Consider the following 53,686-nt stretch of genomic DNA (forward strand, 5'->3'; position numbering starts at 1 on the left):
GATGGGCGTCGACCCGCTCGACGCGGCCACGCTCGGGATCGGCGACCTCAGCGAGGACCTCCGCATGCATCCGCCTCTGTGGTTCTACATCCTCAAGGAGGCCGAGACGCTCGCGGACGGCAAGACGCTCGGACCGGTCGGTGGGCGAATCGTCGCCGAGGTCCTCATCGGTCTCCTCAACGAGGACCCGCTGTCGTACCTCAGCGTGGAGCCCAACTGGAGGCCGCAGGCACCGATGGCCCGCGACGACGGCAGCTTCGACCTGCCGCAGCTCCTGCGGTTCGCCAAGGAGGGATGATCACCGTCCGAACCTGCGCGTGACGAACCCGGCGGTGGAGACCAGCGCTCGTACGTCGGCATGGCCGATACCGGGCCGTTAGCGTGGAGCCATGGCAGGGTCGCGACGCGTTCGGGTCGGGATCTCGGGCTGGAGCTACGGATCATGGCGCGGCGACTTCTACCCACGAGGGCTCAGACAGGCCGACGAGCTGGCCTACGTCGCGCAGCGCATGGACACCGCTGAGGTCAACGCGAGCTTCTACCGACTGCAGCGGCCGACGACGTACGCGCGCTGGTACGAGGCGACGCCCAAGGGCTTCCGGTTCGCCGTGAAGGGCAGTCGTCTGCTCACGCACCTCCTCCGGCTGCGCGACGCGGAGCAGCCGCTCGCGACCTTCCTCGCCTCCGGCGTGCTCGCGCTGCGCGAGAAGATCGGGCCGCTCCTGTGGCAGCTCCCGGCCCGCGGCGCCCCCACCCCGGAGTCGCTCGACGCGTTCTGCAGCCTGCTGCCGCGCACGTACGGTCAGGCCGTCACGCTGGCACGCCGGCACGGACCGCAGGTCGGTGGCGATCGTGTCTGGCTGCCGGGCGCCGTCGAGGGAGGGCAGCGCCCGATCCAGCACGCGGTGGAGGTCCGGACCACAGACGGGCTGGACGAGGTCGTCGAGGTGCTCCGGCGCCACCGCGTCGCACTGGTCGTCTCCGACGGGGCAGGCCGGTGGCCGATCATCGAGAGGCCGACGGCCTCGTTCGCCTATGTGCGGCTGCACGGCCACACCGACCTCTACCACGGCGGCTACTCGGTCCAGCGGCTCCGGACCTGGGCCGACCGCATCAGATCCTGGGACCAGCCGACGTGGGTGTACTTCGACAACGATGCGGACGGACGCGCCCCGTACGACGCCGTCGCCCTCGGTCGGATCCTCGGCTGATCGGGACTCGCCACGACGACGTGGCCGCTGCGCTCGCGACCGGCGGGGCGACCACGGCGAGCCTAGAGTTCCAGGATGGACCGTCTCGACATCATCGCCATCGTGCTCGCCGGGGGCAAGGGAAGCCGCCTCGGCGAGCTCACCGACCGACGCGCCAAGCCCGCTCTTCCGGTCGCCGGGACCTACCGGCTCGTCGACATCGTGCTGTCGAACCTCGTGCACAGCGGGATCAGCGACGTGTGGATGATCGAGCAGTACCTGCCGGGCAGCCTCAACGAGCACCTCGCGCACGGCCGCCCGTGGGACCTCGACCGATCCTGGGGAGGGCTCCAGGTGCTGCCGCCCTTCGAGGGGACGGAGGGGAGCGGGTTCGCGCAAGGCAACGCCGACGCCATCGCCCGCCAGGTGGAGGCACTGCGGGACCGCTCGCCCGACGTCGTCCTCGTCCTGAGCGCCGACCACCTCTACACCCTCGACCTGCGCGACGTCCTCGAGACGCACACGAACGCGGACGCCGACCTCACGGTCGTGACCACCACAGGCGTCCCGGACGCTTCACGCCACGGCGTCCTCGAGACCGACGACGACGGCCGTGTGACCGGCTTCGCGTACAAGCCGGACGAGCCGGCCACCGACCTGGTCGCCGCCGAGATCTTCGTCTACCGGACGACGGCGCTCCTCGACACCATCGACGAGCTCCTGAAGAAGCACGACCAGCTCGACGACTACGGCGACCAGCTCGTACCTCACCTGGTGGACCACGCTCGCGTGGTGGAGCACAGGCTGGAGTCCTACTGGCGGGACCTCGGCACGATCAACGGCTACTGGCAGGCGCACATGGACCTGCTGGACCGGACCGGTGTCAGGCTCGACGACCCGCAGTGGCCCATCCGGACCGCAGCACCCGTCCGCCTGCCGGCCTGGCTCGCGCCGTCCGCCGAGGTCCACGAGGCGCTGCTCGCCCCCGGCAGCCGCGTCGCCGGCTCGGTGCGGCACAGCGTCGTCGGACCGGACTGCCAGATCGCCGAGGGCGCCGAGGTCATCGACAGCGTCCTGCTCGAAGGGGTCAGCGTCGGGGCAGGGGTGCGTCTCGTCGGCGTGGTGGCCGACGCCGGCGCGGAGATCACCGGTGGCTCGGCGCGCGGTTCCGACGACGCCGTGACCTTGATCAGCGCCGACGGCAGCGTCTCCGACCGCGAGCCGCGCGAGGGGTGAGGCCGGGGACCTCGATCTCCCACGACGCGGTCAACTAGGCTGGCGGGCGTGAGCACGGTCGTCCACCAGGCAGCAGGCGCGCCCCTCTGGCGCGCGGCGCGCGCCACGGTGGTCGCCGCGACGGCGCTCTGCGTCGCGTTGCTCGGGCACCTGTCCGGCGGGGGTTCTGTCCCGTCCGGCCGGACGGTTGTGGTGACCGTGGCGGTCGCGGCCGCGCTGGCCTACCGCCTCGCCGCGCGCCGGTGGACCGTGCGGACGTTGAGCGGGTTCGTGCTCGCGGTCCAGGCCGGCGTCCACCTCTGGTGCTCGATCGCGGGAGCCCAGGCCGGGCCCGTCGCTCCATCGACGGCATCGCCGGGTGCCGTTCCCGACGCGGCGATGCTCGCCGGCCACCTCGTGGCGACCGTCGCGACCGTCGCCCTGCTCCGCCACGGCGACGCCGCCCTCGTCAGCGTCCTGTCGCTGGTCGTCGCCCGGCCGGTGCGCCGCCTCGCGTACGCCGCAGGTGCGCTGGTCGTCCCGGTTCTCCCGCGTCCGTCGCGTGACGTGCGGTGGGCGACCGACTCGTCGCCGCCGGCCGTCCTTCTGCTCGGCCCGACGGTCAGCCGTCGCGGCCCCCCTGTGCGGGTCTGACCCTCCGTCACGCACCCCCACCAGCAGAAAGCACCAGCATGAAGACGTTCGTCGTGCGATCCGGCGTGCTCGCCGGATCTGCAGCCCTCGCCCTCGCCACCGTCCCGCCGGCCGCCGCCCACGTCGGCGTCGACGCCCCGGACGCGGCGAAGGGTGGATGGTCCACCCTGTCCTTCCGCGTCCCGGCCGAGTCCGACACCGCCAGGACCACCGGTCTCACCGTCACCTTCCCCAAGGGCGTGACGTTCGAGTTCGTCAGCACCCGGACGAAGCCGGGGTGGAAGGTCACCAAGGTCGAGGACCGGTCCGTGACCTGGACCGCCGAGCCCGGCGCCGGTATCGCGCCGGGCGAGTTCGACGTGTTCGACCTGCGGGTCGGACCGCTGCCCACCGACACCGACACTCTCGTGTTCCCCGCCACCCAGACCTACTCCGACGGCTCTTCGGTGGCCTGGGACCAGCCAACCGAGGAGGGAGCCGAGGAGCCCGAGCGCCCCGCGCCGGTGGTCACACTGGCCGACGCCGGGGAGGGCGGCCACGGGTCGCACGGCGCCCAGACCACCGACGACTCCTCGGACGCCGCCGACGACGACTCCGAGGGCGTCGACGGCTGGTTGGTCGGCGGGATCGCGGTCCTGGCCCTCGCGGTCGGCGTGCTGGGCGCCAGCCTTGTCCGCAGGAGGTCACGGTCCTCATGAACCGGGCCGCTCGCAGCGTGCGCGACGCCGCGCTCGTCTGCGTCTCCGTCGTCGGGCTGCTGCTGCTCAGCAGCCCGGCGGCGGTCGGTCACGCCGCCCTGGTGTCCAGCTCGCCCGAGGACGGCTCCACGGTGGCGACGCTGCCCGCCGAGATCGTGCTGACCTTCAACGAGAGGGTCACCACGCCCGCGTTCGTCGTGGTGGAGGCCCCTGACGGCACCGACGTCACGGCCGGCGAGGCACGGACTGACGGGGTGGCGGTGCGCGCCCGGCTCGACGACGCCGAGATCGCGGGGGAGTACCGGGCCTCGTACCGCGTCGTCTCCGCCGACGGCCACCCCATCAGCGGATCGGTGTTCTTCACCGTGACCGAGGGGCGTACCGTCGACAAGACCCGGGCCGACGACCAGGAGGCCCACCAGGAGAGCTTCCTTCACGCGCACCGTGCACACTTTCTGTGGGGTGCCGCCGGAGTGGTCGCCGCGGCAGCGCTCCTCCTGTGGCCGCGGCGGCGAGAGGACAAGGAGTCGTCATGACCGCGCCCGTGCGCTGGACCCTTGCCGGGTTCCTCGTGACGTCCGTGACGCTGTACGTGGCGCTGCAGCTGGGGGGAGCGGCGCCTGAGCCGCCGCCTCCGGGGATCCCCGACCCGGGGCCGTTCACGGGATGGGCGATCCCTGCTGTGAAGGTCGTGTCCGACCTCGCCGGCCTCGTGACCGTCGGCTTCCTGACGACCGCCGCGTTCCTGCTGCCCTCGAGCGCCCGCGAGGTGCAGGGGCTCTCGGCTCGTGCCGTACGCCGGGCGGCTGTCGCTGCCCTCGTCTGGGCCGCCGCCGCTCTCGTCCTCTTCGCGCTGAACGCCGCCGCGACCCTCCTCATCGGCGTCGACGAGCTCTCGTGGAGCGTCCTGACACAGTTCTTCGACGGTTCCTCGCTGGGCTGGGCGCTGGTCGCGCAAGCGGTGATCGCACTGCTGGTGGCCGTCCTCGCCCGCCGCACCTTCAGCGTCAGGGCCACGGCGCTCCTGCTCGGGCTCGCTCTCGGAGGGTTCGTCCCGCAGGCCCTCTCGGGACATGCCGCCGGATCGGGGTCCCACGACCTGGCCGTGGTCAGCATGCTGCTGCACCTCGCCGGCGCCGCGCTCTGGGTCGGCGGCCTCGCCGGGCTGGCGTGGATCGCGCTCCGCGGGAGCCGGCGGCTGCCGGCCGGCGTGTCGCGGTTCTCGACGCTCGCGCTGTGGTGCGTGGTCATCATCGGGATCTCCGGAGTGGTCAACGCGGCGACCCGCCTCCAGGACCTCGGCGACCTCGACTCGCAGTACGCGCTGCTGGTGTGGGCGAAGGTCGCTGCGTTCGTCGTCCTCGCGATGATCGGCCTCCTGCACCGTCGCCGTACGGTCGTCGCGCTCGAGCGCTCCGGCGGTCTCGTCGAGGACGGGCCCGCACAGGGGCGCGCCCGCTACCTGTTCCTCCGCGTCGCCGCGGTCGAGCTCCTCGTGATGGGGATGACGGTCGCGGTCGCAGTCGCCCTGTCCCGTACCCCCACCCCGCGGCCGGCCGACCTCTACCAGTCGCCCGCCGAGGCGATCCTCGGTGGGGCGCTCCCGCCGGCGCCGACGCTGTGGCACCTCGTCTGGGGGTTCACCGCCAACGGCGTCGGGCTCGCCGTCGTCGGGCTCGGGCTCGCCCTGTACGTCGCGGGCCTGCGGGTGATGCGCCGTCGCGGCGACACGTGGCCGCTCGGACGCACGATCGCCTGGATGTCGGGCCTGCTCATGGTCGCCTGGGCGACCTTCGGCGGCCTGGGCGTGTACTCGCACGTCCTGTTCAGCGCCCACATGGTGTCGCACATGGTGCTGAGCATGGTCGCGCCGATCCTGCTCGTCCTCGGTGCGCCGGTGACGCTGGCGCTTCGGACGCTCCCTGGTCCGAGGCAGAAGGGCGACGTGTCCCCGCGCGCGATGCTCGTCTCGTTGCTGCACTCACGCTTCGTCAGCGTCGTGACGTTCCCGCTGTTCGCCGCGGCGATCTTCGTCGGCAGCCTGTACGGGCTCTACTTCACCCCCATCTTCGAGAACGCGATGGAGAGCCACATCGGCCACGGGCTGATGGAGCTGCACTTCCTCGCCGCAGGCGCGCTGTTCTACTACGTGATCATTGGGGTCGACCCGTCTCCGCGGCGGCTCGCCCCCCTCTGGCGGTTCGTGATCCTCCTGGTGACGATCCCGTTCCACGCGTTCTTCTCGATCGCGTTGATGGCGATGACGACGGTCGTCGCGGGCGGCTACTACACCTCGCTCGACCGCCCGTACGCCACCGACCTGCTGGAGGACCAGTATCTCGGCGGCGGGATCGCCTGGGCGATGGGCGAGGTGCCGCTGGTGCTCGTGATGGGCGCCCTGTTCGTCCAGTGGTTCCGGTCGGACGCGCGTGAGGCGGTGCGTCACGATCGCAGTGCGAACCAGAACGACGACGCCGACCTGACGGCGTATAACGCCTATCTCGCGCAGCTCGCCGAGCAGCGCCCGAGGCGCGGCCCGGGGGAGAGGACCGAGGAGACGGCAGGAGCCCGGACCGACCCGAAGGCCGACCGGGCTCCCGACCGCTGAGGCGGCTAACGCCTCAGCACGCTGCGCGTGCGGTCACGGCACGTAGAGCGACGTGGTGTTCGTGCGCGCTGCCTCGAACCGGGCCTGGACGTCCGCCCAGTTGACGACGTTCCACCATGCCTTGACGTAGTCCGCCTTGACGTTCTGGTACTGCAGGTAGAACGCGTGCTCCCACATGTCGAGCATGAGGAGCGGGACCAGTCCGACCGGCAAATTGCCCTGGTGGTCGTACAGCTGGCAGATGATCGGGCGCTGACCCAGCGTCTCCCAGGCCAGGATGGACCAGCCGGAGCCCTGGATACCGAGTGCCGTCGCCTCGAAGTGGGCGCGGAACTTGTCGAACGACCCGAAGAAGCTGTCGATCGCAGCACCCAGCTCGCCATCGGGCTTGTCGCCGCCGTCGGGCGACATGTTGGGCCAGAACACCGAATGGTTCACGTGTCCGGCGAGGTTGAACGCGAGGTTCTTCTCCAGGAGGTTGACAGTCGACAGCCCGTTGGTGTCGCGGGCCTCGGCCATCTGCTCCAGCGCCTGGTTGGCGCCGTTGACGTACGTCTGGTGGTGCTTGTCGTGGTGCAGCTCCATGATCTTGCCGGAGATGTACGGCTCGAGAGCTCCGTAGTCGTACGGCAGATCGGGCAAGGTGTACTCAGCCACGTGTCCTCCATCGATTCTCTTGAGTTGTGCTCACAGTCTCGCAGCCCTCACGGCGGTGCAAGCGCCGGGTTCGTCAGGTGATCCACCGAGCGTGTACGGGCAGCGGTTAGTCTGGGGTCGGCCGTGACTCCCGCGTCAGCGACGCCTCTCGAGTGAAGGAACCCAGTGACCGCCGCCCCGAACGCCTCGAGTGCCGAGCGTGTCCTGACGATCCCCAACGCGCTCAGTGTCGTCCGCCTCCTCGGCGTGCCGGTCTTCTTGTGGCTGGTCCTCGGCCCTGAGGAGGACGTCCTGGCCCTCGTCGTGCTCGTGGTCTCGGGCATCACCGACTACCTCGACGGCTACCTCGCGAGGCGGCTCGGCCAGACCTCCAAGCTCGGCGCGCTGCTCGACCCGATCGCCGACCGGCTCTACATCCTGGCCGTGGTCTTCGGTCTCGCGATGCGCGACATCATCCCGTGGTGGCTGGCCCTCATCCTGCCGCTGCGCGACCTCATGCTGTTCGCGCTCGTGCCGTTCCTGCGGACCCGCGGCTACAGCTCGCTGCCGGTGCACTTCCTCGGCAAGGCCGCGACCGCCGGCCTCCTGTACGCGTTCCCGCTGCTGCTCCTCGGTGACGACACCGGCACGGTCGCCGGCCTGGCCCGCGTCTTCGGCTGGGCGTTCGCGATCTGGGGCGTCGCACTCTACTGCTGGGCCGGTCTGCTCTACGTCTGGCAGGTAAGACGTCTGATGACGACCATGCCGCCGGTGAAGGCCCGCTAGGAGCGCCGTGACGGACCGCAGCACGACGTCGGGGGACGTCACGGGCAACTCCATGACGCTCCTGCAGACCATCACCGACAACCCGCTCGACGACGACTACTACACCCACGCGCCGCACGCTCGCACGTCGCGCGGGCGTCTGGCCGCCATCGCGGTGGTGGCGTTCTTCACCCTGCTCATCACTCTCGCCCTGCTCCAGACCCGAGCGAGCCGCCCGGCCGTCGAGACCGAGCGCGCCGTGCTGACCGGCCAGATCGACCAGCGCAGGACCGAGATCGCCGCCTTGCAGGAGGACGTCGCCGCGCTGAGCGGGTCGGTGGCACGGCTCCGACGTGAGGAGTCGGGGGCCGAGGCGCTGGCGAGGGCTCGCGAGCAGGCCGCCGTCGTCGGCACGGTGGCCGTGACCGGCCCGGCGCTGCGCGTCACCGTCGACGGGGCACCGGACGCCGACGCAGGCAGTGCTGAGCGGGTTCGCGACAAAGACCTCCAGCTCCTGGTCAACGGGCTGTGGCAGGCCGGTGCGGAGGCGATCGCGATCAACGGCAACAGGCTGACCGCGATGTCCCCGATCCGTTCTGCCGGAGAAGGCATCACGGTCAACTACCGCTCGCTCACGAGCCCGTACGTCGTGACCGCGATCGGAAACCCGCGTACGCTTCCCGCCAACTTCGCCGAGACCCCTGCGGCGCAGGCCTGGAGTGGACTGAAGGAGAATTTCGATATGCGGTTCGACGTGAGCGCGCGCACCGAGGCCACCCTCCCCGCGGCGCCCCGTCGCGCCTCGACGATCCGCAACGCAAAGGTGCTGGAGGTGGAGGAGAAGTGATCGCCGTCCTCGGCCTCGTGGTCGGAGCCGCGTTGGGGCTCCTCTTCGAGCCGACCGTGCCCGCCGGCCTCCAGCCGTACCTCCCGATCGCGGTCGTCGCCGCCCTCGACGCGGTGTTCGGTGCGATCCGGGCGTACCTCGACGGACGCTTCGACGACAAGGTCTTCGTGGTCTCGTTCATCTCCAACGTGCTGATCGCGGCGCTCATCGTGTTCGTCGGCGACCAGCTCGGAGTCGGGTCCCAGCTCTCGACGGGCGTCATCGTCGTGCTCGGGATCAGGATCTTCTCCAACGCCGCAGCGATCAGGAGGCACCTCTTCCATGCCTAGGCAGAGTCATGAGTGAGCGCCAGGCACCCGACTCGGCGAAGGCCTGGGCGCGCGTCAGGCACGCCCTCACCGGGCGTCCGACCCGCGGCCAGTGGGTCGTGGCCGCGCTGTTCCTCGTGCTGGGATTCGCTGCGGTCACCCAGGTCCGCTCGGCCAACGACGACGGCTACGCCGGCATGCGCCGCGACGAGCTCGTGAACCTCCTCGAGACCCTCGACAGCACCGAAGACCGGTTGACGCAGCAGCGCGCCGACCTGTCCGCGACGCAACGACGTCTCCAGCAGAGCTCCGAGCGCAACCAGGCCGCGATCGAGGAGACCCGCAAGGCGGCCGACACGCTGGCCATCCTGGCGGGGACGGTACCGACCGTCGGACCAGGCGTCGTGATCACGATCGAGGACCCTGACTCCACGGTCGGGGCGAGCACGCTCCTCAACGCCATCGAGGAGCTTCGCGACGCCGGGGCAGAGTCGATCCAGGTCAACGGCGTGGTCCGGGTCGTCGCCCAGTCCTACGTCACCGACTCGCCCGAGGGCGGGGTCCGCATCGACGGCCGCGAGGTGAAGCGACCCTTCGTGATCGAGGCGATCGGCGACTCCCATACGCTGGACCAGGCCGTGGTGTTCCGAGGCGGGCTCGTCGACCAGGTGGAGGCACTCGGTGGCGACGTCGCCGTCGAGCAGACGAAGTCCCTCGAGATCACCGCACTGGCCGAGGAGCGCGAGGCCGAGTACGCTCGGCCCGCACGTTGACGACGAGGAGTGACCGTGATCCCCGAAGACCTCCAGTACAGCGCCGACCACGAGTGGATCCGGCTCGACGGCGACACCGCGACGATCGGGATCACCGACTACGCGCAGGACCAGCTGGGAGACATCGTCTACCTGCAGCTGCCGGCGGTCGGCGACACGGTCGAGGCGGGCGCGGTGATCGGAGAGCTCGAGTCGACGAAGTCGGTGAGCGACCTCTTTGCGCCGGTCACCGGCGAGATCGTGTCGGTCAACGATACGCTCGAGGCGAGCCCGGAGACGGTCAACGCCGACCCCTACGGCCAGGGCTGGCTGATCACGGTCCGGGTCGCCGATCCGGCGGCGCTCGACGGTCTGATGGACGCCGCCGCGTACGGGGCGGCGACCGAGTCCTGATCGGCCCCGCCGTGGTCCCGTGTGTCGGTTGACCGCCCCACGGCGGGCACGTAGGTTTCATGCAACAGTCGTCAACCTGAAGCACCGGTTGAGAGTAGCGAAGGGGATCCCCGCCAATGTCGCGCACGAACGAGGACGAGCCGAACCAGGACGTCCCCGAGAGCCCGTCTGAGACGACGTCGACCATCTCGTTGCCCCCGACGTCGGACACCGACCTCGGGTCGGGCGGTGGGTTGAGTGCGGACGACGCGGCGGCGCTCGATGCGCTGCCGCCGGGCTCGGCCCTCCTGGTCGTCCAGCGGGGGCCGAGTGCCGGCTCGCGCTTCCTCCTCGACACCGAAGAGGTGTCGGCGGGACGTCACCCCGACAGTGACATCTTCCTCGACGACGTGACCGTGTCGCGGCGTCACGCCGTGTTCCGGCGTACCGAGGAGGGCTTCACCGTGAGCGACGTCGGCAGCCTCAACGGGACCTACGTCAACCGCGACCGGATCGACGACGTCCTGCTCAGCAGCCGCGACGAGGTGCAGATCGGGAAGTTCCGCCTGGTCTACTACCCGAGCGCCGCGGGGAGCACCGCTTCGTGACCCAGGCCGCGCCGAACGCCGCGCGGTTGAGCATCGGGGAGGTGCTCGACGAGCTTCGTACGGACTTTCCGGACATCTCGATCTCCAAGATCCGTTATCTCGAGACCGAGGGCCTGGTGGAGCCGGAGCGGACGCCGTCGGGCTATCGGAAGTTCTCCCGGGCCGACGTCGAGCGCCTGCACCTCGTGCTGCGCGTGCAGCGGGACACGTACTGGCCGCTGAAGGTCATCCGGCAGAAGCTGGACGACCTCGACCGGGGGATCCTCTCTTCCGACGACGAGGGGACCCTTCAGGTGCCACGGGTGATCATGTCCTCGGACGGGCTGCCTGGGCCTGACACGTTCGCGAGCAGCCCGAAGGACATCCGGTTCCGACGCTCCGAGCTGCTGCAGGCGTCCGAGATCGACGAGGATCTGCTGGACGAGGCGGAGCAGTACGGTCTGGTCGCCCCTTCGTCCGGACACTTCACCGAGGCCGACGTCGTGATCGCCAAGACGCTCGGCGAGCTCGCGGCCTTCGGGCTGGAGCCGCGGCACCTGCGCTCGATCCGTACCGCTGCCGACCGCGAGGTGAGCATGCTCGAGCAGATCGTCGAGCCCCTGCGACGGCGGCGCGATCCGGAGTCTGCGGCAAGGGCCGACGAGACCGCGCGCAACATCGCGTCGCTCTCGGTGCTGCTCCACACGATGCTCGTCAAGAACGGACTGCGCCACCGGGGGTAGGCTGAGTCTCGTGCGGGAGCTCGATGTTGTCGGCGTTCGGGTGGAGATGCCCACCAACAATCCTCTGGTGCTGCTCCGTGAGGTCTCGGGGCCGCGCTACCTACCCATCTGGATCGGTGCGGTCGAGGCGACGGCGATCGCCTTCGCCCAGCAGGGTGTGGTGCCGCCCCGGCCGTTGACGCACGACCTCCTCAAGGAGGTCATCGAGGCGCTCGGGGACGAGCTCACCGAGGTGCGCATCACCGAGGTCAAGGACCACGTCTTCTATGCCGTCCTGGTCTTCGCCTCGGGCGCGGAGGTGGAGGCGCGCCCGTCCGACTCCATCGCGCTCGCGCTGCGCACAGGCACGCCGATCTACTGCGACGAGGACGTCTTGACCGAGTCCTCGGTGGGTGTGCCTGACGAGGAGGAGGAAGAGGTCGAGAAGTTCCGAGAGTTCCTCGACGAGATCACGCCCGAGGACTTCGAGCAGGGAGGTTCCTGACCCCAAAAGTCATCCTGGACTCGAGGTTCAGGGTCATCCCGGCGAGTCGCGGCCGATGTCGTTGACCCCCCGGGGGAGCGGCCCTACTTTGAACGGGCAGATGATGGTGCGAGACGGAGGCTCCGGTGAGCGGCAAGCAGAACTCGACGACCCAGCACGACGAGGGTGTCGCCGCGGCGCGTGAGGCGGCCAGCGATCAGGGCCTCCTCTTCGACGACGACGTGGCGAGAGTCCCGGAGGACACGGGCTTCCGTGGGCCGAACGCGTGCAAGGCGGCGGGGATCACCTACCGGCAGCTCGACTACTGGGCGCGCACGCAGCTCGTGGAGCCGTCGATACGGGATGCCAGCGGCTCGGGCACCCAGCGGCTCTACTCGTTCCGCGACGTGCTCCTGCTCAAGATCATCAAGCGCCTCCTGGACGCCGGCATCTCGCTCCAGCAGATCCGCACGGCGATCCAGCACCTCCGTGAGCGCGGCACCGACGACCTGACCAGCGTGACCCTGATGAGCGACGGAGTGTCGGTGTACGAGTGCCGCTCGGCCGACGAGGTCATCGATCTGCTCCAGGGCGGCCAGGGTGTCTTCGGCATCGCGATCGGTGGGGTCTGGCGCGAGATCGAGGGCACGCTCTCCGACCTTCCGAGCGAGCGCATCGTCACCGGGGCCGATCCCGACGACGAGCTGGCTGCGCGCCGCAAGGCGCGTCGCGTCGGCTGACGCACGGCCTCCGCTGTCCGGCCCGGCGGTGCTAGCCTGGCCGGGTACGGCCGAACACGTCACGCGGGAGAGCCCGCGAGCGTCGCGGCGCCGAAGGGGCAATTCCTCCCCGGAACCTCTCAGGCACCAGGACCGCGTGACCCAGGCACTCTGAAGCGTGACGACGCGTGACAGAGGGGGAGGGTTGACCGACCCACCCGAGCCTGCGGGAGATCGCCGATGAGCGACCAGTCCATGTCCCTTTCCGGGCCAGCACGGCCCACGCTGTCCGAGCTGGCCGGCGCAGCACCGTTCGCCACCCGCCACATCGGCCCTGACGCCGCCGAGCAGGCGACGATGCTCGAGGCGCTGGGTTATCGCAGCCTCGACGACCTGATGTCTGCAGCCGTACCCAAGGGGATCCGTCTCGGCGAGACCCTGTCGTTGCTGCCGGCGCTGTCGGAGCCGCAGGTGACCGGCGCGCTTCGCCAGCTCGCCGACCAGAACAACCCCGGTGTCGCGATGATCGGTCTGGGCTACCACCCGACCGTCACACCGGCGGTCATCCGTCGCAACGTGCTCGAGGACCCCCGCTGGTACACGGCGTACACGCCGTACCAGCCCGAGATCTCGCAGGGGCGGCTCGAAGCCCTGATCAACTTCCAGACGATGGTCGCCGACCTCGCCGGGCTCCCGACCGCCAACGCCTCGCTCCTGGACGAGGGCACGGCGGCGGCCGAGGCCATGACGCTGACGCGCCGGGCCGTGCGCGCCAACGCCACCAAGCCGTTCGTGGTCGACACCGGTTGCCTTCCCCAGACGCTCGCCGTCGTCCGTACGCGTGCCGAGGCGATGGGCATCCCGCTCGTCGAGGCCGACCTCTCCGGGGGACTTCCCGACGTCGACCTCTGCGGTGCGCTCGTCGCCTACCCTCGCCACGACGGCGCGATCGTCGATCCCAGCGACGTCATCGCCGCCGTGCACGAGCGTGGCGGTCTCGCGGTCGTCACCGTCGACCCGCTCGCGTCGACGCTCCTCGCCTCGCCCGGGTCGCTCGGCGCCGACGTCGTGGTGGGTTCGAGCCAGCGCTTCGGCGTGCCGATGTTCTACGGAGGCCCTCACGCCGGGTTCATCGCCGTCAAGGACGGGCTCGAGCGCCATCTGCCCGGCCGCCTGGTCGGCGTGTCCGTGGACGCCGAGGGCCGCCCGGCGTACCGGCTCGCGCTGCAGACCCGCGAGCAGCACATCCGCCGCGACCGCGCGACGTCCAACATCTGCACGGCGCAGGTGCTCCTCGCCGTGGTGGCGTCGATGTACGCGGTCTTCCACGGGCCCGAGGGCCTGCGGCAGATCGCCTACCGGGTGCACCGGTCCGCGGCCGTGCTCGCCGAAGGGCTGCGCGCGGGTGACGTCGAGGTCGTGCACGAGACGTTCTTCGACACCGTCCTCACCAGGGTCCCCGGCCGGTCCGACGACGTCGTGAGCGCAGCCCGGGCCCGCGGTATCCACCTACGGCGCGTCGACGCCGACCAGGTGGCGATCTCGACCTCGGAGGTCACGACGCCGTCGCACCTCGAGGCGGTGTGGGAGGCCTTCGGGATCGACGGACTCGACCTGCCCGCGATCGACGCCGCCGCCCGCGACTCCCTGCCGCAGGCACTCGAGCGCGAGGGCGGCTTCCTCGAGCACCCGGTCTTCAACACCCACCACTCCGAGACCGAGATGCTGCGCTACGTGACGCGGCTCGCCGACCGCGACTACGCGCTCGACCGGGGCATGATCCCGCTCGGCTCCTGCACGATGAAGCTCAACGCGACCACCGAGATGGAGCCGGTGAGCTGGCCGGAGTTCGCCGACCTCCACCCGTTCGTTCCCGGCGAGGACGCCCAGGGCACGCTGCGGCTGGTCAAGCAGCTGGAGTCCTGGCTCGCGGAGGTGACGGGCTACGCCGCGGTGTCGGTGCAGCCCAACGCCGGGTCGCAGGGCGAGCTCGCAGGGCTGCTGGCGATCCGCGGCTACCACCGCAGCCGCGGCGACGTGCACCGTGACGTCTGCCTGATCCCATCCTCCGCGCACGGGACCAACGCCGCGTCGGCGGTGATGGCCGGCATGCGCGTCGTCGTGGTCAAGGCTGCCGACGACGGCGAGGTCGACCTCGCCGACCTGCGCGCCAAGTGCACCGAGCACGCCGACGACCTCGCCGCGATCATGGTCACCTATCCGTCGACCCACGGCGTCTACGAGCACGGGATCACCGAGCTGTGCGACGTGGTGCACGGTGCGGGCGGCCAGGTGTACGTCGACGGTGCCAACCTCAACGCGCTCCTCGGGCATGCCAAACCGGGTGAGTTCGGCGGCGACGTCTCCCACCTCAACCTCCACAAGACCTTCTGCATCCCGCACGGCGGAGGCGGACCCGGTGTGGGTCCCGTCGCGGTGGCCGAGCACCTCAAGCCGTTCCTGCCGAGCCACCCGATGGCACCGCTCGCCGAGGACCGCGAGGGGATCGGGGCGATCAGCTCCGCCCCGTACGGCTCGGCCGGGATCCTGCAGATCTCCTGGGCCTACGTCGCCCTCATGGGCGCTCAGGGACTCACCGAGGCCACCTCGGTCGCCGTGCTCAACGCGAACTACGTGGCGCACCGCCTCGGTGAGCACTTCCCCGTGCTGTACGCCGGCGACCACGGGCTGGTCGCGCACGAGTGCATCCTCGACGTCCGCCCGCTGACGAAGGCGAGCGGCGTCAGTGTCGACGACGTGGCGAAGCGGCTGATCGACTACGGATTCCACGCTCCCACCATGAGCTTCCCGGTCGCCGGCACGCTGATGGTCGAGCCGACGGAGTCGGAGTCGCTGGCCGAGATCGACCGGTTCTGCGAGGCGATGATCGCGATCCGAGCCGAGGCCGAGACCGTCGCGCGGGGCGAGGTGGCCTTGGGGGAGAGCGCGCTGCGTCGCGCTCCGCACACGCTCAAGGCGCTGGCAGGTGAGTGGGACCGCCCGTACGACCGTGACCTCGGCGCCTTCCCGACCGGGAGCCACGTCGACAAGTACTGGCCGACGGTCGCCCGGATCGACCAGGCCTACGGCGACCGCAACCTTGCGTGCGCATGCCCGCCTCCGGAAGCATTCGCGGAGTGACCGGACAGACCGACCCCGTCCTCCCTCCGACCGCTCTCCACCTCCACGCCGCCGTGGCGTCGGCACAGGCGACCAGCCGCGCGCCGTCCCTCAGCGCGGCCGTCGTCCGCGACGGGTCGGTCGTGTGGCACGGCGCGCGGGGGACGTCGGTGCGCGCCGGAGAGACCGCGCGACCGGCTCCCGCGACCCAGTACCGCATCGGGTCCCTCACCAAGACGCTCACCGCTGCGCTCGTGATGCAGCTGGCTGACGAAGGCGCGCTCGACCTGGCAGACCCCGTCGCCATGTACGTCCCCGAGGGTCCCTTCGCCGAGGCCACGATCCGTGGCCTGCTCTCGCACGCGGCCGGTCTGCCGGCGGAGCCCGCCGGCCCGTGGTGGGAGCGCAGCCCCGGTGGCTCCTACGAGGCGCTGGTGGGCGCGAACGCCAACGCCTCGCGCGTCCTCGCGCCGGGGGAGCGGTACCACTACTCGAACCTCTCCTACGCGATCCTCGGCCGCGTGGTGGAGGCGCTTCGCGGCGCGCCGTGGGCGGACGTGCTGACCGAGCGCATCCTGGCTCCGCTCGGCATGTCCCGCACGACGTACGCCGCTGCTGCACCGCACGCGGACGGCTACTCGGTCGAGGCCCTCACGGGCATGCTCGTCGCCGAGCCGCTCCAGGACACCGGCGCCATGGCCCCGGCAGGCCAGCTCTGGAGCACACCGGCCGACCTGTGCCGGTGGCTCGGGGAGCTCGCCCGCCCGACACTGCTCAGCGATCACGCGATCACCGCGATGACCACGCCGCAGTCTGCCGACCCGGACGAGAAGGGCGCGGGCGCGTACGGGCTGGGCCTGCGGCTGTCGGTTGCGGGGGAGCGCGTCCTGGTCGGTCACGGCGGATCGATGCCTGGATTCCTCGCCGGTGCGTACGTGGACCGTGACAGCGGCGTCGGCGCCGTCGTGCTGGCGAACACCGCGTACGGACTGGACGTGGGCGAGCTGCCGCGCACGCTGATCGAGACCGTCCTTGCGCACGAGCCGGTCATCGCCCCGGAGTGGACACCGACCCGCGAGCTGCCCGAGGGCGTCCGTGAGCTCCTCGGCACCTGGCACTGGGGTCACCAGCCGTTCACGATGGCCTACGACGGCAACGTCCTCGTGCTGGCCGCCGACGGGGGCAGGGCGTTCACGTTCGCGCCCGACGGAGTCGATCGCTGGATCGGGCTCAGCGGCTACTCGCTGGGGGAGCCCCTCCAGGTCGTGCGACGCGAGGACCGCACGATCAGCCACCTCGACATCGGCACGTTCTGCTACACCCGCGTCCCGTACGACCCGTCGGTCCCGATCCCGGGCGCCTGACGGCAGCCGCCCGGCGTCAGGAGCCGCCGAGGAGGCCCCGCTCGTACGCGGTGGCGACGGCGGCGGCGCGGTCCTTGACGCCGAGCTTCTCGTAGACGTGCCCGAGGTGCGTCTTGACGGTGGCCTCGCTCACGAAGAGCGTCTTCGCGATCTCGCGGTTCGGGCGGCCCTTCGCGACGAGGGCCAGGACCTCCGCCTCGCGCGGACTCAGCTCCTGCGACCGGGAGCGGACGCGTGACACCACGCGGGTCGCCACCGCGGGGGAGAGTACCGACTCACCGCGTGCGGCGGCGCGGATCGCCGCGAAGAGATCGTCGCGGCGGGCGTCCTTGAGGAGATAGCCGGTAGCCCCCGCATCGAGGGCCGCCATGATGTCTCGGTCGGAGTCGTACGTGGTGAGGACGAGGATGCGCCCTGCGAATCCCCGCTGGTGCAGCGCGGAGATCGCGTCCACCCCGCCCCCTCCCGGCATCCGCAGATCCATCAGGACGACGTCGGGCCGGTGCGTCATCGCGAGTCTCACACCTGCCGGTCCGTCGGACGCCTCGCCGACGACCGCGAATTCGCCCGCCCCCTCGAGCATGCCGCGCAGACCGTCGCGGACCACAGGATGGTCGTCGACCAGGACGAGGCGGAGCACGGACTCGATCATGGTGCCTCCGACGGGATGCGGAGCGAGACCGCCGTCCCACCTCCGCGCTCCGACTCGACGACCAGCGCCCCGCCCGCCCGCTCGGCGCGCCGCCGCATGCCGATGATCCCGAACCCTCTGCCGTCACCGCCGACCACCCGGGAGACGTCGAACCCTCGGCCGTCGTCGCGCACGTCGAGGATGGTCTCGTCGTCGGTGTAGGAGAGCGTCACGCCGACCCGCGAGGCTCGCGCGTGCCGTCCGACGTTGGTCAACGACTCCTGGACGACGCGGAGCACGACGGCCTCGGCGGCGGCGTCGACCCGCGTCGGGGTACCCGTCACCACGAGCTCGGTGTCGACCCCGGTCTCCGCCGACCACTCGCCGGTGCGCAGACGGACCGCGTCCACGAGGTCGAGATGGTCGAGCGCGGCAGGGCTGAGGGCCTGGACCGAGCGCCGTGCCTCCTCGAGGGAGGCACGGGCGAGCTCCGCGGCGCGCTTGCGGTGTGCGGCGGCCGCGGCGTCGTCGGGGCTGTCCTCGGCGGCCTGGAGCTGCGTCACGATCCCGGCGAGACCCTGGGCAATGGTGTCGTGGATCTCGGCGGCCAGACGCTCACGCTCCTCATGGATGCCGGCCTCGCGCGCCCTCGCTGTGAGCGACTCCTGCAGGGCGGCGTTCTCGCGCAGCGCCTCCTCGAGCGCGGTGATCGTCGTCGAGCGCTCCTCAGCAAGGTCCGACTCGTTGTGCGAGATCGCCGTGAACAGGAGGACGAGACCGGCGTTGAGCACGAACAGCCCGGCGAACGCGGCCGCCTGGCCCGCGCTCTGGGGCGGGAGACCGCCCGACTGCGCCCCCGCCATCGTGGCCGCGGTGACGAGCAGGACCGCCCACGTGGCGCGCTTGCGAAGGAACACCGAGGCGTCGTAGTAGCCGATCGACGCGTAGATGCTGAAGAACGGGTTCAGCCAGGAGAGCACGAACGCGAGGCCCGTACGGGCCACGACGTACGCCTTTCCGAGCCAGTCGTCGAGCGGCTCCTGCCACCGCCGGGAGACGCACCACCAGTGGGCGAGCCCCGCGACGACGGTGAGCGCGGCCAGGAGCGGGAGCCGGTCCGCCGTCCCGACCGCCTGGGCGAGCGGGACGGCGAGGGCGAGCGACAGGACGAGGAGGGGATACGCCCCGTACCGGAGGAGGACGCTCCACCGGCGCTCGATCCGTGCCGAGAGGTCGTTCATGTGCACTCCGTCGCCCGTCGCATCCGGTTCACTCCCAACGGAAGTATCGCGCAGCCAACGACCCGAGCCCCACCGTCCAGACGAGCAGCACCACGACGTGCAGCAGCTCCGGTGTCCGACCCGCCGCCGCCTCGTCGAGCGCGAGCGCCGCCGCGCCGTTCGGCGTCAACGCGACGATGTCGCCCAGCAGGCCCGGCAGGACGGTGACCGGCAGCCAGACGCCCGAGGTGAACATGGACGGGAAGAACACGACCGTCCCGATCGCCGCGGACGCCTTGGTCGACGGTGCCAGTCCTGAGATGAGCCCACCCGTCGACAGGTTCGCGAGGACCACGAGGACGAAGATCCCCAGGTACGTCAGCGGCGCGCCGGGCAGGGCGACGTCGAAGACGAGACGGCCAACGCCGATCGCCAGCACCGATCCCGCGAGGATGCCGGCACCGTGCAGCACCCACTGGGCCATGAGGATCTGCGTCGGCCTGGCCGGAGTCGTCGCGTACCGTCGCAGCACCTGGTTCTCGCGATACCCCGAGATGATCGTGGGCATGGACATCAGCGACGCCATGATCGCCGACAGCAAGATGGCGATCGGCACGTACAGGTCGATGACGCGGATCCCGCCGAGGCTCTCGTCCGGCTCCCGGAAGGACGGGATCGCACCGAGGATGGACAGGAGGATGGTCGGGAAGAGCACGATCCAGAACATCGCGCCCGGCTCGCGCAGCATGAGCCGGGACTCGGTCCGCAGCATCGCGGTGGTGGGGGAGGTCGTGGCGGTGCTCATCGGACGGTCTCCTTCTCGTCGGCGTCTGTCATGAGGTCGAGGTACGCCTCGTCGAGGGAGGACTCGGTGATCCGCAGGTGCTCGGGCCGGACGCCGGCGTCGCGGAGCCGGTCGAGCACGAGGAGCACCGCGCTGTCGTCGCAGGCGACCTGGACCCGCTCGGCGCGCTCCATCACGTCGGCGACACCGGCGACATCGGTGAGGAGGGCGGGATCGAGGGGAACGGCGGTCCCGAAGGACATCACGAGCGGCGCCGCCGTACGGCTGATCAGCCCGTCGGGGGTGTCGGCGACGAGGATCCGCCCTTGCTGCACGAGCGCGATCCGATCGCACAGGTGCTGCGCCTCCTCCATCAGATGTGTCACGAGGAGGATGGTCGTGCCCTCCTCGCGCACCTCCTCCACCAGCTTCCAGACCTCCCTGCGCGAGGCCGGGTCGAGCCCGGTGCTGAGCTCGTCGAGGAGTGCGACCCGCGGCCGCCCGACGAGAGCGAGCGCGATCGCCAGCCGCTGCTGCTGACCGCCGGACAGCTTGCGCCACGGGTGGTCCATCCGCTCGGTGAGGCCGAGTCGTTCGGCCAGCTCGCCGGGGTCACGGGGGTCGTCGTAGAAGGAGGCGAACAGGTCGAGCGCCTCGCGGACGCGTAGCTTCGGCTGCAGGCCGGCGCTCTGGAGCTGCACCCCGACCGTGCGCTTCAGCGCGTCGCGGTCCTTCTCCGGGTCCAGTCCGAGCACGCGGATCGTGCCCGCGTCGGGCCGGCGGAGCCCGGCGATGCACTCGACCGTCGTGCTCTTGCCCGACCCGTTCGGCCCGAGCACGCCGAAGATCTCCCCCTCGGACACGCTGAGGTCCACGTGGTCGACGGCCACCACCGGGCCGTACGTCTTGCGCAGACCACGAACCTCGATGGCGGGCGCTGATGTCGTCGTCATAGGTCCATCCCACCGTCTGGCGTGACGTCGGCGCATCAGCCGATCGGCTGGACCTCGGTCCGCCGGTCGGTGCCGACGGACGCGAGTTGCCCGCCGGCCCGCGCGGGCTCCCCAGGGTCAGAGGGAGGTGGCGGCGGCGCGCTCCCGTGACCACCAGTCCTGCAGCGCGGCCACGGCCGGCGCGGGCGCCTTCGCCCACGCGAGGTGGTCGATCTCCGTCCCGGCGGGAGCGTCGGCTCGGCGGTAGTCCCACCACGTCACCGACTCCTCCCGTACGGCACGCACGAGCGCTCGGGCGGCGCGGGGGACCGAGAGCTCGTCGCCCTCGACCTGGAGGACGAAGGTCGGCAGATCGAGCGCGTCGTGCGGAAGGGGTCCCTCGGGGTAGGGGAACCGGCGGCGACGCACCAGCCGCGCCCACTCCCGCATCAAAGTCTTGGGCTGCGGGCCCCCGAACCCCCAGGCCGGCCAGTAGCCGTAGGCCGCCGTCACCGACGGTACGGCGGCGGCGAGGCCCCAGAGGCCCCAGCCCCGGCCTCCGTACCGCCGGAAGTAGGGCTCGGAGGCTCCTGCGAGGACGAGTCCGTCGGCATCGCCACCCGACAGCAGGTGTCCGAGCGCCACCTGCCCACCCAGGCTGTGTCCGAGAAGGACGACGGGGATGCCGGGGTGCTGGTCGCGGACGCGGGCGACGTGATCACCGAGTGCCGAGGCGAGGTCGGCGTACCCCCAGTCGTTCTCACGGGACGGTCGTTCGGTGTCACGGTCGACGCCGCGTGCGGCGAGGATGCAGGAACTCCAGCCGATGACCGCGAGCTCGTCGGCGAGCTCGCGGTAGTAGCGGGAGTGCACGCCCATCGCCGCGGCGATGACGACGTGTGGCTTCGTGGGATCGGTGTGCACGAGGAGGGAGTCTAGGCCTGCCCCGGTGTCTCGTCTCCCTGCGCGTAGACGACGACACGTCCGTCACGAGCAAATCCGGCCAACGTCATCCCGGTCTGGTCGCACAACCGTGCTGCGAGCGTGGTCGGGGCGCCGACGCCGACCACCGCCGCCACTCCGGCGACCGCGGCCTTCTGGACGATCTCGAAGCCGATCCGGCCGCTCGTGCACAGCGCCAGACCGTCGGAGGTGCCGTCGAGGAGATTGCCCTCGAGAAGCGTGTGACCGACCGCCTTGTCGACGGCGTTGTGACGGCCGACGTCCTCGCGGACCACCACCACCGTGCCGTCGGGATGGAACAGCCCCGCAGCGTGAGCCCCGCCCGTACGGTCGAAGTGGCGCTGGTGGGTCCGCAGCAGGTCGGGGAGCGCCGCGAGCGCGGTCGGCTCCCACCGGTGCGGTCGGCGGTGGTCAGGCAGACGCGTGACGAGGTCCGCGACCTCGTCGAGCGAGTCGGTGCCGCACACCCCGCACGCCGACGTCGCTCGCAGCGAGCGCTCCTGCCAGGTACGTGCCGGCGCCCCGCTGAGTGCCACCGTCACCACGTTGAACCGCTGCTCCTGGGTGAGGCGGGCATCGGTGCAGTACGCGATGCCGGCGATGTCGTCGCGCCCACGGACGACGCCCTCGGCCAGGACCAGACCCGCGGCGAGCGCGAAGTCGTGGCCCGGGGTCCGCATCGTCACCCCGAGGCGGCGATCGGGGAGACCCGGTGTCGCGACGCGGATCTCGAGCGGCTCCTCGGTGATGAGCCGGTCCTCGCGAGCGCGCGCGGCTCCGTCGACCCATTCGACGACGCGCCGGCGTGCGGTAGGAGCGGTCATGCGCCCCAGCCTATGTCCGTCTGCGTGGGTCCCGGGACTAGCATCGGGGCCATGAGCAACCGTCGTCCGCCCACGCTCGACCCGTACGACCCGCTCGGCATCGACGATCTTCTCCAGCCGGAGGAGATCGCGATCCGCGACACAGTACGCAGCATGCTGGCCAGCGAGGTCGACCCGTACGTCGCCGAGTGGTTCGAGACCGGTGACCTGCCTGCGCGCGACCTGATGCGCGCTTTCGGCAAGGTCGGGCTCCTCGGGATGCACCTTGACGGCTACGGCTGCGCCGGCACGAGTGCGACGGCGTACGGGATCGCCTGCCTCGAGCTGGAGGCCGCCGACTCGGGCATCCGCTCGATGGTCTCGGTCCAGGGGTCGCTCGCGATGTACGCGATCTGGGCGTTCGGCAGCGAGGACCAGAAGCAGACCTGGCTCCCGCGGATGGCTTCGGGTGAGGCTGTCGGCTGCTTCGGGCTCACGGAGCCCGACGCCGGGTCCGACCCTGCGAGCATGCGCACCGTCGCCCGCCAGGACGCCGGCGGCGACTGGATCCTCAACGGCACCAAGATGTGGATCACGAACGGCTCGATCGCCGACGTGGCCGTCGTCTGGGCCCAGACGGAGGAGGCCGGCAGCGGACGCGGCGTGCGCGGGTTCGTCGTCCCGACCGAGACACCCGGCTTCACCGGCACCACGATCAAGCACAAGATGTCGCTGCGGGCGTCGGTCACCGCTGAGCTCGTCCTCGACGACGTCCGGCTCCCCGCCGACGCGGTCCTGCCCGAGGTCACCGGCATGCGCGGCCCGCTGTCGTGCCTGAGCGAAGCCCGGTACGGGATCGTGTGGGGCGCGATGGGCGCGGCGCGCTCGTCGTACGAGGCCGCGCGTTCCTACGCCGGCACGAGGACCCAGTTCGGGGCGCCGATCGCCGGCTTCCAGCTCACGCAGGCCAAGCTCGCCGACATGTCGCTCGAGCTCAACAAGGGCATCCTTCTCGCCCTGCACCTCGGTCGCCGCAAGGACACTGTCGGTCTGCGGCCGGAGCAGGTCAGCTACGGAAAGCTCAATAACGTCCGCGAGGCACTCGAGATCTGCCGCACGTCGCGCACGATCCTGGGCGCCAACGGCATCTCGCTGGAGTACCCGGTCATCCGCCACATGAACAACCTCGAGTCGGTCCTCACCTACGAGGGCACCTCCGAGATGCACACGCTGATCGTCGGTCAGGCTCTCACCGGGCAGGCCGCCTTCCGCCCGTCCCAGAGCTGACCCGCCCGTGGCTCTCTGGTTCGCCTGGTTCGTCGCGCTCGCAGCCGTCGCCGTCGCCGGATACGCAGCGTTCCTCCTTGTCCGCGACCGCCCGGTGGACAACCCGCTCTTCTACGCCGCCGCTGCCCTCGAGGTCCTGGTCGTCGTCCAGACGGTCGCCGGGTGCGTCGCGCTCGCCAACACAGGGCGTGACGTCGAGGGCGTGACGTTCGTCGGATACCTGCTGACGTGTGTCCTCATCCCGCCGGCGGCCGTGATCTGGGGCGTCGCCGAGAAGACCCGCTGGGGCACTGGCGTGGTCGTCGTCGGGATGCTCACGGTCGCCGTCCTCGTCGCTCGTCTCGTCCAGATCTGGAACGGCCATGCCTGAGCACAGCGAGCCTGTCCCGTCTCCCGCCGACGAACCGACGCGCGCGCGTACGGCCTCGGGCTTCGGGCGTGTCCTGGTCGCCGTGTATGCGGTGTTCGCCATCTCGGCGACGGCGCGATCCGGTGTCCAGCTCGCCCTGCAGTTCGACGAGGCGCCGCTGGCCTACCTTCTGTCGGCCTTCGCGGCGGTCGTGTACGTGGTCGCGACGGTTGCTCTCGCCCGCAGCGGTGAGACGTCGACCAAGGTCGCGGCCGTGGCGATCGGTGTCGAGCTGGTCGGCGTGCTCGTCGTCGGCACGCTGACGGTCCTCGACCCGGAGCTGTTCCCGGACGCGACCGTGTGGTCGGAGTTCGGCGCCGGTTACGGCTACGTACCGCTCGTCCTGCCCGTCGTCGGACTCTGGTGGTTGCTCCGTACGCGCTCCCGCAACCGATGAGCACTGCCCGGAGTCTCTGGACCGCCACGTCGGGCGTCATGACCAGGCGGTAGCCTCGTCGCGTGAACGAGCGCACCGTCATCACCTTCGGCACGTTCGACGTGTTCCACGTCGGGCACGTCCGCATCCTCGAGCGAGCCGCCGAGCTCGGCGACCGACTGGTGGTCGGTGTCTCCGCCGATGCGCTCAACGTCCGCAAAAAGGGCCGAGCGCCCGTCTTCTCCCAAGACGAGCGGCTCGAGATCGTCGCTTCGCTGCGTTGCGTCGACGAGGTGTTCGTCGAGGAGAGCCTCGAGCTCAAGGGCGACTACATCCGCCAGTTCGATGCCGACGTCCTTGCGATGGGCGACGACTGGAAGGGCCGCTTCGACGAGTTCGCCAACCTCTGCGAGGTCGTCTACTTCCCGCGCACACCCTCGGTCTCGACCACCGCACTGATCGAGCACATCACCTCGACGCGCTGACTCGACGCGCTGGCGCGCCGCGGGCTCAGGGCTCCTCGGACAGGCCTGCCCGCTGGCGACGCCGCAGCTGGACGACGCGGACAACCACGAAGACGACGACCACGAGCACTGCCGCGACGAGGACGACCTTCGAGTAGGTCCCGACCACGTCGCTGACGGTCTCCCAGCGTGAGCCCAGCCCGTAGCCGAGCATGATGAAGAGCGTGTTCCAGATCGCACTGCCGAGCGCGGTCAGCGTCAGGAAGATCCGCAGCGGCATCCGCTCGAGTCCGGCCGGGATGGAGATGAGGCTGCGGAAGATCGGGATGAAGCGGCCGAAGAAGACGGCCTTCGTTCCGTGCTTGGCGAACCACGCCTCTGTCTTCTCGACGTCGGTGACCTTCACCAGAGGGATGCGGGCCACCACCGCGTACAGCCGGTCACGTCCGAACGCCTGGCCGATCCCGTAGAGCGCGAGCGCGCCCACGATCGAGCCGAGAGTGGTGCAGATCAGGGCGGCGGCGAGGTTCATGTCGCCGACGCTGGCGGTGAATCCCGCGAGCGGCAGGATCACCTCGCTCGGGATCGGCGGGAAGATGTTCTCCAGGGCGACGGCAAGGCCGGCCCCAGGTGCACCCAACCACTCCATCAGGTCGGCTGCGAAGCCCGCGATCCCTCCGATGTCACTCACGCGCCCAGCCTAGCGACGCGTGCCGCGGCCTCTTTCACGCACTCCTCCGTGCGCGCCTCCGCTCCCTCCAACGCCGCGTCTCGGTGTCGACGTCGCGGGTCGGGGTGATCACCGGCGGTCCGCCGCGGAGCTGCCGACGAGCCTCGACGATCCGGCTGTTGAAGGCCTCGACGGCGACGCGCACGGCCTTCTCGGACCCCAACCGGTCCAGGACGACGTCGAGAGCCCTGTCGTCCTTGCGCAGCTGGAGAGCCTCGGGCAGCGCACCCGAGATGTCCTCGCGGTCGATCAGCCGCTTCACCCACCAGTCCGGATCGTGGGTGTCGCCGAGACCGGGGATCGGTTTGCCGTGGAGGGGCAGGTCGTCGAACGCACCGCGTGCCATCGCGGCCCGGATCTGCTGGTCGACGAAGGACGCCTTCTGGACGGCGAACGCCTCCGCGTCATCGTCGCTGTGGGCGTTGCGCCGCCGGGCGCGGTCACGGTCGTTCACGTGATCACCTCCGACTTTCAGGGTAGTCGGCGTCGTGCCCTGGTCGGCGCGATCGCCTGGATCGCGACGTTGCCGGTCAGCATCTCGGTCTGACTCAGGACCGCACGGGCACGTAGGTCAGGACGACGTGCCCGTTGGCGAAGGCCTGCAGACCCGTGCGCTTCAGGGGGACGGGTTTGGCGAGGCCCGCCAGCGCCGGGATCCCTCGACCGAGCGCGACAGGATCGACGATGATCCGGAGCTCGTCGATGACCCCGGTCGGCAGCAGCTCGGCGACGAGGCTGGAGCTGCCGAAGATCGCGATGTCCTTGCCCGGCGCCTCCTTGAGCGCACGCACGTGCTCGGCGACGTCGTCGGCGACGAAGGTCGTCGGCCCCCACGGGTGCTCGGTCATGGTGCGCGAGGCCACGACCTTGGGCAGGTCGTTCATGAATCCGGCCACCACCGGGTCCTGGTCGTACGCCTCGGGCGTGGGCCAGAAGCTCGCCATCATCTCGAAGGTGACGCGTCCCATCAGGATCGCGTCGATGTGCTCGCCCTGGGCGCGTGAGTACTCCTCGAACTCGTCGTCGACGTTGAACCAGTCCGTGCCGCCATCGGCGTCGGCGTGGTATCCGTCGACGGACGTCAGCAGGAACGCGTACAGGTCTCGCATGGAGCCTCCTCGGCATGGTGGTCGGGCAGGGAGGACATGGCGAAGGCGGCAAAGTCATCGGTGCGGGCCCGAGGCTGGCACAGCAGCGAGTTTCGCTCGGTCCGCCAGTGGGTGTGTGGAAGGATCGCCGTGTGACGGAGCTCCGAGACATCTTCACCGGATCCTGGCGCGGAGTCCTGGTGACGCTCAAGCGCGACGGGCGCCCTCAGCTCTCCAACGTCGGCCACGTGTACGACCCGGAGACCGATGCCGTCGTGATCTCGACGAGGGCCGACCGAGCGAAGGTGCGCAACCTGCGACGTGACCCGCGCGCAAGCTACTACGTGACCACCGAAGGGCTGGCCGCGTACGCCGTCGGTGAAGGGCTGGCCGAGGTGGGCCAGGTCGCGGCGGCGCCCGACGACGCGGCGGTCGAGGGTCTCGTCGATCACTACCGCGCCGTACGGGGTGAACATCCGGACTGGGCCGAGTTCCGTGCGGCGATGGTCGCCGAGAGACGGCTGCTCGTGACCGTGCGGTTCTCGCGCGTGTACGGGTGGGCGGGACCCGTCGCCTCTTCACGCACACCGTCTGCCTAGGGCGTGTCTCCTACGGCGGAGACCGCGTGGCTCACCGTCACGGCGTGACTGGGGGGCAGGTGGTCTCGTTCCGCATGGCGTCACGCACGTCGACCTTGGTCTCCTGGACGAGCTCGTCGAGGTCTCCACCAACGAGCTGAGCGACACCGTCATCGCCGATCCGCGATTCTTCAGGTTCGTCGAATGAAACGAAAACCAATCGCCGCTCTGGCCCTACCCGCCAGTGAGTAGTGGGGTCGTCGGGGTCGTCGACGCCGCGCAGCGAAACCGTCGTTGGCCCGTTAGCCGGCTTCAGCCAGGTTTCGACCTCGAGCGAGACATCCACATCACCCGACTCACCCCGAGCGACGACATCAGTGACATGGCCGACGAACACCTGTTCAGAGCACGCGACGTACTCTTCCGGCGACAGCCCGCCCTCCTCGTCTCGAAAAGTCTGCCCGCACCCCGCGGCAGCCCCGCCAATCGCCAAGATGAGGCTGAACAGCAGCCAACGGGCTACTGTTCGCACGACGACTCGACCTCAGCTTGGGAGCCGAGACTTGCCGCTCGCTCGTTGCTCGCACGAGCGAGCTCGTCGACCACCTCTGACACGGGCACCCCAATCAGCGATTCTTCGAAAGTCGGTCGAACATCGGCATCGACGAGGTTGCGCCGGTTGCCGAATTGAATCACCGCCCATTTGACCGGTCAATAACGAGATATGCGTGCTTGAACCTCAGCGCCAGAGCTGGACGACGACGCCGGTAGGGGAGCTGATGTCAGCCGGCCTGGCTGTCCACCTAGGCCTCGATTGGCGCGGCTGATCTGGCGACCTGCTCGACCATCGCGAAGTGGGCTCGGCGGGCTTCCTCGTCGATCGGCTGCTCGTTCTCGGGGCGCAGCCCGGTCCGGCCGTCGACCGCCTCGCGCAAGATGTCGGCATGCCCGGCATGCCGGATGGTCTCGCCAAGGACATGGACCATGATGCCGAACAGGTTCGTGTTCGCAGAAGCCTCCGGCCACCAGGGCACGTGGCCGGGCGTATCGAGGGCAAGCTCGTTGATCGTCGCGTCCGAGTGTTTCCACGCGCGTCGGTAGACCCCGGCGATGTGATCGCGCGTCTCGTTCTCGGCCGCCCAGTGATCGCTGCGGTCGGAGTCCTGCCACCGGCCCAGCGGTTCCGGCGAAGGCCGGTCGAAGATCTCACCGAAATACCTGGCCTCGACCGTGGCGACGTGCTTGACCAGGCCGAGGAGGTTGGTCCCGGTCTCTGTCAAAGGTCGGCGGGCGTCATATTCAGACAAGCCATCGAGTTTCCAGAGCAGCGCGGTGCGGTCCCGCCCCAGCCTCCCGTGCAGGTTCGCCTTGGCGAATTCGTCGATCATGCGGCATGAGACTGCCACGGGTTGCTCGTGTACGCGAGGCCGGCCACACCGGCATCCTCGGGAAGCGCAACTGATGGTTGCGTGATTGCTGTGCACCCGCTAGCGTGTCCTGCAACCAAAGGTTGCAGGAGGATGTCATGGAGTTCGGATCGATCGAACGCGAGATCTACGTCGACGCGCCGCTGGAGACGGTCTTCGAGGTCGTGAGCAGTCCTGAGCACCTGAAGCACTGGTGGCCGGACGAGGCGCAGTACGAGCCGACCCCGGGGTCGGCAGGGGAGATCACCTTCGGCGACCCAGCAGCCGACGGTGTTGTCGTGGCGTTCACCGTCGTCGACGTGCGGCCTCCGCGACAGTTCACGTTCCGTTGGACGCACCCCGCAGGCGCGACGGCGGGGGAGGACAACTCCTTGCTGGTGACCTTCGATCTCACACCGAAGGACGGCGGCACCCTCCTCCGGATGACCGAGACCGGTTTCCGCGAGCGGGGCTGGGAGGCCGCCGTGCTCGAGAACCAGTATCGGGAGCACGTCACCGGCTGGGACTTCTACCTCCCGCGGATCGCGCCGTACGTCGCCAGGCTGACGGCGCGGCGATGAGCGTCGCGGTGGACGACCAGGTCGACGACGACCTCTGGTCCGCGATCGGTGACCCCACCCGGCGGCGGATGCTCGACCTGCTCCTCACGAGCGGCGCTGCGACGGCGACCTCGCTCAGCGAGAGCCTCCCGGTGACGCGGCAGGCCGTCGCCAAGCACCTCGGGGTGCTCGACCGCGTCGGTCTCGTCCGAGGAACCACGGTCGGCCGCGAGCGGCACTTCCGGGTCGACCAGAAGCAGCTCGAGCGGGCAGTGGCACAGCTCAACGCCGTCGGCACCGCCTGGGACGGCCGTCTGCAACGGATCAAGCGGATCGCTGAGGCGATCGAGCGCACGCAACAGCGCTGAGGCGCGAATCAGACCAGCACGAATCGAGAGCAAGGAGAACGACGATGGTGGACATCCTGCACAGGGTCGGCGTCAAGGACGCCAGCCCCGCAGCCGTGTACGACGCGCTGACGACGCCCGAGGGCCTCGCCGGCTGGTGGACCGAAGACACGCGGGGGAGCGCCGACGTCACCGGGGGCGTCGTGGAGTTCCGGTTCCCGCCGATCGGAGGGTTCGACATGGAGGTGCTCGAGGTGGAACCGCCCGAGCGGGTCAAGTGGCGGGTCTCCGACGGTCCCGACGAGTGGATCGGGACGACGGTCACGTGGGACCTCCGCCAGGACGGCGACTACACGATCGTGCTGTTCTCGCACGAGGGGTGGAAGGAGCCCGTCGAGTTCATGCACCACTGCAGCACGAAGTGGGCGTCGTACCTGTTGAGCCTGAAGTCGCTCGTCGAGACAGGGGACGGGGCGCCAGCGCCGGGCGACGTACAGATCAGCGACTGGCACTAAGACGTACGGCATCTGGGGGACTACATTCGTCGGATGGCAGATCAACCCCAGCGGTGGACCGAAGCGACCGTCAACGACGACATGTGGGCGGATCCCCACCGCGATCCGCGCGACATCGACCTGCCCAGCCCGGATGGCGAAGCAGCGACGTTGCAGGGCTCCCTCAACGAGCTACGCATGACCCTGCTGATGAAGTGCGAGGGTCTCGACACCGAACAGCTGGCCCGCCGCTCGGTGCCGCCCTCCACGATGTCGCTGCTCGGACTGCTCCGTCACCTCGTCGAGGTCGAGCGCAGCTGGCGCTCGTGGATCACGCCGGAGCAGCCGGTCGCCACGCTGTACGGCGACGATGATGCGGCGTTCGACGACGCAGTCGCCAGCGCGGAGGTCGTCGAGTCCGCCTACGCCGACCTCGCGCGAGAGCAGGTGGCGACCGACGCGCTCCTCGCGCAGTTCCCCGATCACGGCGCGCGGTTCGTCCCTGACGGAACCACCGTGAGGGGTCTGATGGCCCAGCGGATCGAGGAGTACGCGCGGCACTGTGGCCACGCAGACCTGCTGCGCGAGTGCATCGACGGCCGCGTCGGGCAGTAGTGACCGACGGTCCCTCGCACCGCCTCGCCGGCAACATGGGCACGGTGATGCGCCACGGTGACCGTGTGATGCGCGAGTCGGGCGAGTGGACTCCCGCCGTGCACCGCCTGTTGCGCCAGCTGAACGACGCCGGCATCGGGGGAGTGCCTGCTCCTCTCGGCGTCACCGACGACGGCCGCGAGGTCCTCCGCTTCATCGAGGGGGAGGTGCCTGCCTCTCCGATGCCTGCGTGGGTCTGGGGCGACGCGGCGCTCGAGTCGGCTGCTCAGACGTTACGACGGGTTCACGACGCGACCGTCGGACTGAGCGTCGAGGGACCGTGGCGGTCGCCCACCCGCGAGCCGGCCGACGTGATCTGCCACAACGACTTCGCCCCGTACAACCTGGTCTTCCGTGCCGGCGTGGTCGTCGGCGTCATCGACTGGGACATGGCCTCTCCCGGACCACGTCTCTGGGATCTCGCCTATCTCGCGTACCGCATCCTTCCTCTCACCACCGACGACTGGGGAGACGGCTTCGCTCCTGCGGAACGACGACAGCGCGCGCAGCGGCTGATGTGCGCCTACGGGGACGAGTGGCCTCTGTCCGAGCTCACCCTCATGGTGCGCCGGCGCCTCCTCGCGCTGGCCGCCTTCAGCGATCAAGCGGCACGGCGGCTCGGCAAGCCTGAGCTGAGCGACCACGCCGTGCTTTACCGGCACGACGCGCAGAACCTGCTCGACTGGTGAGGTTGTCCACCTCTACGGTCGCTGGCATGACGCCCGTCGAGAGTGCGGTCATCGTGACCGTTCTCTATCCGTTCGTGCCACCGCGGGACCTCGACGTCGTCCCGCACCTCACCGTGGGGGACTGCGCCGACGAACCGCAGCTGGTCGAGGCGGAGCGCCACATCGTGCCGCGCCTTCCGGTCGAGGCGCCAGTCACCTCGGCATCCCTCTGGTGCGGATCTCCCGTCCCCGGATCGTGGCGCCAGATGGCGGCCTTGCCCCTTGGATGACGGTGGCCGGGGGACTGGTAGACAAGCGGCATGAGGCCCGATGACCTTCCCGCACTGCACCACACCGAGCACGGTCCGGCTGACGGGACACCCGTTCTCGCGATCCACGGCTGGAGGCCCGACCATCGCCTCATGACGGGGTGCTGCGAGCCGGTATTCGCCGCCCGCCCGCGGCCTTACCGACGGCTCTACCCAGACCTTCCTGGGATGGGCCGGTCGTCGGGCGCGGGGGTCGCGAGCTCCGACGACGTTCTGAGCTGCGTCGAGGCGTACGTCGATGAGCAGCTCGGTGACAGCCCGTTCCTCCTGGTGGGGGAGTCGTACGGCGGCTATCTCGCCCGCGCGCTGACGGCGCGTCGAGCGGGACAGGTCCGCGGGCTCGCGCTGATCTGCCCGGTCGGGCGGGCGGTCGAGCAGGCAGATCGCACCGTGCCGCGGCACCAGGTCCTGGTGAAGGAGATCGAGGTGGAGCCCGGCTCCGAGTTCGCCGAGATCGCCGTGGTGCAGACCGCTGACACCTTCGAGCGCACGGAGCGCGAGGTCGTGGTCGGTGTGGAGCTGGCCGACGCGGAGGCGTTGGCAAGGATCCGCCGGCGTTGGGTGCTCAATGACGAGCCCGAGGACGGACCGGCGTACGGGGGACCGACGCTCATCGTCACCGGGCGTCAGGACTCGTCCACGGGGTACGTCGATTCGTGGGCTCTGCTGGACCACTACCCCCGCGCCACCTTCGCGGTGCTGGACACGGCCGGACACAACGCGCAGATCGAGCGACCGGAGCTGTTCGGGAGTCTCATGAACGATTGGCTCGACCGCGTGGACCACGTCGGCGCCTCGTCCAGCGCGTGATCGAGGTGCCGATCACGGCGCCTCGGGCGATGATCGGAGAGCGGATCTCCCGCCCACAGCAAGGGGTATCGACGTGTGCACAGGCATCAGGTTCTCGGACGGCAGCAACAATCTCTATCTCGCACGCAATCTCGACTGGACGAGCGGTTATGGAGAGCGGGTGGTTGTGACGCCCACTGGGTACGCCACCCATTCGCCGTTCGGCGCGGTGCCGAATATCCGGCACGCCGTCATCGGCATGGGGATCGTGGAGGAGGACACCCCGCTCTACTTCGACTGCGGCAACGATGCGGGCCTGGCAGTTGCGGGTCTCAACTTCCCGGGGTATGCGAGCTATGCAGACGAGCCAGCCGACGGCGCGACGAACGTCGCCGCGTTCGAGTTCCCTCTGTGGGTGGCTTCCCAGTTCGCCAGCGTCGACGAGGTCGAGGCCGCACTCGGCGACGTCGTCATCGTCGACAAGCCGATCAACGAGAAGTATCCGAGCTCGATGCTGCACTGGATCATCGGTGACGCCTCGCGCGCCATCGTGGTGGAGAGCACGAGCGACGGCCTGCACGTCTTCGACGACGACGTCGACGTCCTGACGAACCAGCCCGGCTTCGCCTGGCACCACGAGAACCTGCGCAACTACCTCAACGTGTCGCCCGAGTTTCCCAAGGAGATGGCCCTCAGGCGCGCACATCTCGCCCCGTTCGGCTCGGGGTCGCACATGCGCGGGGTCCCCGGTGACTACTACTCGCCGTCCCGGTTCGTGCGCGCGGCCTACGTCAACGCGCACTACCCGGACAAGGGGAGCGAGGAGGAGAACGTCAGCCGCGCGTTCCACACTCTGCAGCAGGTCGCGATGGTCGACGGCTGCGCCGCCATGGACTCGGGCGAGTTCGAGAAGACGATCTACACCGGACTCTTCTCGTCAGCGACGACGACCTACTACTGGAACACGTACGAGGACCCGGCGATCCACAGCGTCGCGATGGCCGACCAGCAGCCCGGGGGAGAGAAGCTCGTCGTCGTCTAGGACGCCGCGGTCGCCGCCTCGCGTCGGTCTCAGGTGCTCCAATCCACCGGCCCATGGGTGCCTATCGGTGGGCCGGGCGAGTCCCATGCAGCCGAGCGCGATCCGGCTCACCTGCAGGCTCGAGGAGCCGAGACGGGTGTAGTCCATCAGCCTTCACACCCCACCTGGGTACGGGGCGGCGGTGCGGGCGGCGCGCAATGCCTGCGCCCACCACGAAAGCTGTTCAAGAAGCGTCTTGGCGAGGACGGCTGCCGCGGCGTCGAGCGGGGCGCCATCCTGCCAGGTGGTGAAGTAGTTGGGGAAGGCAAGTCCGTCGCGGATGGTCACCGCGTGCAGCTCGGTGAGCACGTTCTCCAGGTGAAGCACCGCGTGCCGGCCACCGGCCGCACCGCCGTAGCTGACGAAGGCCACCGGTTTGGCGGTCCACTGGGTGAAGTGCCAGTCGATCAGTGCCTTCAACGACGCCGGGTAGCTGTGGTTGTACTCGGGAGTGACGATGATGAAGGCGTCAGCCTCCGACAGCTTTCTGGTGAGGTCCTTCATGCCTTCTGGACGTGGATAGTCGTCTCCGGCGAACTTGGGTGGAGTGGCGGGCAGCGCCAGTGGAATGTCTACCCCCGCGAGATCGACGAGGTCGACGTCGAAACCGCCATGTGCCTGAGTCTGCTCCGCTACCCACGACGCGACGACCGGCCCGAACCGGCCCTCACGCACGCTGCCGACGATGATCACGAGTCTGCTGTTATCGCTCATACCGTCGACCATGTGACGCTCGCGGCCGAGCAACCAGACCGGGTGCAGGCTGGCCCCCGCAGGGCCACCTTGAACTCCGCCGGCCAGGCGCACCGGACCTTAGGCTGACTGCATGGGCACGCCGCTAGGGGGCTTCATCCGGGCCAAGCGCGACAGCATCCAACCAGAGGCCCTCGGCCTTCCATCACACCAACGACGACGTGCTCCCGGGTTACGACGTTCGGAGTTGGCCTCGCGGGCCGGGGTGAGCGTCGAGTACCTCACCAGAATCGAACAGGGCCGCGACCGCAATCCGTCGCCCTCAGTCGTCAACGCCCTCGCCGACGCGCTCGACCTCGACACCGCCGAACGCACTCATCTGGGCTACCTCGCCAAGATCTCCGGTGAGGCGTGCGCCGGGCACGTCAGGGCGACGCCACCCGAGCGCACCGTCCGGCCAGCCGTGCGCCAGGTACTCAGCCTCCTGGAGCCGGGCGTCGCCTTCGTCACGAACAGGCTCGGTGACGTGCTTGCGCACACCGACAGCTTCGCCACGGTGATGCGCGACACCGGCCTCCTGGACGCCGAGGAACCGAACCTCACCAGGTATGTCTTCACCCATCCTCACGCCCGAACCACCTTCGTCGACTGGGACCAGATCGCCGACGAACAGGTCTTCAACTTGTGGCTCGGGCCCTCGAACGACGCGTTCGAATGGTTCACGGCAGACTTCGCTTCCATCGCCGGAGCCGAGTTCACGCGGCGACTGCACCGCCACATTCCTCCTGCCCAAGTCCCGCTGAGGATGACTCACCCCCGCGGGCACCAACTGCGATGGGACCGGGAGCTCCTTGAGCTTCCTGCCTCGGACGCCCAGCAACTGATCCTTCTCCTGCCCGCTGACGACGCGACCGCGACGGTGCTCAACCACCTGCGCGAGCACTCAGACCGAACCGCCCTCCGCGCGCTCTGACATCGGCATCTCCCGTACTTGGGAGGCTCGTCGTCGTCTGATGCGGCGGACGCCGCCTCACGTCGGTTCCAGCCTTGGGCCTCGCGTGGGAGACGTTCCGGATGGGGTGCTCCATTCCACCATTTTCAGAAGCCGGTTGGCCGCGCGGGCGTCGACACCCGCCGCCCCTCTCAACTGGCACAGTGGCGTGACATGACCTCCGAAACGCGGATCCCTGAGCAGCGGCCGGACCACTATGACGCCTTCGCTGCCGCGTACGCGAGGGCGAACGAGAACGGTCTGTTCAACAGGTGGTACGCGCGACCCGGGGTGCTGGAGCTGCTCGGGAACGTTGCCGGGCGTCGGATCCTGGACGCTGGCTGTGGATCCGGGCCGCTCCTCGGCGATCTGAGGGAGCGGGGCGCGAGTGTGGCCGGATTCGACGCGAGCCCCGCGATGATCCAGCTAGCCCGGGAGCGGCTCGGAGGCGAAGCCGACTTGCAGTTGGCCGATCTGACACAGCCGCTTCCGTACGACGATGCGGCGTTCGATGACGTGCTGGCCGTCCTCGTGCTGCACTACCTCGAGGACTGGTCGCGGCCGCTGGTGGAGTTGCGCCGGGTGCTGAAGCCCGGTGGCCGGCTGATCGTGGTGGTCAATCACCCGGCCATCCCGCCGGTGATGTACCCCGAGGTGAATTACTTCGAGACTGTGCCAAACGAGGAGGCGTACGACTTCGACGGTGTCACCGCGACACTGACGATCTGGTACCGCTCCTTGAGCGCAATGTCGGAGTCGTTCACCGCGGCGGGGTTTCGCATCTCGGCGATCAGCGAGCCGCCGGTGTCGCCCGATACGCCACCGGAGCTGCTTCCGACGAGCGAGCCCGACCCCAGCCGCTTCATCGGGTTCATCTTCTTCGGCTTGGAGGCCGTCTCCTAGGTTCGTCGGGAAGTTTTCGCAAACGGTTGCGTCGACGTTTTCGCAGGTCAGACGGCCAGGTGGGAGGAGGTGAGGATAGGGGAGCGGGCTGCGAAAACCATTGGTGCCCGGCTTGCCCCGCTGATGGACTGACGTCCCGGCGTGAGTCTGCCGCGTGACGGAGGTTGTGGGTTGTGACGGATTATGACGTGCTTGCCGAGGTGTACGAATGGCTCATCTCGGATGCGAAGTTGCCTCCCGCCGAGTTCGCTGCGTCATTCGATGACGTCCTCAGTCTCCTGCCGTCGAACGCTCACGTCCTCGACTGTTCGTGCGGAACCGGACAGTTGGCGGTTGGCCTCGCCGGTCGTGGCATGCAGGTTGTCGCAACTGACGCCAGCGAAGCGATGGTTCGTCGGACTGCAGAGTTGTCTGAGGAGTTCGGGGCATCCGTACGGGCCATGCGGGCGACCTGGGAAGAGTTGCCCGACCATTTTGAGGACGGCACGTTCGACATGGTGTTCTGCGTTGGCAACGCGCTGCATCATGCCGCGGGAGCGCCAGGCAGGGTTGCTGCTCTGGAGTCGATGTCACGGCTTCTGCGCCCTGGCGGGCGCCTGGTGCTCACCTCCCGCGCTTGGGAGCTCGTGAGGTCCATGGGTTCCCGGCTGGACATCAGTGACCGACTCGTCCGCCGGAACGGTCGCGATGCCGTCGTGGTCTACCGCTGGGAGATTGCGCCGCATTGGGAGGAGGAGCACCACATCGAGATTGCGATCGCGCAGTTTGATGCGACCGGGCGGGTTCTTGTCCGCTCGGAACTGCTGTCCTGCTGGCCCTACCGGTACGAGGAACTGGAACTCGAACTGCACCGGGTCGGACTCCGGACGGACGTGAGCACCTTCGAACGTGAGGCCGACAACTACATGGTGGTCGCGAGCAAGATATAGAGACCCCTCATGCAGTACGCAGGGCGGTACTGGAAACCCTGCGTATCAAGTCTGTGCGAATTCGAAGCGCACCTGGACATGCACGGGGCCTCGTTCCCTCCGGTTCAGGGTGCATGCCGAAGCGATACGGTCGCTCAGGTGAGAGTTTCGATCCGGAACGCAACGCGTGTGGATGTGCCGTCTGTGATGACTCTCTGGGAGGAGGCCGCGGAGAACGATGCACGTCCGGCTGATTCCGCGCGTTCCGTCGAGACGCTTCTGGCGCGTGACTCGCAGGCGTTGTTCATCGCGGAGATGGATGGTCGCATCGTCGGGAGCGTCATCGCTGGTTGGGACGGCTGGCGTGCTCATCTCTACCGACTCGCGGTTCACCCTGACGCACGTCGGCGAGGTGTCGGTGGGCAGCTGCTAGTAGCTGCTACCGAACGGCTGACCGACCTGGGCGCCACCCGCCTGGACGCGATGGTGTTGGAAAGCAATGACCTTGGTCAGTCGATATGGCGCTCCGAAGGATTTGCCTCCCAGAAGGAGTGGCGACGCTGGGTCCGGCCGATTCAGGCTGACTCGAGTGTTCGGGACCTCACACCTCAACCGTGAAGCCAAGATCGTGATCGCATGCTGCCTGCCCGTCCCAAGCCCAGTTCTCGATCGGTGACTCTCGCAGCAGAATGCTGACGTTGTGCGGCGGTACACCGAGCGCGCCGAGCCGGTGGGTTACCTCCCGATAGAGGGCACGCTTAGCGTCCAATGAGCGCCCAGAGAAGCAATCGATCGTGACTCGCGTGTAGCTATCGGCCACCCCGGGCTCGGTGCCGTGAACCATCTGATGTGGTCGGTAGGTGAGCACCCGAACGTTCCGGTCCTCGACAGGGATCTTGAATGCAACCACGAGGGCGTCATGCACTGCGTCCATCAACGCCACCTCCTGAGCATCCGTGTACTCACGTCTGACTTCGATCAACGAGCTCGGCATGCGTTCGATCCAAGCACAGTGGAAGTCGTAGGGATCCCGGCGCTGGCAGTGGAGCGGTTGGCTGGCGGGTCGCAGATTGACATAATGTCGCTTATCGGCGCACTGTCGGGAGTGCGTGGTTAGGCGCGAGAGCGGCGTTCGCTACATCGTAGGGTTGCCCGCATGCTCACCATCGTCCCGTACGCGGAGGCGCACCGCGAGGCGCTTCTCGACCTGGCTATCCGGGCTTGGGAGCCTGTCTTTCCGCTGATGCAGTCGGCCGTCTCTCCGTTCGTCTACGACGCGTTCTATCCGGACGGCTGGCGCGCCCGCCAGTACGCAGACCTCGAGGAAGTGCTGGCCCACGAGTCGGAGAGCGTCGACGTCGCGCTCGACGGATCCGATCCAGTCGGGTGGGTCTGCACGAAGATGCACCCCGAGGACAGCATGAGTGAGCTTTACGTCATCGCCGTCGATCCATCTCGTCAGCGTGAAGGCATCGCGCGGGCGCTCATGGATCGGTCGTTTGAGCGGGGACGCGAGGCGGGGATGCTGATGGTGATGGTGGAGACCGGCGATGATCCCGGCCACGCCCCTGCACGGGCCGCCTACGAGACTGCGGGTTTCGAGCGCTGGCCGGTAGCCCGGTACTTCAAAGACCTGTCGAGCTGACCGTCTAAGCGGTGACGATCAGGTCGACGACCTCGCCTGGACTGCCGTCGGTCAGGAGTGAGACGACGACGCCGGCAACATCCGCCGGCGGGATGAGCGGTCCGACGTCATGCTGCTGCTCGGGCGACAGCGCAGCCCACTCACGGTGAGCGCGCTCGAGGCCGATCCACCCCGGGACGACCGCCATGACGCGCACGTCGGTGCGCGCGGAGAGGCTGGTGGTGAATCGTCGGATGCCGGCCTTCGCCGCGGCGTACTCAGGTGACCCGTAGGCGTCGTCACCGATCCCTCCGCTGGAGCCGATCGTGACCACCGCGCCACCGCCCGTCGTGAGCCTGGGCCACAACCGTTGCGTGAGCAGCATGGGGGCGAGGAGGTTCAGGGTGATCGCCGACAGCCACGCGTCCGGGTCCGCGTCGGGATACTGATCGCCCGGAAGCCAGCCGCCCGCGTTGTTCACCAGCCCGCCCAGGTCTGATCGCCCGGTCAGCTCGTCAGCCGCCGCGTGGATGCCGTCCAGCGTGGACAGGTCGGCCACGACCGCCGACACCGTCGCTCGACTCCCCTGCCCGCCGAGCTCATCGACCGCAGCATCCAGGCCGTCGGAGTCCCGATCGAGAAGGATGACCGGACGGCCCCGGGTGAGCAGCTCGACCGCGATGTGCCGGCCCAAGCCCGACGCGGCACCGGTGACCGCGACAGCACGTCCGTCCATGTCGATGATCCTGCCTGCTACTACTGACATCCAGCGCCTAGGCTGCCGTGCGTGGAGACACGCTATCGGGTGCGCCCAGCAGTGAGCGACGACGATCTCTCGAGCGTGCTCGGAGTCCTCGCAGAGAACGAGGCACTGGCTCCGGTGCCGGCGCCTCCATCCGCGGCGCCCGAGGCATCACCTCGCCAGAGCACGACGTGGGCCCGCATTCAGCGCACGTCGGACGTGACGGTCTACCTCGCGGAGTGCCACAGTGGCGCCGTCGGAACCGCGTGCCTGTCTCTGCTGCCCAACCTCACCTATGACTGCCGGCCCACCGCCTTCATCGAGGCGGTGGTCGTGACATACGCGCACAGGCGTCGAGGAGTGGCGAGTCTCCTTCTGCAGACCCTGTTGCGAGACGCTGGAGCCGCCGGGGCCTACAAGGTGCAGCTGCTCACCCACAAACGGCATGCCTCCGACGGCGCCCACGACCTGTATCGCAGTCTTGGCTTCCAGGCCGAGGCCGAGGGCTTCCGGTTGTATCTCGAGTGACGGCCAGTCGGCCTCAGACAGGGGGAACTGAGTCGAACACCGACCAGCAGATCTGATTGCGGAGCCGCTGATCATCAAGGACGAGGTCACGGATCGCCTCCGGAAGCTGTTCGCGCTGCCACCGGCACTCCATCCGTCCGGCGTCCTGGGCAGCGGCGGGCGCGGCAGCGCGCGCCGCCTTGATCGCGTACGCCGCAGCGCCGAGCTCGTGGGCGGCGACGTGCGCAGTCACCGCCGCCTGACCCGCGGCAAAGGCGGCGTGTCGTGCCGCACCACGCAGGTCTCGTGCCGCCGCCATGGCGTGCCCGCCCGCGGCGCGGGACTCGGACATGCGGATCTCGCCTCTCCCCCACGCTCGTACCTGCTCGATCGCGAAGCGCGGCCGAGGGTCCCCAGGCTGGACCGACTCGAAGAGGTGGAGCACGTGCTCCGCGCACGCAGCGGCCCAGAGCGCCAGGAGCCGGTGATCGGAGTCGGTCAGCGTCCCTCCCCGGCGGATCGTGATGAACCGGTCGTCACGCACCTTCGGCAAGATCACAGCCTGCGCCCCTCCCGCCCGTGGCCTGAACAGCAGAAGAGAGCACCCACCGGTGCCCTCATGTTCGATCTTTAACGGACGTGGAGGCTTGCCGCAAGACCCCGCAGGTGTCTCAGAATCGTCGGCGTGACCGACCTGTGCCTAGTCCTATGGTTCCGGTCCATGGCGAGGAAAGCATCCAGACCTGCACGATCCCGCGATGACGATCACATCCGTTCGCAGAACCGAGTCGCCTCGCGTTCGCAGAAGTGCATGCCGAAGCTGTTGAAGGTCCGGTGCAAGCGACCCGCGCTGGTGTAGTGGACGTGGTAGCCGAGGGCCTGGACGCTCTCAGCAGCAGGCTTGCGCAGCTCCACGATCAGATTGGGAGACGACCCGTCCGACACGCACTCGTGCGTCAAGGTCCGTGTCACGGATCTGCCCTCGAGCGCTTCGGCGAACGTGGAGCGCTCGTTCTCGATCCCCGAGGTCGTCGCCTCTCCGATCACGACCGAATCCACGAGACCGAAGTCGGTCACTCTGAACCCGTTGAGCGGACGATAGGGAACGACGGACACGAGCTCGACCGAGCCTTCGTCGTCCAAGCAGACCGGTCCGAGATCCATCGTCAATGTCGCCGGGCCGGCCACGGGGCTCGATAGCGCGACGCCTGCGGTGCTCTCGTCGAACCCGTGATCCTCGATCCGCGGCCCGGCGTTGACCCACGTGTGAACGCCGACGCCGATCGCGGCGAACCCCGCCGCCGCTGACAGACCGAGCACTGCGATCTGCCGGGAGAGGTGGCGCCGCCTCGACGGAAGGCGATCAGGTCCGGCGTCACTCTCGGCGGGCATTCGCGGACGGTAGCAGCGCGCACGGACGCCGCGCCGACGAACGTGTCAGTCCAGGCAGAACTCGTTGCCCTCGGGATCGGTCATCACGATGTGTCCCGCGCCCATCGGCGGTGAGGGCTCGTAGCGACCCACCCTCGTCGCCCCGAGCGACACCAGGCGCTCGCACTCCGCCTCCAACGCCTCCATGCGCTCGACTCCCTGGAGGCCAGGCGCAGCGCGCACGTCGAGGTGGACGCGATTTTTGGCGACCTTGTCCTCCGGCACCTGCTGGAAGAAGATGCGTGGGCCCTTGCCCTCCGGGTCTTCGATGGCCGATCGTGAGTTGAACTGCTCCCGCGGCATGCCCAGCCGCTCGAGGAACTCATCCCAGGCAGCGAGCGGGTCGTCTCCCTCGGAGAGCTCGACCCCCGGCGGGCCTGGGTGCACGTATCCCAGCGCGTCGCGCCAGAACGTCGACAGTGCTCGGGGGTCGCGGGCGTCGAAGGTGACCTGGATCTGGCGGCTCATGGCGTTGGCTCCGTTCGTCTCCGTCTCCTTGCCGACACCCTCCCACCGAACGCCGACAGAATCATCCCCAGACGTCGCCCCGAGCGCTGTCAGCCAGCACGATCGTGGTCACGACGTCCGTCACCGCCGGCGCCGCAGGCGTGGACCCGAAGCCGAACCGCACCGGAGGATCCACCGCCCCCATGGGTCCGAGGTCCTCGCCCGCCCAGGAGGTGCGTACGGCGTCGAGACGGTGCACGTCCGTCGCGCCGTAGTACTCCCGTCTGCCCGACCCCGCGCTCCCCCGCGTTCGTACGCCCTGCAGAAGGAGCCGCGCGACCGGATCCGTAACCCTTGTCGCGCTCACCGAGGTGGCCACCCGAGGCGGGACCAGCCGCAGCAGGCGGCCGAGCGTGGTCCGGCCTCCGATGGTGAGCTCCGCGACGAGCGGGCCGGCAGAGATCCGCCACCGATGTCCACCCGGTGGCGCGTCGGCGACGACCACGGGGACGACCTCGACCCTGTCGAACTGGTAGGTGGAGGCGACCAGCCGCGCGATCTCCTCCGACGGCGCGAGCAGAGACCGCTCCCCGCTGGGACGTTCGAGCATCACGTCCGCGAAGGATCCGTACGGCGAGACATCCCATCGCCCGACGACGAACCGCGTCCCCGAGGCCGTGCCCCAACCGGCGATACGACCGGCGAACCGCAGCGTGGTGCCCACTCAGGAACCCTAGGCCGAGGATGAAGCGCTCTTGCCGAGACTATCGAATAACGATAGGTTAGCATCGTCTTTCGATAGAGGAGAAGCCGATGGGACAGTTCGCCGTTCTCGCGTTGCGGATCGTCATCGTGATCGGGCTGGTCGGCTCGGTCTTCATCCAAGCGGTGATGGTGCCGCTGCTCGCCGCAGATCTCGATGACGCTCCGACCGCGGTGCGCGTCCCGTTCGTCCTCATCGTGCTGCTGGGCGTCACCACTGCACAGGTCACGATGCTCTGTGTGTGGCGCCTGCTGACGATGGTGCGTCGCGGCACCGTCTTCTCGCACTCGGCGTTCCGCTATGTCGACGTCGTGATCGGTGCGATCGCCGTCGCGTCGGCTCTGACCTATGCCCTAGGAGTCGTGCTCGCCCCCGGAGAAGCAGTCGCCCCCGGCGTCGTCCTGCTGATCGGCGGGCTCGGGACAATGATCGCGGGAGTCGCTCTCCTGGTCCTCGGGCTGCGCATGCTCCTGGCGCAGGCGGTCGCGCGCGACACCGAGGCGCAGCATCTCCGTGCCGAGCTGGACGAGGTGATCTGATGCCGATCGTCGTCGACATCGACGTGATGCTGGCCAAGCGCAAGATGTCCGTGGGCGGCCTGGCAGAGAGGGTCGGCATCTCCCCCGCCAACCTGGCCGTCCTCAAGAACGGGCGCGCCAAAGCCGTACGGTTCACGACGCTCGCGGCCCTCTGCGAGGTGCTCGAGTGCCAGCCTGGCGACCTGCTGCGCTGGGAGCCCGACGATCCGTCCGACGGGCGAGCAGCCCTCGGTGAGGTCCACCCCCTGGCCCACGACTGACGCTAGCCTCCTCCCATGTCAGAGCTCACCGGAAAGCGCGTCCTCGTCACCGGATCCGCCCGCGGCATCGGTCGCGCCATTGCGGCGCTCGCGATCGAGCGCGGGGCACGGGTCGTCATCAGCGACGCGGACGCCGACGCCGCCGAGCAGACTCGCCGTGAGCTGGACGCCGCGGGTACGGCGAGCTGCGACGTCTCCGACGAGGCCGCCGTCGGTGCCGCGATCGCGGAGACCGTCGGCCTGCTGGGCGGGCTCGACGTGCTCGTCAACAACGCCGGCATCGAGGTGTCGAGTCCGCTCGTGACGCAGTCGACGGAGAGCTTCGACAGGATCTTCGCCGTCAACGTACGCGGGCCATTCGTGGCCACGAAGGCGGCTGTCCCCCACCTCGTCGAGTCGGGCGGCAACATCGTCAACATCGCCTCTGTCGCCGGCCTCGGAGGCAGCCCGCTCCTGGGTTCGTACTGCGCGACCAAGGCGGCGCTCATCCAGCTCACCCGCGTCGCGGCCATCGAGCTCCGCGCCTCGGGGGTCAGAGTGAACGCCGTGTGCCCCGGCTTCGTCGACACGGAGATGGTCGATCGGCTGCGGCCTGACTTCGAGGACGCCACGCAGGTCCCGTTCGCCGACCTCGTCGGGGCGAAACAGGGACGGCTCGGGACGCCGGCCGACGTCGCCGAGGTCACCTGCTTCCTGGCCTCCGACCGCGCCGAGTGGATCACCGGAAGCCACTACGTCCTCGACGGCGGGCTCACGGCGAGCCTCGTGTAATAAGGCACGATCCCGCTAGCGTGGTCCGGCATGAGCGACTACCCCCAACTCCAGACCTCGGTCCTCGACTCGACGATCCCCCGTGAGCTCGCGGAGTTCTACCGCAACCTCCTGGGTCTCGACTACCGGGCCGGCGACGAGCCCGGTGCCGACGACGACGGTCAGCCGGACTGGCTGGTCCTGGTCGATGAGAGTGGCCACCGTGTGCTCTCCTTCCAGAAGGTCGAGAAGCTCACGCGGACGACCTGGCCCAAGGACGACGTCCCGATGCAGCTGCACCTGGACTTCACAGTCCCGGACGCCGCCGCGCTGCACCGCCACCGAGAGCGTGCCGAGGCGCTCGGCGCGGAGCTGATCCTCGACCGCAGCGACGATCCCGACGAGGCATTGTTCGTGTTCGCCGACCTCTCGGGGCATCCGTTCTGCATCTTCGTCGCCTGACGCTGCTTTGGCGGTGCAGGACAGGCGTGACGCGTCTAGCGTGACGACATGCGTACACGTCGACTTGTCCTCGCGATCGCGCTCGCCGTGGGCGCAGCGGTCCTCTCCCCCACCACGTCGGTGGCGACCGCCACACCCCGGGCGTTCCCGGCCGAGTTCCCGCTCCCTGACGGCTTCCAGCCCGAGGGCATCGCGATCGGTCCTGGACCGACCGCGTGGTTCGGCTCGCTCGCCGACGGCGACATCTACCAGGTGGATCTGCGGACCGGCAGGGGCGAGGTCATCAGCCAGGGACCGGGTACGGCCGCGGCCGGCCTCAAGTCGGATCGTCGAGGACGGTTGTACGTCGCCGGGGGTCCTTCCGGCACCGGCCGCATCGTGGACACCCGGACCGGTGCCACCCTCGCGTCGTACCCGTTCACGACGGGCGCCGGCTTCATCAACGACGTCGTCCTGACCAGGCGCACCGCTTGGTTCACCGACTCGCTGCAGCCGCAGCTGTACGGCGTGCCCCTCCGTCGCGGCGGGCGCCCGGCAGACCCGGACGACGTCGTGACGCTGCCGCTGTCCGGGGACTGGCAGCAGGGCACCGGCTTCGGCGCCAACGGGCTGACCGAGACCCCCGACGGCCGCGCCCTGCTCGTGGTGCTGTCCGAGCGCGGCGAGCTGCACCGCGTCGACACGAGGACGGGCCGGACGCGGATCGTCGACCTGGGTGGCTACGTCCTCACCAACGGCGACGGCATGCTCCTCCAAGGACGCACCCTGTACGTCGTCCAGAACCGGCTGAACACGATCGCGGTGTTCCGCCTCGACCGACGGGGCACGACCGGCCGCCTGGTCGACCAGATCACGAGCCCTCGCTTCGACGTCCCGACCACCGTGGCGGCGTTCGGACCGTGGCTCTATCTTCCTAACGCCCGGTTCGGGACTCCCCCGACCCCGCAGACCCCGTACTGGGTCACGCGGGTTCCCCGCACGCGCCGTTAGTCCGACCTCGACCGGGCGAGTTTCTTGCACGGTGATCGGAACTCTGTCATTGTGTACCGAACCTAGTGACTTACCTAATCTCGTGGGGACACAATGCGCACTCTTGTACTGCTCTCGCTCGTCGGGCTGGGCGCGCAGCTCGTGGACGGCAGCCTCGGCATGGCGTACGGGGTGACGTCGACGACGCTCCTCCTGGCGATCGGGACCAACCCCGCGGCCGCGTCGGCCACCGTGCACCTGGCCGAGATCGGCACGACGCTGGTCTCCGGTGCGGCGCACTGGAGGTTCGGCAACGTGGACTGGAAGGTCGTCGCCAAGATCGGCATCCCCGGCGCCATCGGCGCGTTCGCCGGTGCGACATTCCTCTCGAGCCTCTCCACCGAGGCAGCCGGGCCGCTGATGTCGGTGATCCTCCTGGCCCTCGGCCTGTACATCCTCGTACGGTTCACCGCGAAAGGGCTGCCCAAGGGCAACCTCGGCAAGCCTCTCCGCAAGCGGTTCCTCACACCCCTCGGCTTGTTCGCAGGATTTGTCGACGCCACCGGCGGGGGCGGCTGGGGCCCGGTCGGCACACCGGCGATCCTCGCCAGCGGACGCCTCGAGCCCCGCAAGACCATCGGCTCGATCGACACCAGCGAGTTCCTCGTGGCCATCGCCGCGAGCCTCGGATTCATCGTCGGCATCGGGTCGGCAGGCGTCGACTACACCTGGGCCCTGGCACTGCTCATCGGCGGCGCGATCGCCGCGCCGATCGCGGCGTGGCTGGTCCGCCACATCCCGCCGCGTGTCCTCGGGTCGCTGGTCGGCGGTCTGATCATCCTCACCAACACCCGGACCCTGCTCAAGAGCGACTGGATCGATGCCGCGGGGGGCCTGCGGTCGGTGGCGTACATCGTCATCGTCGCGCTGTGGGTCTCGGCGGTCGTGTACTCGTTCAAGCGCCACCGCGCGGAGCGCGACCAGGAGCTGGCAGAGGCTGACGAGCCGAGCGAGAGCGCCTCGGTCGTCTGACCGAGCGCGGCGACTCTCCGCCGTGGTGGGATGTCGGCATGGCTCACCTCTATCAGGCAGAGATCCGCCCGACGAAGCTCGAGCTCGTCCAGCAGTGGGTGCCGACGCAACCGTGGGGGCGGTCGGCGGCAGACGGAGCGCTGGAGCGCGTCGGCGCCTTCCGTTTCGACGATCCCGACGGCGAGGTCGGCATCGAGACGTTCCTCGTCCGCACACCGGGAGGTCCGCTCCTGCAGGTGCCGCTGACCTACCGGGCGTCCGCTCTCGAGGGTGCCGATGCGGCGTTGATCACCACCATGGACCACTCCGTCCTGGGCCGGCGGTGGGTGTACGACGGGTGCGGCGACCCCGTCTACGTGCAGGCGGCACTCGCGGCGATCCGTACGGGCGGTCGCCAGGCGGACGAGTTCGTCGAGACCGATGCCGGCCTCGTTCGGCGCGAGCCCACGACGTTCGTGACAGGCAGCGGCTCGGCCGGCACGCCGGTCCCCGAGGTGGTGGCGCCGGTGGCTCGCAGCGACGCCGAGCAGACGGTCGTCGACGCCGACCAGGCGTCGCTGGTGGTCCGCCGCGTGCTTGTCGGCGCAGACCTTCAGCGCGGGACACCGTCGCCGTACGCCCTGCGCGGTCGGTGGCCGGGTCAGGACGACGAGGTGGAGCTCGTCACGGTCAGCCCTCGGCCAGCCGAGGCGGGAAGCCGCCCGTAGCGACCGGCCCCCACCGCTCGATCGAGATGCGGATGATCGACTTGCCCTGCTCGACCATCGCCCGACGGTACTCGTCCCAGTCAGGGTGCTCCCCGGAGATGGCCCGGTAGTACTCCACCAACGGCTCGACGGAGTCCGGGAGATCGATGACCTCTGCTGTGCCGTCCACCTGCACCCAGGCGTCGTTGAAGTCCGCCCCCAGCGACAGGACCGAGGCGGCGGGACGCCGCCGGAGGTTGGCGACCTTGGCGCGTTCGGGGTAGGTCGAGACGACCACCCTCCCGGCACCGTCGACTCCGTAGGTCACGGGACTCATCTGCGGAGACCCGTCTTTGCGGGTCGTGTGCAGCACGGCATGGCTGCGGCCGCGCAGGAACGCGAGCAGCGCCTCGCGGTCGACCGTGTCAGCGGTGGCGATGCGACCTGGCACGACGTCAGCCCGCCTCTGAGATGTTGACCATCCAGCCCACACCGAACCGATCCGTCAGCATGCCGAACGAGTCGCCCCACGGTGCCTTCTCCAGCGGCACGGTGACCTGGGCACCGTCCGCGAGACCGTCCCAGTAGCCGCGCAGCTCCGACTCGTCGTCTCCACTCAAGGACACCGTGCCGTTCGGTGTCGGGCCGCTCATCTCGGGAGGTGTGTCCGCCCCCATGAGGACCATCCCGTTGGGTGCCTCGAGCTGTCCGTGCATGATCCCGTCGCCCGCGCCCGTGCCCGTGCCCACCGTGGGGTCGAACTCGGAGAAGGTGCTGAGCGTGAGCTCACCCCCGAACACCGACCGGTAGAACTCCATCGCCGCGCGCGCCTGGTCTCCGAACGAGAGGTAGGGGTTGAGTCGGGTCGTCATCGGTTCCTCCTGGGGTCGAGATCGTGACTCCCTGACACTCTGCCCTCTCGCGGCCGTGGCTGTCATCGGAGCGGGCGGAAGAACCTGCGCAGGTCCTCCACGAGCGCGTCGGGTGCTTCCCAGGCAGCGAAGTGACCGCCACGGGCGTGCTCGGCCCAGTAGCGCAGGTCCGGATAGCGGCGCTCGACCCAGCGCCGTGAGGGTCGTGGCACCTCGGCGCCGAAGATCGACGCCCCGGTCGGCACCGTCACCTGCTCTGCGTCAGCGCCGCTGATCCACCGCGACACCAGGTCGATGCTCTCGGCATAGAGCCGCGTCTGCGTGAACCAGTAGAGGCTGACGTCGTCGAGCACCCGGTCGCGCGTCAGCACCGAGTGGAGGTCACCGTTGTGGTCTGTCCAGGACCACATCTTCTCCACGATCCACGCGCAGAGTGCGGCCGGAGAGTCGACGAGCGCGTAGCCGATCGTCTGCGGCTTGGTGCGGTGGACCTCCGAGTAGGCCGACTCCTGCCGGGCCCGGCGCTCGAGGTCACCCAGCGCCGTGCGTTCGGCGGCTGTCGGCGGTGAGGGGTCGTCGGGGTCGGGACCGGCCAGCGGTGGCACCAGGTGAATGCCTGCCACATGATCGGGATCGAGGCGCCCGAGCGCGCTGCTGACGCTCGTCCCCCAGTCGCTGCCTGCGGCGCCGTAACGGCGATATCCCAGGCGCTCCATCAGCCGTGCCCACGCGCCGGCGATGCGGTCGACGCCCCAGCCGGTGGTCGTGGGTCTGCCGCTGAATCCGTACCCCGGCAGGGAGGGCACCACGACATCGAAGGCGTCCTCCTCCGCTCCCCCGTGCGCCGTCGGATCCGTGAGTGGATCGAGGAGGTCGAGGAACTCCAGCACCGAGCCCGGCCAGCCGTGGGTCAGCACCACCGGCAGCGCAGACGGGTGGGGCGAGCGGCGGTGAAGGTAGTGGACGTCGAGCCCGTCGATGCGCGTACGGAACTGAGGGACAGCATTGAGGCGCGCCTCGGTCACCCGCCAGTCGTAGTCCTCTGCCCAGTAGCGGCACAGGTCTTGGAGGTAGCCCCGCGGAATACCCTGCGACCAGTCGGAGACCGGCTCCGCCTCCGGCCATCGAGTCCGGCGCAGACGGTCGCGCAGATCCCCGAGCGCGTCGTCGGGTACGTGGGCACGGAAGGGGGTGATCGCCGCCTCCGCCGCGCGATCCATCAGCCGGCCGTGACCTGGACGTGCTGGCCGAGCCACCGGCGCGTCGTGTCGTCGGCCGGGACGAAGGTCTCGATCGCCAGCTCCGACAGGGTCACGTCGATCGGTGTGCCGAACGTCGAGATGATCGAGAGGAACGTCAGCATGTCGTCGCCGACACGAACGACCAGCGGCACGAACACCTGACCACCATCAGGCGCCCGCGCGTCCGACGTCACGGGGACCTCGTACCCCGCGAGCTCGTCGCGGAGCGCCAGCATCTCGACGTCCCCCTGCGCCTGCGCCATGCGACTCAACCCGGCGAGCACCGCCTCGCGCCACTGCGCGAGATTGACCAGGTGCGGCGCGAGACCGTCCGGGTGGAGTGTCAGGCGAAGCGCGTTGACCGGCCCCTCGAGCAGGGAGGGCGAGGCGAGCGCCGCCAGGGCGCGTACGCCGGCGTTGGCGTCGACGATGTTCCACAACCGGTCGACAGCGAGCGCGGGGTACGGCTCGTGCGCGACGAGGACCTCACGCACCGCAGAGCGCGCCGCTTCGAGGTCGCGGTGCTCGAGTGGGCGCTCGGGGAAGGCGGGCGCGAATCCGCCGGCGAGCAGCATCCTGTTCTGCACTCGCGTCGGCACGTCCAGTGCTGCCGCGAGGCGGAGGATCATGTCGCTGCTCGGCCGTGACCGTCCTGTCTCCACGAAGCTGATGTGGCGCGTCGAGATCCCGGTCTCCGACGACAGCGCGAGCTGGCTGTAGCGGCGCCGCGTCCGCCACGTCCGCAGCAGGTCCCCCAGGGCGCGCTCCCCGGGCTGCCTCGTCACGGTCTCCGTCGTCACGGCTCCCACTCTGGCGCATCCACCGTCCAGCGACCATGACCTGAGAGGTCATCGAAGCTGCGAGATCGTACGCGGTAAGACCGCGGGCGGCGAGGGCTGAGCACGGACCCAGTCCTTCACGGCCGGCGCCGTCACGGCGAGGAACGCGAGGGCACACATCGTCATGGCAGCGAGCACACGGTGCTCCTCCGCCGTGAGAGCAGAGCCTCCGTGCACGACGTAGTAGGTCCATCCCCACAGGGCGAAGAGCGCCCAGAAGGCAGCGCCGAAGGCGAAGACCGTACGCGCCCACCTCACGCCGCAGGCAGCCAGTGCGAGGAGCGCGAGCGGCACCTCGGCCCTGCCCATGCTCGCCAGCTGGCCGGCCGCCAGCGTGCCGCCCGCGGCGATCACGAACATCCGTCGCGTCTCCACCGGCATGGCGCGAGGACTCTTCACAGGTGGGAGAGTATCGGCGCGGTCAGGGCGTGTCACGCGTTCCGTGGGGCGTACATGATGAGCCCGACGCCGACGAGGCACACCAGCGCCCCGGCGACGTCCCAGCGATCGGGTCGGAACCCGTCGGCGACCATCCCCCACGCCAGCGAGCCGGCGACGAACACTCCACCGTAGGCGGCGAGGATGCGGCCGAAGTTGGCGTCGGGCTGGAGCGTCGCGACGAACCCGTACGCTCCGAGCGCCACCACGCCTGCACCGATCCACGCCCATCCCCGGTGCTCGCGCACACCCTGCCAGACCAGCCAGGCACCGCCGATCTCCAAGAGTGCTGCCACGCCGAACAGGACGATCGAGCGCATCACCGACATCGAGAGCTCCTTCGGGAAGGCAGAGAGCTCGATGATCCCAACTCGGGAACGGTCGACACACCGGTGGGCCTCCCCCCTTGGGACAGCGCCGCGCCCTCGTGCCAGCATCGGCATGTGCGAAACGAGAGGCCCCCCACCGTCAGCCCGCGACGTACGGCGGTGCCACCGCTGTGCTCCACCGCGCTCGCGCTCGTCGGACCCGGCAAAGGCCGTACGGCCGTCGTCGTCGGATGTGCCGCCGGCGCCGAGGCGACCGCCCTCCTCGAGCTCGGCTGGACCGTCATCGGCATCGACGAAGACCCAGCCACGTGCGACGCCGTACGTGCGCGAGCCGGCACCGAGGCGCTCGACCGCCTCACCCTGGTCGCCGAGAGCCTGCCGCAGCTGAGCGGTCTCCCCGACGCCGACCTGGTGCACGTGCGTTCCGCACTGCTCAGATCGGGCTCCGAGCAGCTCTGGGCGCACATCCAGGCTGCGCTGCGACCGGACGGCCTCGTCGCTGTGAGGCTCGGCGAGAGCAACGTGTCGAGGTTGCGAGGGTGGGAGACGCTGAGCGAGCGGTGGGTGGCTCCTCACGTCCTCGAGGTCGTCGCACGTCGACGGTGATCGGCGCGCGCGGGGTTAGATAGGGCCATGGACATCACGCGCTTCGGCCACTCCGCCCTCCTCGTCGAGTCTGGACCGCACCGGGTCCTCATCGACCCCGGCACGTTCAGCCGCGACGAGGCCTTCTCCCTCACCGGGCTGGACGCGATCGTCGTCACCCATCAGCACCCAGACCACGTCGATCCGGCCCGCATCGAGCGCCTGCTCGCCGCCAACCCCGACGCCAGGCTGCTCGCGGAGCCGCAGACGGTCGCCGCGTTGGGCGGTCTGGGCGTCTGGCAGCCGCTCGCGGCCAACGTGACCGTCGAGCTGGGACCGTCGCTGACCCTCACGGGCATCGGCTTCGAGCACGCCGTGATTCACCCGGACATGCCCCGGATCGGCAACGTCGGCGTCCTCGTCGAAGCCGAGGACACGCGCCTGTTCCACCCCGGCGACTCCTACGAGTCGGTCCCTCGGGCGGTCGACGTCCTGGCTGTCCCGCTCAGCGCCCCGTGGGCGAAGGTGAGCGAGACGGTCGACTTCGTACGGGCGGTGGCGCCGCGGGTCGTCTTCCCGATCCACGACGGCACCATCTCCGACCTCGGCTATCCCATCTACTGGGGCCGGGTGGCCGAGATGGGCGGCGCAGAGGAGGCCCTGCTGCTCGGGTCGGACGGCACGGCGACGGTGTGAGATGAGCACGGGCGTCGCCGCCTGAGCCGGGACGAGGCCGCCGGTCAGGACTCCAGCATCGCCTCGGCGACGACCGCGTCGATCTCGTCACGGAGCGCGAGCTTCAGCGCGTCCGGCGCGAACGAGACGTCGACCGCGGTGCGGGCGACGTCGGCGAGGTCGGCGAGACTGAGGCCGAAGACGTCGTGGGCGAGCTGGTACTCGTGCTCGAGGGTCGTGTCGAACATGCCCGGGTCGTCGCTGTTGAGCGTGACGACGACACCCGCCTCGTGCAACGCGACGAAAGGGTGCTCCTGGATCCTGGCGACCGCGCCCGTCCGCAGGTTCGAGGTCGGCGCCACCTCCAGAGGGATGCGGCGGTCTGCCAGCTCTGCGACGAGGGCCGGGTCGTCGACCGCCCTGATCCCGTGTCCGATCCGGACGGCTCCGAGCGCATCGAGCGCGTCGCGTACGGTCTCGGCTCCGGTCGTCTCGCCGGCGTGCGGGACGCTCCCGAGACCGATCGCCCGGGCGCGCGCGAAGACCTCGGCGAACTGGGGGCGGGCGACGCCGATCTCGGGGCCGCCCAGGCCGAACCCGACGGTTCCCGAAGGCGCGTACTTCTCGACCCAGTCGATGGTCCGCTCCCCCGACACCACACCGAGCTCGCCGGGGATGTCGAAGATCCACGCCAGCTCGACGCCGCTCTCTCGAGCCCGCTCCCGTCCGCCGACCAGCGCCTGGGCCAGGGCGTCGGGTTCGATCCCCATGAGGAGCTGGCTGTCCGGGGTGACGGTCAGCTCGGCGTACCGGATGTTCTGGGCCGCCATGTCCGCCCCGACTCCCGCGACGAGGTCCTCGACGTCCTCGGGGGTGGTGACGAGCTGGTTGGTCTGGACGTAGACCTCGATGAAGTGGGCGAAGTCGCGGAAGCGGTAGAACTCCCGGAGTGCCTCGATCTCGACAGGGACGCCGACCTGGGGGTGTCTGCGCGCGAGCCCGAGAACGGTCTCGGGAGATGCCGCTCCGAGCAGGTGAACGTGCAGCTCAGCCTTCGGCAGAGCATGCAGGAACGGGTTCACAGGACGGCCGCTGCCAGTCGGCGACACGGCGGTGGGGTTGCTCACCGCGCCATTGAACCACCCCGTACGGTGGGTCGAGGTGCCTTCGCCGTGGCGCGGGCAGCCGTGACCGTACGAGGTATCACACCTCGTGTCCTCGACGATTATCTCATATCTGAGATACGGTGGAGCCCATGACTGACGACTACCTCACTCGGATCGGGAACCTCATCCGAGATGCGCGCAAGCACCGCGGGATGACCCAGGCGGACCTCGCAAATCTC

The 53,686-nt window shown here is 69.5% G+C and carries 74 protein-coding genes, 1 pseudogene and 1 riboswitch (2 of these 76 only partly in view); of the genes and pseudogenes, 48 read left to right on the forward strand and 27 right to left on the reverse strand.

The features are described from left to right. From KV097_RS03480 to KV097_RS03510, 7 genes are all read left to right on the forward strand, one after another. A protein-coding gene (locus KV097_RS03480) for a heme peroxidase family protein (protein WP_220365088.1) crosses the window boundary here: on the forward strand, positions 1-298 show its 3' portion. It extends 1,295 nt beyond the left edge of the window; only the last 298 of its 1,593 coding nucleotides appear in the window; the start codon falls outside the window, past its left edge; it ends in the stop codon at positions 296-298. Between the two features lie 91 nt (positions 299-389). Further along, positions 390-1,211, forward strand: coding sequence for a DUF72 domain-containing protein (locus KV097_RS03485; protein WP_220365089.1), 822 nt, complete (start codon positions 390-392; stop codon positions 1,209-1,211). A 75-nt stretch (positions 1,212-1,286) separates the two neighbouring features. Then, positions 1,287-2,426, forward strand: a complete 1,140-nt coding sequence (locus KV097_RS03490) for a glucose-1-phosphate adenylyltransferase family protein (protein WP_220365090.1) — start codon at positions 1,287-1,289, stop codon at positions 2,424-2,426. A 48-nt stretch (positions 2,427-2,474) separates the two neighbouring features. Next, positions 2,475-3,059, forward strand: a complete 585-nt coding sequence (locus KV097_RS03495) for a hypothetical protein (protein WP_220341771.1) — start codon at positions 2,475-2,477, stop codon at positions 3,057-3,059. A 38-nt stretch (positions 3,060-3,097) separates the two neighbouring features. After that, positions 3,098-3,757 carry a YcnI family protein gene (locus tag KV097_RS03500; protein WP_220365091.1) on the forward strand — a complete coding sequence of 220 codons (660 nt, stop codon included), beginning with the start codon at positions 3,098-3,100 and terminating at the stop codon, positions 3,755-3,757. Beyond that, positions 3,754-4,293 carry a copper resistance CopC family protein gene (locus KV097_RS03505; protein WP_220341769.1) on the forward strand — a complete coding sequence of 180 codons (540 nt, stop codon included), beginning with the start codon at positions 3,754-3,756 and terminating at the stop codon, positions 4,291-4,293. The genes KV097_RS03500 and KV097_RS03505 overlap by 4 nt, the downstream gene beginning before the upstream one ends. Next, positions 4,290-6,365 (forward strand): cytochrome c oxidase assembly protein, encoded by a 2,076-nt coding sequence (locus tag KV097_RS03510; RefSeq protein WP_220345148.1) that lies wholly within the window; start codon positions 4,290-4,292, stop codon positions 6,363-6,365. The genes KV097_RS03505 and KV097_RS03510 overlap by 4 nt, the downstream gene beginning before the upstream one ends. A 33-nt stretch (positions 6,366-6,398) precedes the next feature. On the opposite strand, the gene KV097_RS03515 is transcribed toward KV097_RS03510, so the two are convergent. Next, the gene (locus tag KV097_RS03515) at positions 6,399-7,022 is read right to left on the reverse strand and encodes a superoxide dismutase (RefSeq protein ID WP_220341767.1); all 624 of its coding nucleotides are present in this window, start codon (positions 7,020-7,022) and stop codon (positions 6,399-6,401) included. A 165-nt stretch (positions 7,023-7,187) separates the two neighbouring features. Here KV097_RS03515 and KV097_RS03520 point away from each other — a divergent pair, with 165 nt between their 5' ends. The 11 genes from KV097_RS03520 (at position 7,188) to KV097_RS03570 (ending at position 17,062) form a co-directional block, all read left to right on the forward strand. Further along, on the forward strand, positions 7,188-7,787 hold the full coding sequence (locus tag KV097_RS03520; RefSeq protein WP_220341766.1) for a CDP-alcohol phosphatidyltransferase family protein: 600 nt from the start codon (positions 7,188-7,190) through the stop codon (positions 7,785-7,787). Positions 7,788-7,794: 7 nt separating this feature from the next. Further along, positions 7,795-8,613 carry a DUF881 domain-containing protein gene (locus tag KV097_RS03525; protein WP_220345147.1) on the forward strand — a complete coding sequence of 273 codons (819 nt, stop codon included), beginning with the start codon at positions 7,795-7,797 and terminating at the stop codon, positions 8,611-8,613. Further along, positions 8,610-8,942: a small basic family protein gene (locus KV097_RS03530; RefSeq protein WP_220341764.1), complete on the forward strand. Its 333-nt coding sequence runs from the start codon at positions 8,610-8,612 to the stop codon at positions 8,940-8,942. The genes KV097_RS03525 and KV097_RS03530 overlap by 4 nt, the downstream gene beginning before the upstream one ends. An 8-nt stretch (positions 8,943-8,950) precedes the next feature. Then, positions 8,951-9,694: a DUF881 domain-containing protein gene (locus KV097_RS03535; protein WP_220341763.1), complete on the forward strand. Its 744-nt coding sequence runs from the start codon at positions 8,951-8,953 to the stop codon at positions 9,692-9,694. 15 nt (positions 9,695-9,709) lie between these two features. Further along, entirely contained in the window at positions 9,710-10,087 is a 378-nt protein-coding gene (gene gcvH, locus KV097_RS03540; RefSeq protein WP_220341762.1) for a glycine cleavage system protein GcvH, read from the forward strand. A 116-nt stretch (positions 10,088-10,203) separates the two neighbouring features. Next, on the forward strand, positions 10,204-10,674 hold the full coding sequence (locus KV097_RS03545) for an FHA domain-containing protein (protein WP_220341761.1): 471 nt from the start codon (positions 10,204-10,206) through the stop codon (positions 10,672-10,674). After that, positions 10,671-11,396, forward strand: a complete 726-nt coding sequence (locus KV097_RS03550) for a MerR family transcriptional regulator (RefSeq protein WP_220345146.1) — start codon at positions 10,671-10,673, stop codon at positions 11,394-11,396. The genes KV097_RS03545 and KV097_RS03550 overlap by 4 nt, the downstream gene beginning before the upstream one ends. A 10-nt stretch (positions 11,397-11,406) precedes the next feature. Beyond that, entirely contained in the window at positions 11,407-11,880 is a 474-nt protein-coding gene (locus KV097_RS03555; RefSeq protein WP_220341759.1) for a bifunctional nuclease family protein, read from the forward strand. A gap of 125 nt (positions 11,881-12,005) precedes the next feature. Beyond that, entirely contained in the window at positions 12,006-12,599 is a 594-nt protein-coding gene (locus KV097_RS03560) for a MerR family transcriptional regulator (protein WP_220341758.1), read from the forward strand. Positions 12,600-12,653: 54 nt separating this feature from the next. After that, positions 12,654-12,744, forward strand: a riboswitch (glycine riboswitch). A gap of 89 nt (positions 12,745-12,833) precedes the next feature. Then, positions 12,834-15,719 carry an aminomethyl-transferring glycine dehydrogenase gene (gene gcvP, locus KV097_RS03565; protein WP_220365139.1) on the forward strand — a complete coding sequence of 962 codons (2,886 nt, stop codon included), beginning with the start codon at positions 12,834-12,836 and terminating at the stop codon, positions 15,717-15,719. Next, the gene (locus KV097_RS03570) at positions 15,716-17,062 is read left to right on the forward strand and encodes a serine hydrolase domain-containing protein (RefSeq protein ID WP_308289320.1); all 1,347 of its coding nucleotides are present in this window, start codon (positions 15,716-15,718) and stop codon (positions 17,060-17,062) included. Before gcvP ends, KV097_RS03570 begins: the two co-directional genes overlap by 4 nt. 16 nt (positions 17,063-17,078) lie before the next feature. On the opposite strand, the gene KV097_RS03575 is transcribed toward KV097_RS03570, so the two are convergent. From KV097_RS03575 to KV097_RS03600, 6 genes are all read right to left on the reverse strand, one after another. Beyond that, positions 17,079-17,714: a response regulator transcription factor gene (locus KV097_RS03575; RefSeq protein WP_255559070.1), complete on the reverse strand. Its 636-nt coding sequence runs from the start codon at positions 17,712-17,714 to the stop codon at positions 17,079-17,081. Further along, complete coding sequence (locus tag KV097_RS03580) at positions 17,711-18,934, reverse strand: sensor histidine kinase (protein WP_220341755.1); 1,224 nt, start codon at positions 18,932-18,934, stop codon at positions 17,711-17,713. The genes KV097_RS03575 and KV097_RS03580 overlap by 4 nt, the downstream gene beginning before the upstream one ends. Before the next feature lie 28 nt (positions 18,935-18,962). Continuing rightward, on the reverse strand, positions 18,963-19,718 hold the full coding sequence (locus KV097_RS03585; RefSeq protein ID WP_220345143.1) for an ABC transporter permease: 756 nt from the start codon (positions 19,716-19,718) through the stop codon (positions 18,963-18,965). Then, on the reverse strand, positions 19,715-20,650 hold the full coding sequence (locus KV097_RS03590; protein ID WP_220365092.1) for an ABC transporter ATP-binding protein: 936 nt from the start codon (positions 20,648-20,650) through the stop codon (positions 19,715-19,717). The genes KV097_RS03585 and KV097_RS03590 overlap by 4 nt, the downstream gene beginning before the upstream one ends. A 117-nt stretch (positions 20,651-20,767) precedes the next feature. Continuing rightward, complete coding sequence (locus KV097_RS03595; protein ID WP_220365093.1) at positions 20,768-21,553, reverse strand: alpha/beta fold hydrolase; 786 nt, start codon at positions 21,551-21,553, stop codon at positions 20,768-20,770. Positions 21,554-21,564: 11 nt separating this feature from the next. Next, on the reverse strand, positions 21,565-22,416 hold the full coding sequence (locus KV097_RS03600; protein WP_220365094.1) for a formate dehydrogenase accessory sulfurtransferase FdhD: 852 nt from the start codon (positions 22,414-22,416) through the stop codon (positions 21,565-21,567). A 51-nt stretch (positions 22,417-22,467) separates the two neighbouring features. Here KV097_RS03600 and KV097_RS03605 point away from each other — a divergent pair, with 51 nt between their 5' ends. The 4 genes from KV097_RS03605 (at position 22,468) to KV097_RS03620 (ending at position 24,952) form a co-directional block, all read left to right on the forward strand. Further along, positions 22,468-23,682 (forward strand): acyl-CoA dehydrogenase family protein, encoded by a 1,215-nt coding sequence (locus tag KV097_RS03605; RefSeq protein WP_220365095.1) that lies wholly within the window; start codon positions 22,468-22,470, stop codon positions 23,680-23,682. 7 nt (positions 23,683-23,689) lie between these two features. After that, entirely contained in the window at positions 23,690-24,052 is a 363-nt protein-coding gene (locus KV097_RS03610) for a hypothetical protein (protein ID WP_220341749.1), read from the forward strand. Next, complete coding sequence (locus tag KV097_RS03615; RefSeq protein WP_255559071.1) at positions 24,045-24,488, forward strand: hypothetical protein; 444 nt, start codon at positions 24,045-24,047, stop codon at positions 24,486-24,488. The genes KV097_RS03610 and KV097_RS03615 overlap by 8 nt, the downstream gene beginning before the upstream one ends. 62 nt (positions 24,489-24,550) lie before the next feature. Beyond that, positions 24,551-24,952 (forward strand): adenylyltransferase/cytidyltransferase family protein, encoded by a 402-nt coding sequence (locus KV097_RS03620; protein ID WP_220341748.1) that lies wholly within the window; start codon positions 24,551-24,553, stop codon positions 24,950-24,952. Positions 24,953-24,977: 25 nt separating this feature from the next. Here the strand turns inward: KV097_RS03620 and KV097_RS03625 are convergent, their stop codons facing one another. The 3 genes from KV097_RS03625 to KV097_RS03635 all read right to left on the reverse strand — a co-directional run bounded on the left by KV097_RS03625 (position 24,978) and on the right by KV097_RS03635 (position 26,770). Then, positions 24,978-25,622 carry a DedA family protein gene (locus tag KV097_RS03625; RefSeq protein WP_308289321.1) on the reverse strand — a complete coding sequence of 215 codons (645 nt, stop codon included), beginning with the start codon at positions 25,620-25,622 and terminating at the stop codon, positions 24,978-24,980. 34 nt (positions 25,623-25,656) lie between these two features. Further along, entirely contained in the window at positions 25,657-26,115 is a 459-nt protein-coding gene (locus KV097_RS03630) for a DUF1992 domain-containing protein (protein ID WP_308289322.1), read from the reverse strand. 94 nt (positions 26,116-26,209) lie between these two features. Next, positions 26,210-26,770, reverse strand: coding sequence for a dihydrofolate reductase family protein (locus KV097_RS03635; protein WP_220365096.1), 561 nt, complete (start codon positions 26,768-26,770; stop codon positions 26,210-26,212). Between the two features lie 131 nt (positions 26,771-26,901). On the opposite strand from KV097_RS03635, the gene KV097_RS03640 reads away from it, so the two are divergent. Next, on the forward strand, positions 26,902-27,348 hold the full coding sequence (locus KV097_RS03640; RefSeq protein WP_308289323.1) for a PPOX class F420-dependent oxidoreductase: 447 nt from the start codon (positions 26,902-26,904) through the stop codon (positions 27,346-27,348). A gap of 37 nt (positions 27,349-27,385) precedes the next feature. Here the strand turns inward: KV097_RS03640 and KV097_RS03645 are convergent, their stop codons facing one another. After that, complete coding sequence (locus tag KV097_RS03645) at positions 27,386-27,859, reverse strand: hypothetical protein (RefSeq protein WP_220365098.1); 474 nt, start codon at positions 27,857-27,859, stop codon at positions 27,386-27,388. 271 nt (positions 27,860-28,130) lie between these two features. Then, positions 28,131-28,715, reverse strand: a complete 585-nt coding sequence (locus tag KV097_RS03650) for a DinB family protein (protein ID WP_220365099.1) — start codon at positions 28,713-28,715, stop codon at positions 28,131-28,133. 137 nt (positions 28,716-28,852) lie between these two features. Here KV097_RS03650 and KV097_RS03655 point away from each other — a divergent pair, with 137 nt between their 5' ends. The 8 genes from KV097_RS03655 to bsh all read left to right on the forward strand — a co-directional run bounded on the left by KV097_RS03655 (position 28,853) and on the right by bsh (position 33,616). Next, entirely contained in the window at positions 28,853-29,314 is a 462-nt protein-coding gene (locus KV097_RS03655; protein ID WP_220345135.1) for an SRPBCC domain-containing protein, read from the forward strand. Next, complete coding sequence (locus KV097_RS03660) at positions 29,311-29,661, forward strand: metalloregulator ArsR/SmtB family transcription factor (RefSeq protein WP_220365100.1); 351 nt, start codon at positions 29,311-29,313, stop codon at positions 29,659-29,661. Before KV097_RS03655 ends, KV097_RS03660 begins: the two co-directional genes overlap by 4 nt. A 44-nt stretch (positions 29,662-29,705) precedes the next feature. After that, a complete protein-coding gene (locus KV097_RS03665; RefSeq protein ID WP_220365101.1) occupies positions 29,706-30,155 on the forward strand; it encodes an SRPBCC domain-containing protein in 450 nt (149 codons plus the stop codon). 33 nt (positions 30,156-30,188) lie between these two features. Next, complete coding sequence (locus tag KV097_RS03670; protein WP_220341741.1) at positions 30,189-30,749, forward strand: DUF664 domain-containing protein; 561 nt, start codon at positions 30,189-30,191, stop codon at positions 30,747-30,749. Then, the gene (locus KV097_RS03675) at positions 30,749-31,477 is read left to right on the forward strand and encodes a phosphotransferase (protein ID WP_220365102.1); all 729 of its coding nucleotides are present in this window, start codon (positions 30,749-30,751) and stop codon (positions 31,475-31,477) included. The genes KV097_RS03670 and KV097_RS03675 overlap by 1 nt, the downstream gene beginning before the upstream one ends. A 26-nt stretch (positions 31,478-31,503) precedes the next feature. Next, positions 31,504-31,746, forward strand: coding sequence for a hypothetical protein (locus KV097_RS03680; protein WP_220365103.1), 243 nt, complete (start codon positions 31,504-31,506; stop codon positions 31,744-31,746). Positions 31,747-31,776: 30 nt separating this feature from the next. Continuing rightward, a complete protein-coding gene (locus tag KV097_RS03685) occupies positions 31,777-32,595 on the forward strand; it encodes an alpha/beta fold hydrolase (RefSeq protein ID WP_220365104.1) in 819 nt (272 codons plus the stop codon). Between the two features lie 73 nt (positions 32,596-32,668). Next, positions 32,669-33,616, forward strand: a complete 948-nt coding sequence (bsh, locus tag KV097_RS03690; protein ID WP_220365105.1) for a choloylglycine hydrolase — start codon at positions 32,669-32,671, stop codon at positions 33,614-33,616. Positions 33,617-33,769: 153 nt separating this feature from the next. On the opposite strand, the gene KV097_RS03695 is transcribed toward bsh, so the two are convergent. Further along, complete coding sequence (locus KV097_RS03695) at positions 33,770-34,369, reverse strand: NADPH-dependent FMN reductase (protein WP_220365106.1); 600 nt, start codon at positions 34,367-34,369, stop codon at positions 33,770-33,772. Between the two features lie 112 nt (positions 34,370-34,481). Here KV097_RS03695 and KV097_RS19645 point away from each other — a divergent pair. Continuing rightward, positions 34,482-34,670 (forward strand): annotated as a pseudogene (locus KV097_RS19645) (helix-turn-helix domain-containing protein); the annotation flags it as partial. Here KV097_RS19645 and KV097_RS19650 read toward each other — a convergent pair. Beyond that, a complete protein-coding gene (locus tag KV097_RS19650) occupies positions 34,671-34,886 on the reverse strand; it encodes a hypothetical protein (RefSeq protein ID WP_308289330.1) in 216 nt (71 codons plus the stop codon). Between KV097_RS19650 and KV097_RS19655 the strand changes: the two genes are divergently transcribed. The 4 genes from KV097_RS19655 (at position 34,812) to KV097_RS03715 (ending at position 37,768) form a co-directional block, all read left to right on the forward strand. Continuing rightward, entirely contained in the window at positions 34,812-35,321 is a 510-nt protein-coding gene (locus KV097_RS19655; RefSeq protein WP_308289329.1) for a hypothetical protein, read from the forward strand. The two genes, KV097_RS19650 and KV097_RS19655, sit on opposite strands and share 75 nt — an antisense overlap. Positions 35,322-35,513: 192 nt before the next feature. Further along, positions 35,514-36,242, forward strand: coding sequence for a class I SAM-dependent methyltransferase (locus KV097_RS03705; protein WP_220365108.1), 729 nt, complete (start codon positions 35,514-35,516; stop codon positions 36,240-36,242). Positions 36,243-36,415: 173 nt separating this feature from the next. Further along, a complete protein-coding gene (locus KV097_RS03710; protein WP_220365109.1) occupies positions 36,416-37,171 on the forward strand; it encodes a class I SAM-dependent methyltransferase in 756 nt (251 codons plus the stop codon). A gap of 138 nt (positions 37,172-37,309) precedes the next feature. Beyond that, on the forward strand, positions 37,310-37,768 hold the full coding sequence (locus tag KV097_RS03715; RefSeq protein ID WP_308289324.1) for a GNAT family N-acetyltransferase: 459 nt from the start codon (positions 37,310-37,312) through the stop codon (positions 37,766-37,768). On the opposite strand, the gene KV097_RS03720 is transcribed toward KV097_RS03715, so the two are convergent. Beyond that, on the reverse strand, positions 37,752-38,144 hold the full coding sequence (locus tag KV097_RS03720) for a tautomerase family protein (protein WP_220365110.1): 393 nt from the start codon (positions 38,142-38,144) through the stop codon (positions 37,752-37,754). The genes KV097_RS03715 and KV097_RS03720 overlap by 17 nt on opposite strands. Before the next feature lie 162 nt (positions 38,145-38,306). Between KV097_RS03720 and KV097_RS03725 the strand changes: the two genes are divergently transcribed. Further along, on the forward strand, positions 38,307-38,795 hold the full coding sequence (locus KV097_RS03725) for a GNAT family N-acetyltransferase (RefSeq protein WP_220341732.1): 489 nt from the start codon (positions 38,307-38,309) through the stop codon (positions 38,793-38,795). Positions 38,796-38,799: 4 nt separating this feature from the next. On the opposite strand, the gene KV097_RS03730 is transcribed toward KV097_RS03725, so the two are convergent. Continuing rightward, entirely contained in the window at positions 38,800-39,510 is a 711-nt protein-coding gene (locus KV097_RS03730) for an SDR family NAD(P)-dependent oxidoreductase (RefSeq protein ID WP_220365111.1), read from the reverse strand. Between the two features lie 51 nt (positions 39,511-39,561). Here KV097_RS03730 and KV097_RS03735 point away from each other — a divergent pair, with 51 nt between their 5' ends. Further along, positions 39,562-40,044 carry a GNAT family N-acetyltransferase gene (locus tag KV097_RS03735; protein WP_220341730.1) on the forward strand — a complete coding sequence of 161 codons (483 nt, stop codon included), beginning with the start codon at positions 39,562-39,564 and terminating at the stop codon, positions 40,042-40,044. A 13-nt stretch (positions 40,045-40,057) separates the two neighbouring features. Here KV097_RS03735 and KV097_RS03740 read toward each other — a convergent pair whose 3' ends face one another. From KV097_RS03740 to KV097_RS03755, 4 genes are all read right to left on the reverse strand, one after another. Next, positions 40,058-40,582 carry a putative immunity protein gene (locus tag KV097_RS03740; RefSeq protein WP_220365112.1) on the reverse strand — a complete coding sequence of 175 codons (525 nt, stop codon included), beginning with the start codon at positions 40,580-40,582 and terminating at the stop codon, positions 40,058-40,060. A gap of 206 nt (positions 40,583-40,788) precedes the next feature. Further along, positions 40,789-41,415 (reverse strand): hypothetical protein, encoded by a 627-nt coding sequence (locus KV097_RS03745; protein WP_220365113.1) that lies wholly within the window; start codon positions 41,413-41,415, stop codon positions 40,789-40,791. Positions 41,416-41,460: 45 nt separating this feature from the next. Further along, a complete protein-coding gene (locus tag KV097_RS03750) occupies positions 41,461-41,922 on the reverse strand; it encodes a VOC family protein (protein ID WP_220341727.1) in 462 nt (153 codons plus the stop codon). A 61-nt stretch (positions 41,923-41,983) separates the two neighbouring features. Further along, complete coding sequence (locus KV097_RS03755) at positions 41,984-42,625, reverse strand: hypothetical protein (RefSeq protein ID WP_220341726.1); 642 nt, start codon at positions 42,623-42,625, stop codon at positions 41,984-41,986. An 89-nt stretch (positions 42,626-42,714) separates the two neighbouring features. Here KV097_RS03755 and KV097_RS03760 point away from each other — a divergent pair, with 89 nt between their 5' ends. The 7 genes from KV097_RS03760 to KV097_RS03790 all read left to right on the forward strand — a co-directional run bounded on the left by KV097_RS03760 (position 42,715) and on the right by KV097_RS03790 (position 47,383). Next, on the forward strand, positions 42,715-43,203 hold the full coding sequence (locus KV097_RS03760; protein ID WP_220365114.1) for a DUF2975 domain-containing protein: 489 nt from the start codon (positions 42,715-42,717) through the stop codon (positions 43,201-43,203). After that, complete coding sequence (locus KV097_RS03765) at positions 43,203-43,463, forward strand: helix-turn-helix transcriptional regulator (protein ID WP_220341724.1); 261 nt, start codon at positions 43,203-43,205, stop codon at positions 43,461-43,463. Before KV097_RS03760 ends, KV097_RS03765 begins: the two co-directional genes overlap by 1 nt. Positions 43,464-43,478: 15 nt before the next feature. Then, on the forward strand, positions 43,479-44,234 hold the full coding sequence (locus tag KV097_RS03770) for an SDR family NAD(P)-dependent oxidoreductase (protein ID WP_220341723.1): 756 nt from the start codon (positions 43,479-43,481) through the stop codon (positions 44,232-44,234). A 30-nt stretch (positions 44,235-44,264) separates the two neighbouring features. Next, positions 44,265-44,675, forward strand: coding sequence for a VOC family protein (locus tag KV097_RS03775; RefSeq protein ID WP_220345118.1), 411 nt, complete (start codon positions 44,265-44,267; stop codon positions 44,673-44,675). A 48-nt stretch (positions 44,676-44,723) separates the two neighbouring features. Beyond that, on the forward strand, positions 44,724-45,665 hold the full coding sequence (locus KV097_RS03780) for an SMP-30/gluconolactonase/LRE family protein (RefSeq protein ID WP_220365115.1): 942 nt from the start codon (positions 44,724-44,726) through the stop codon (positions 45,663-45,665). A gap of 93 nt (positions 45,666-45,758) precedes the next feature. Beyond that, a complete protein-coding gene (locus KV097_RS03785; protein WP_220365116.1) occupies positions 45,759-46,676 on the forward strand; it encodes a sulfite exporter TauE/SafE family protein in 918 nt (305 codons plus the stop codon). Positions 46,677-46,714: 38 nt separating this feature from the next. Beyond that, the gene (locus KV097_RS03790) at positions 46,715-47,383 is read left to right on the forward strand and encodes a hypothetical protein (protein WP_220365117.1); all 669 of its coding nucleotides are present in this window, start codon (positions 46,715-46,717) and stop codon (positions 47,381-47,383) included. Here the strand turns inward: KV097_RS03790 and KV097_RS03795 are convergent. From KV097_RS03795 to KV097_RS03820, 6 genes are all read right to left on the reverse strand, one after another. Further along, on the reverse strand, positions 47,346-47,813 hold the full coding sequence (locus tag KV097_RS03795; RefSeq protein ID WP_220365118.1) for a PPOX class F420-dependent oxidoreductase: 468 nt from the start codon (positions 47,811-47,813) through the stop codon (positions 47,346-47,348). The genes KV097_RS03790 and KV097_RS03795 overlap by 38 nt on opposite strands. Before the next feature lie 4 nt (positions 47,814-47,817). Beyond that, positions 47,818-48,234 carry a VOC family protein gene (locus tag KV097_RS03800; protein ID WP_220345115.1) on the reverse strand — a complete coding sequence of 139 codons (417 nt, stop codon included), beginning with the start codon at positions 48,232-48,234 and terminating at the stop codon, positions 47,818-47,820. A 62-nt stretch (positions 48,235-48,296) separates the two neighbouring features. Then, positions 48,297-49,454, reverse strand: coding sequence for an epoxide hydrolase family protein (locus KV097_RS03805; RefSeq protein ID WP_220365119.1), 1,158 nt, complete (start codon positions 49,452-49,454; stop codon positions 48,297-48,299). Continuing rightward, positions 49,454-50,275: a helix-turn-helix transcriptional regulator gene (locus KV097_RS03810; RefSeq protein WP_308289325.1), complete on the reverse strand. Its 822-nt coding sequence runs from the start codon at positions 50,273-50,275 to the stop codon at positions 49,454-49,456. The genes KV097_RS03805 and KV097_RS03810 overlap by 1 nt, the downstream gene beginning before the upstream one ends. Before the next feature lie 48 nt (positions 50,276-50,323). Then, positions 50,324-50,713 (reverse strand): hypothetical protein, encoded by a 390-nt coding sequence (locus tag KV097_RS03815; protein WP_220345113.1) that lies wholly within the window; start codon positions 50,711-50,713, stop codon positions 50,324-50,326. 32 nt (positions 50,714-50,745) lie between these two features. Further along, positions 50,746-51,081: a YnfA family protein gene (locus KV097_RS03820; RefSeq protein ID WP_220341714.1), complete on the reverse strand. Its 336-nt coding sequence runs from the start codon at positions 51,079-51,081 to the stop codon at positions 50,746-50,748. A 114-nt stretch (positions 51,082-51,195) separates the two neighbouring features. Between KV097_RS03820 and KV097_RS03825 the strand changes: the two genes are divergently transcribed. Continuing rightward, complete coding sequence (locus KV097_RS03825) at positions 51,196-51,687, forward strand: methyltransferase domain-containing protein (protein ID WP_220341713.1); 492 nt, start codon at positions 51,196-51,198, stop codon at positions 51,685-51,687. Positions 51,688-51,714: 27 nt separating this feature from the next. Beyond that, on the forward strand, positions 51,715-52,362 hold the full coding sequence (locus KV097_RS03830) for an MBL fold metallo-hydrolase (RefSeq protein WP_220345112.1): 648 nt from the start codon (positions 51,715-51,717) through the stop codon (positions 52,360-52,362). Between the two features lie 44 nt (positions 52,363-52,406). Here the strand turns inward: KV097_RS03830 and add are convergent, their stop codons facing one another. Next, positions 52,407-53,468, reverse strand: coding sequence for an adenosine deaminase (add, locus tag KV097_RS03835; RefSeq protein WP_308289326.1), 1,062 nt, complete (start codon positions 53,466-53,468; stop codon positions 52,407-52,409). 128 nt (positions 53,469-53,596) lie between these two features. On the opposite strand from add, the gene KV097_RS03840 reads away from it, so the two are divergent. Further along, on the forward strand, positions 53,597-53,686 hold the start of the coding sequence (locus KV097_RS03840; RefSeq protein WP_220345111.1) for a UDP-N-acetylglucosamine 1-carboxyvinyltransferase. 1,440 nt of this gene lie beyond the right edge of the window; 90 of the gene's 1,530 nt are visible here — the first part of the coding sequence; the start codon lies at positions 53,597-53,599; the stop codon falls past the right edge of the window.

Origin of the sequence: Mumia sp. zg.B17, from assembly GCF_019550915.1 — a bacterium.
Taxonomy (GTDB): Bacteria; Actinomycetota; Actinomycetes; order Propionibacteriales; family Nocardioidaceae; genus Mumia.

Coding starts and splice junctions, on each gene's coding strand:
- KV097_RS03765 (WP_220341724.1), top strand. CDS start 43,203: ATGCCGATCGTCGTCGACATCGACGTGATGCTGGCCAAGCGCAAGATG.
- KV097_RS03580 (WP_220341755.1), bottom strand. CDS start 18,934: ATGAACGACCTCTCGGCACGGATCGAGCGCCGGTGGAGCGTCCTCCTC.
- KV097_RS03730 (WP_220365111.1), bottom strand. CDS start 39,510: ATGGACGGACGTGCTGTCGCGGTCACCGGTGCCGCGTCGGGCTTGGGC.
- KV097_RS03615 (WP_255559071.1), top strand. CDS start 24,045: ATGCCTGAGCACAGCGAGCCTGTCCCGTCTCCCGCCGACGAACCGACG.
- KV097_RS03605 (WP_220365095.1), top strand. CDS start 22,468: ATGAGCAACCGTCGTCCGCCCACGCTCGACCCGTACGACCCGCTCGGC.
- KV097_RS03695 (WP_220365106.1), bottom strand. CDS start 34,369: ATGAGCGATAACAGCAGACTCGTGATCATCGTCGGCAGCGTGCGTGAG.
- KV097_RS03500 (WP_220365091.1), top strand. CDS start 3,098: ATGAAGACGTTCGTCGTGCGATCCGGCGTGCTCGCCGGATCTGCAGCC.
- KV097_RS03830 (WP_220345112.1), top strand. CDS start 51,715: ATGGACATCACGCGCTTCGGCCACTCCGCCCTCCTCGTCGAGTCTGGA.
- KV097_RS03505 (WP_220341769.1), top strand. CDS start 3,754: ATGAACCGGGCCGCTCGCAGCGTGCGCGACGCCGCGCTCGTCTGCGTC.
- KV097_RS03750 (WP_220341727.1), bottom strand. CDS start 41,922: ATGAGCCGCCAGATCCAGGTCACCTTCGACGCCCGCGACCCCCGAGCA.
- KV097_RS03600 (WP_220365094.1), bottom strand. CDS start 22,416: ATGACCGCTCCTACCGCACGCCGGCGCGTCGTCGAATGGGTCGACGGA.
- KV097_RS03770 (WP_220341723.1), top strand. CDS start 43,479: ATGTCAGAGCTCACCGGAAAGCGCGTCCTCGTCACCGGATCCGCCCGC.
- KV097_RS03820 (WP_220341714.1), bottom strand. CDS start 51,081: ATGTCGGTGATGCGCTCGATCGTCCTGTTCGGCGTGGCAGCACTCTTG.
- KV097_RS03725 (WP_220341732.1), top strand. CDS start 38,307: ATGCTCACCATCGTCCCGTACGCGGAGGCGCACCGCGAGGCGCTTCTC.
- KV097_RS03745 (WP_220365113.1), bottom strand. CDS start 41,415: ATGCCCGCCGAGAGTGACGCCGGACCTGATCGCCTTCCGTCGAGGCGG.
- KV097_RS03545 (WP_220341761.1), top strand. CDS start 10,204: ATGTCGCGCACGAACGAGGACGAGCCGAACCAGGACGTCCCCGAGAGC.
- KV097_RS03760 (WP_220365114.1), top strand. CDS start 42,715: ATGGGACAGTTCGCCGTTCTCGCGTTGCGGATCGTCATCGTGATCGGG.
- KV097_RS03790 (WP_220365117.1), top strand. CDS start 46,715: ATGGCTCACCTCTATCAGGCAGAGATCCGCCCGACGAAGCTCGAGCTC.
- gcvP (WP_220365139.1), top strand. CDS start 12,834: ATGTCCCTTTCCGGGCCAGCACGGCCCACGCTGTCCGAGCTGGCCGGC.
- KV097_RS03485 (WP_220365089.1), top strand. CDS start 390: ATGGCAGGGTCGCGACGCGTTCGGGTCGGGATCTCGGGCTGGAGCTAC.
- KV097_RS03535 (WP_220341763.1), top strand. CDS start 8,951: ATGAGTGAGCGCCAGGCACCCGACTCGGCGAAGGCCTGGGCGCGCGTC.
- KV097_RS03575 (WP_255559070.1), bottom strand. CDS start 17,714: ATGATCGAGTCCGTGCTCCGCCTCGTCCTGGTCGACGACCATCCTGTG.
- KV097_RS03585 (WP_220345143.1), bottom strand. CDS start 19,718: ATGAGCACCGCCACGACCTCCCCCACCACCGCGATGCTGCGGACCGAG.
- KV097_RS03705 (WP_220365108.1), top strand. CDS start 35,514: ATGACCTCCGAAACGCGGATCCCTGAGCAGCGGCCGGACCACTATGAC.
- KV097_RS03785 (WP_220365116.1), top strand. CDS start 45,759: ATGCGCACTCTTGTACTGCTCTCGCTCGTCGGGCTGGGCGCGCAGCTC.
- KV097_RS03590 (WP_220365092.1), bottom strand. CDS start 20,650: ATGACGACGACATCAGCGCCCGCCATCGAGGTTCGTGGTCTGCGCAAG.
- KV097_RS03650 (WP_220365099.1), bottom strand. CDS start 28,715: ATGATCGACGAATTCGCCAAGGCGAACCTGCACGGGAGGCTGGGGCGG.
- KV097_RS03680 (WP_220365103.1), top strand. CDS start 31,504: ATGACGCCCGTCGAGAGTGCGGTCATCGTGACCGTTCTCTATCCGTTC.
- KV097_RS03720 (WP_220365110.1), bottom strand. CDS start 38,144: ATGCCGAGCTCGTTGATCGAAGTCAGACGTGAGTACACGGATGCTCAG.
- KV097_RS03800 (WP_220345115.1), bottom strand. CDS start 48,234: ATGACGACCCGACTCAACCCCTACCTCTCGTTCGGAGACCAGGCGCGC.
- KV097_RS03685 (WP_220365104.1), top strand. CDS start 31,777: ATGAGGCCCGATGACCTTCCCGCACTGCACCACACCGAGCACGGTCCG.
- KV097_RS03635 (WP_220365096.1), bottom strand. CDS start 26,770: ATGCGAGACCTGTACGCGTTCCTGCTGACGTCCGTCGACGGATACCAC.
- KV097_RS03775 (WP_220345118.1), top strand. CDS start 44,265: ATGAGCGACTACCCCCAACTCCAGACCTCGGTCCTCGACTCGACGATC.
- KV097_RS03665 (WP_220365101.1), top strand. CDS start 29,706: ATGGTGGACATCCTGCACAGGGTCGGCGTCAAGGACGCCAGCCCCGCA.
- KV097_RS03670 (WP_220341741.1), top strand. CDS start 30,189: ATGGCAGATCAACCCCAGCGGTGGACCGAAGCGACCGTCAACGACGAC.
- KV097_RS03510 (WP_220345148.1), top strand. CDS start 4,290: ATGACCGCGCCCGTGCGCTGGACCCTTGCCGGGTTCCTCGTGACGTCC.
- KV097_RS03490 (WP_220365090.1), top strand. CDS start 1,287: ATGGACCGTCTCGACATCATCGCCATCGTGCTCGCCGGGGGCAAGGGA.
- KV097_RS03655 (WP_220345135.1), top strand. CDS start 28,853: ATGGAGTTCGGATCGATCGAACGCGAGATCTACGTCGACGCGCCGCTG.
- KV097_RS03660 (WP_220365100.1), top strand. CDS start 29,311: ATGAGCGTCGCGGTGGACGACCAGGTCGACGACGACCTCTGGTCCGCG.
- KV097_RS03805 (WP_220365119.1), bottom strand. CDS start 49,454: ATGGATCGCGCGGCGGAGGCGGCGATCACCCCCTTCCGTGCCCACGTA.
- KV097_RS03780 (WP_220365115.1), top strand. CDS start 44,724: ATGCGTACACGTCGACTTGTCCTCGCGATCGCGCTCGCCGTGGGCGCA.